Raw genomic sequence first — 55774 nt, forward strand, 5'->3', positions numbered from 1 at the left:
ACCCCCCCCCCGCCACCTCCGCGGGTGCCCCCCACCCGCCCCGCTCCTCCCCGCGCCCCCCCCGCGCATCCCCCCGCGGCGGGGTGGGGCGGTGGGATGGGGCGGGACCCGCCAGGGGCTAGTAGCCGACGGTGAAGCGCTCGCGGGAGTGCTTCGGGGACTCGATCTCGTCGAGAACGGCGACGGCCAGGTCAGCACCGGAGATGAACGACTCCCCGTTGTCGTCGACGACGAGCACATCGCCGCCGTCGCGGTAGGAGCCGGTGCGCTCCCCCGGTGCCCACGCGCCGAAGCCGCCCGCGGGGTGCACGTAGAACCAGTCGCGACCGGCCGCATCCGCGCGCAGATCGTCGAGGATGCCGATGGCCTCGAGGGCCTCGGGCTTGAACTCGTCGGTGAAGCCGTCGGTGTCGACCAGTCGCGGGCCGTCGGGCGAGACGAGCGAACCGCCCGCGCCGCCGATGACGCCGAGACGCACGTCCTCCGGCAGCACCGAGAGCAGCTGTGCGATCGCGGGACGCAGGTTGCCGAGCATGTCGCCGCGGGCGGCGACCGCCGAGACGACGACGTCGACACCCACGAGCTCGGCCGCGAGCGTCGGCACGTCGAGCAGCGTGCCCTCGAGATAGGTCGCGCCCGTCACGCGCTCGGCGGCGACCGTGCGCGCGATCGACAGCACGGTGTGACCGCGCTTGGCGGCCTCGGTGACGATGTGGCTGCCGGCGTAGCCGGTGCCGCCGATGACGGCGATGCGGGTCATGATGCTCTCCTTCGGATCGTGCGGTCGGATCGTGCGATGGGTCGTGCGGAGGGGGTCAGGCGGTCGGGTTCTGGCGGATCGTCGCCACCTGGTAGAGCGCCACGGATGCGGCGATGCCGGCGTTGAGCGACTCGGTCGCCGATGAGATCGGGATCGAGACGATCTGGTCGCAGGTCTCGGTCACGAGGCGCGAGAGACCCTTGCCCTCGGACCCGACGACGATCACGACGGGACGGTCCGCGAGCTCGAGCGCGGGCAGCGACACGTCGCCGCCGCCGTCGAGGCCGAGCACGAAGACGCCCTGCTTCTTGAAGTCCTTCAGCGTCGAGGTGAGGTTGGCGGCGACCGCCACCGGCACGCGCGCCGCGGCGCCCGCACTGGTCTTCCACGCCGCCGAGTTGACGCCGGCGCTGCGACGCTGCGGGACGATGATCGCCTGACCGCCGAACGCCGCCGTGGAGCGGATGATGGCGCCGAGGTTGCGCGGGTCGGTGACGCCGTCGAGCGCGACGAAGAGCGGCACCTGACCGCGGTGGATGACCTTCTCGAGCAGATCCTGCGGGTGGGCGTACTCGTACGGCGGAACCTTGAGCGCGACGCCCTGGTGGACGCCGTCGAATCCGGCCATCCGGTCGAGCTCGGGGCGCGTGACCTCGAGCACGGGGATGCCGCGCTGCGTCGCGGTCGACAGCATCTCCTTGACGCGGTCGTCCATCTCGACGCGCTGCGCGATGTAGAAGGCCGTGGCGGGGATCTTGGCGCGGAGCGCCTCGAGCACCGAGTTGCGGCCCGTGACCGTCTCGGTGTCGTCGATCTGCTTCGCCCGTCCGGTGCGGTTCGGGTTGCCCCCGCCCTGCGGCCGGCCGCCGGGCTTGCCGGTGCCGCCCGCGGCGGCGAAGCGCTCGGCCGCGGCCTTGCGCTTGCCCGCGGGGTGCCAGGCGCGATCCTCGGCCTTGGGGGTCGGTCCGCGTCCTTCGAGCGACCGCTTGTTCTTGCCGCCGGTGCCCTTGGTGGGGCCCTTCTTTCCCTTGGCCGCGCCGGGGCGACCGGGCTTGCTGCCTGCCATGTTTACTCCTTCGTTCCGGGGCGGTCCCCGGTGATGCTCCAATGGGTGCCGCCCGCCGAGTCTTCGAGGGCGATCCCCGCGGCCGCGACGGCGTCGCGGATGCGATCTGCCGTGGCCCAGTCTTTGATCTCGCGCGCGTCGGCGCGCTGGGTGATGAGGCTCTGCACCAGGGCGTCGAGCGCCGACGCGGTCGCACCGGTGTCGTCGCCGCTGCCGGCCAGCTCATCGAATCCGAGGATGCGGATGATGGCATCCACCTCGGTGAAGGCGCGCCAGGCCGCATCCGTGTCGCTCGCATCGAGCGCGACGTTGCCGCGGCGCACGGTCTCGTGCAGCACGGCGAGCGCCTGCGGCACGCCCAGGTCGTCGTCCATCGCTGCGGCGAACGCCTCGGGCAGGACCCCGATCGCGGTCTCGTCCGGCGCACCGGGGAGGGTGCGGCGGACCCGGGCGATGAACGTGGCGATGCGCTCGAGAGCGGCCTCCGCCTCGTCGAACGTCTTCTCCGAGATGTCGAGGCTCGAGCGGTAGTGCGCGGCGGCGAGCGCGTAGCGCACGACCAGCGGCTCGCGCAGCGCCAGCGCATCGGCGGCGAGCACGAAGTTGCCCAGCGACTTCGACATCTTCTGCCCGTCGACGGTCACGAGTCCGTTGTGCACCCAGTACTGGGCGAACGCGTCGCCCGCCGCGGTGGACTGGGCGAGCTCGTTCTCGTGGTGCGGGAAGCGGAGGTCGAGTCCGCCGCCGTGGATGTCGAACGACGGCCCCAGGTACCGGCGCGACATCGCCGAGCACTCGATGTGCCACCCGGGCCGGCCTGTGCCCCACGGGGACTCCCACGACGCGTCCGCCGGCTCACCGGCCTTGGCGCCCTTCCACAGCGCGAAGTCGTGGGCGTCGCGCTTGCCGCGCGGGTCGGCATCCGTCGCCGCCTCCATCGCGTCGATCGACTGGTGCGTGAGCGACCCGTAGGCCGACCACGAGCGGACGTCGAAGTACACGTCGCCCGAGCCGTCCGGCGCCGGGTAGGCATGCCCGCGCTCGACGAGCTCCTCGATGAGGGCGATCATCTGCGGGATGGATGCGGTGGCGCGCGGCTCGTAGGTCGGCGCCTCGATGCCGATCGCACCGTAGGCCTCAGTGAACTCGCGCTCCATGCGGTAGGCGAGCGCCCACCAGGGCTCCGTCGGCGTGGCGTTGTCGAGGACCTTGTCATCGATGTCGGTGACGTTGCGGACGAACGTGACGCGACCGTAGCGGTGCGCGAGCCACCGGCGCAGCAGATCGAAGCTGAGGGCGGCACGCAGGTGCCCGATGTGCGGCCCGGACTGCACGGTGGGACCGCAGACGTACATGGTGACGTTCTCGGAATCGAGCGGCACGAAGTCGCGCAGGAGCTGCGCCTGGGTGTCGTAGAGCCGGATCGTCACCCGACCAGCCTACCGGCGGGGCCCGTTACCAGCCCGTCATACGCACGCGGTACAAAGGACGGATGCTCCCCGTGCTCGCCGTGCTCGCCGCGGCGGTGCTGTTCGGAACGACCGGCACCTCGCAGGCACTCGGACCCGAGGGCACGACGCCGTGGGCGGTGGGCGCCGTCCGTCTGGCGGTCGGCGGCACGGCCCTGGCCGCTCTGGGCTTCGCGCTCGCCCGCCGTCATCGCACGCGGACCGCCGCGCGGACTCCCCCGCTCACGCGACGCGCGTTCGCCCTCATGGCGCTCACCGGCATCTGCCTCGCCGCCTACCAGCCCCTCTTCTTCCTCGGCACCACCCGCAGCGGCGTCGCCGTGGGAACCGTGGTGGCGCTCGGCGCCGCCCCGGTCCTGGCCGGCCTCATCGAGTGGGCGCTGACCCGGCGCCTGCCGCGACGCACCTGGATGATCGCCACCGCCCTGGCGACCCTCGGGGTGGTGCTCCTCGCCTTCGGCGGCGGCGCGGACGGCGGCGTCGACCCGGTGGGGGTCCTCGGATCGCTGGGGGCGGGCGCCGCGTTCGCCGTGTTCGCGAACGCGCAGCGCCGGCTCATGGACGGCGGATGGGACCCCTTCACGGTGGCGGGCGCCATGGGACTCGGATCGGCGATCTGCGCCGTGGCCATGCTGCCGTTCGCCGACCTCACGTGGCTCACCGAGCCGTCGGGCATCGCGCTCGCGCTCTGGCTGGGGCTGGCGACGATCGCGATCGCCTACACGCTGTTCACCTGGGGCCTCCAGCGCCTGACCGCCGCGACCGCCGCCACGCTCACCCTGGCCGAACCGGTGACGGCCGCGCTTCTGGGCGTGCTCGTGCTGGGCGAGGTCATCCCCGGCGCGGGTCTGGCCGGCGTCGCCGCTCTCGCGGCGGGTCTCGTCCTTCTCGCATGGGGCTCGCGCGGCCCCAAGGATCCGCGCCCGTTCGCCGTGGAGGCCTGACGTGATCGACTACCGCCCGGATGATCTGACGACTCCCGCGGTCCGCGCCCTGGTCGCGTCGCACCTGGCCGGGATGCACGACACCTCGCCGCCGGAGAGCGTGCACGCGCTCGACGCGACCGCCCTCACCGACCCGTCGATCCGGTTCTGGACCGCCTGGGACGGCGCCGAGCTCGCGGGGATGGGAGCCCTCGCCCTCCGCGGCGCGACCCGTGGCGAGATCAAGTCGATGCGGGTGTCCCCGTCGCATCTCGGGCGCGGCATCGGTCGGGGGATGCTGCGCCACATCGTGGCGGAGTCGCGCACGCTGGGGCTCGCCAGCCTGTGGCTGGAGACCGGGAGCACCGCGGAGTTCGTACCCGCGGTGCGGCTCTACGAGAGCGAGGGGTTCGTCGTCTGCGGCCCCTTCGACGACTACGTCGAGGACCCGTTCTCGATCTTCATGACGCGCACCCTCTGAGCGCCGCGGTCTCGCAGCAGGATCGTCTTCGCCGTCACGCGGGAACGAGCAGCGCGACCGCCACCGCGAACACGCCTTCGCCGCGCCCCGGGAACCCGAGGCCGTCGGTCGTGGTCGCGGCCACCGAGACCGGCGCTCCGAGCGCGGCCGTCAGCACCGCCTCGGACTCGGCACGGCGATGCGCGAACCGCGGGCGCGTGGCCTGCACCTGCACCGACACGTTGCCGATCGCCCATCCCGCCTCGCCGACGAGGGCGCGCGTGCGCGCGAGGAAGGCCTCGGCGTGCGCACCGGAGTACTCGGGGCGGTCGACCCCGAAGTGCGTTCCGATGTCTCCGAGACCCGCCGCCGACAGCAGAGCGTCGACGATGGCGTGGGCGACCGCGTCGCCGTCGGAGTGGCCGGACAGCGCCCGCTCCCCCGGCCATTCGAGGCCCGCGAGCCACAGCACGCCCTCGCCGCCGAAGGCGTGCACGTCGGTGCCGACCCCGACACGCGGCGCGAGTCCGGTGCGGTCGAGGCGTGCCGGATGGGCGGGACTCGCGGTCACGAGCGAGCGAGCGCGAGCGAGGTCGGCGGGCAGCGTGATCTTGAAGCCCAGCGGATCGCCCTCGACCACGGCGACGCGATGCCCGGCCGCGGCCACGAGGGCCGCGTCGTCGGTGTACTCCTCGGTCGCACTCGCGTAGGCGGACTCGAGCACATCGCGCCGGAAGCCCTGCGGCGTCTGCGCTGCGCCGAGTTCGGCGCGATCGAGAGCCGCGACGACCTGCCCGTCGGCCACCCGCTTGATGGTGTCGACGACGGACGCGACCGGAATCGCTCCCCAGCCCGTCTCGTCGATCGCAGCGACCACGCGCGCGAAGACGGCGGGAGGCGTGAGCGCCCGCGCCGCATCGTGGATGAGGACGATCTCGACGTCGCCCCAGAGCGCCTTCAGCCCGGCGGCGACGGACTGCTGCCGTGTCGCGCCGCCCGTGACCACGCTCACCTGATCGCGGCGCGGTCCGGCCGCGGCGATCGCGTCGGTCGACGCCTGTCCTTCACGGCCGCGGGGCGCGACGACGACCACCTGCGCGTCGACGCCGGCGAAGACGCCGTCGAGGGCGTGACGCAGCATCGTGTGCTCATCGAGCCCCACGAACGCCTTGGGCGCGTCCTCCCCCAGACGGGTTCCGGATCCGCCCGCGACGACGATGACCGCGATGCGCGGCACCGGCGCGACCATGTGCGCGCCGTCCGTCAGCTGGCGAGGACCTCGTCGAGGAGCAGGCTGGCCTTCTCCTCGTCGGTCTTCTCTGCCAGAGCGAGCTCGGACACGAGAATCTGCTTCGCCTTGGCGAGCATGCGCTTCTCTCCGGCCGACAGGCCGCGGTCCTGATCGCGGCGCCAGAGGTCGCGCACGACCTCGCTGACCTTGATCACGTCACCCGACGCCAGCTTCTCGAGGTTCGCCTTGTAGCGGCGCGACCAGTTGGTCGGCTCCTCGGTGAACGGCGCACGCAGCACCTCGAAGACCCGCTCGAGACCGTCCTTGCCGATCACGTCGCGCACGCCGACCAGGTCGACATTCTCGGCCGGGACCTCGATGACCAGATCACCCTGAGTGACGTTGAGCTTCAAGTATTTTTTGGTCTCGCCCTTGATGACGCGTTCCTTGACCTCGATGATCGTCGCCGCCCCGTGGTGCGGGTATACGACCGTTTCGCCAACCTCAAAAAGCATGGAGTTATGTCCTTTCGGCAACGACCAGGATACCACAGGGGTGCATGCGCTAAGGTTCGCGCCTTCGCCGCTCCCCCACTCCCGCGCGCGAGCGTCCGCAGGCCGTCGTCATTCGGGGACGCGGGCGCGGACCCCGTAGACTGAGGGCGAAGCCGTCTGCCACCAGGAGGAACCGTGAAAACGCGCCTGATCGCGTCCGTCATCGTGGGCGCTGCTGTCGTCCTGGGAACCAGCGGTTGCGCCATGCTCGCGCCCCAGGGCACCACGATCCAGTACGCCCCGTCGGACGGCATGAACGTGCCCGACAGCAGCGGACCGCTGCAGCTGCGCAACGTCCTCATCGTCGCGAACGACGAGGGCACCGAGGGCAACCTCGTCGCCGCCATCGTGAACACGACCGACGACCCCACCTCGCTGAACATCCAGGTGGGCGAGGGCTCGGACGCCGTCTCGCTGACCCTGCGCGTCCGCGGCGGCGAGACCCTGAGCCTCGGCACCGACGAGACCGAGCCCCTGCTCATCGAAGACCTGAACACGCAGCCCGGCGCGACCGTGCCCGTCTTCTTCCAGTCCGGCGACGGCGAAGGCGCCCGCACCGACATCCCCGTCCTCAACGGCGACCTCGAGTACCTGGCTCCCCTGGTCCCGTAGTCACGCATACGACGAAAGAGGAGGGCACCCCGCGCGGGGTGCCCTCCTCTTTTTCGTCGGTCAGGACTCGAAGCGGTAACCGAGTCCGCGGACCGTCACGAGCATCACCGGATCGCTGGGGTTCTCTTCGATGCGCGACCGGATGCGCTTGATGTGGACGTCGAGCGTCTTGGTGTCGCCGAAGTAGTCCGTGCCCCACACCCGGTCGATCAGCTGTCCGCGGGTGAGCACGCGACCGGCGTTGCGCATGAGCACCTCGAGGAGCTCGAACTCCTTGAGCGGCATGTTGATCTCGCCACCGCCCACCGACACCGTGTGCCGGTCGATGTCGAGCGTCACACGACCGCCCTGCAGCACGCGCTCGTCGAGGTCGGCCTCGACCTGCGCGAAGCGGCGCAGCACCGCCCGCATCCGCGCCAACAGCTCGCGTGCCGAGTAGGGCTTGGTGACGTAGTCGTCGGCGCCGAGCTCGAGCCCCACGACGATGTCGACCTCGCTGTCCTTGGCCGTCAGCATGATGATCGGCACCGCCGACGACGTGCGGATCTGCCGGCACACCTCGGTGCCCGGCATGCCGGGCAGCATCAGGTCGAGCAGCACGATGTCGGCGCCCCGCTCGCGGTAGGCGCTGAGGGCCGTCGGCCCGTCTTCGGCGATCTCGACCTCGAACCCCTCGCGGCGCAGCAGGTACGCCAGCGGGTCGGCGAGGTCGGGCTCGTCCTCGACGATGAGCACTCGTGTCATTCCAGGTTTCCGTTCGTCGTGTCGGGCGACGCCGCGACCGCGGCGGGGGTCTTCTTGGGGCGCTTGGGCCGACGCCGCGGACGAGGCGCCGCATCCAGGTCGTCCGGGGGCGCGGCCAGGGGCAGCTGGATGGTGAACGTCGACCCGCGGCCCACGCGCGACCAGATGCGCACCTCGCCGCCGTGCCGCTGCACGGCGTGCTTGACGATCGACAGCCCGAGGCCGGTGCCGCCGGTGCGCCGCGAACGCGCCTGATCGGAGCGGAAGAAGCGTTCGAACACGCGCTGCTGATCTTCCTCCGAGATGCCGATGCCGCGGTCGGTGACCGCGATCTCGACGGCATTGTGCACCTGCTTGACGCCGATGCCCACGCTGGAGCCCGACGGCGAGTACGCGATGGCGTTGGCGACGAGGTTCCCGAGCGCCTCGGTCAGGATCTGGGCGTCGCCGCGCACGTACAGGCCGCGCGCGCCGCCGCGCACCAGCGTGACGCCGGCCGAGCCGGCCGGCAGCATGTGCGCCTCGACGGCCGAGGTGACGACAGAGTCGACCGAGACGTCGCGCACCTCGGCGAGCTCGTCGGCGGACTGCAGCCGCGACAGGTTCATGACACGCGAGGTCAGCGACGCGAGGCGTGCAGCCTCGGCACTCAGCCGCGCGGTGAAGATGCGCACCTGCGCGGGGTCGTCGGCGGCCGACTCGATCGCCTCGGCGAGCAGGCTGACCGCGCCGACCGGCGTCTTCAGCTCGTGCGAGGTGTTGGCGACGAAGTCACGACGCATCTGCTCGACGCGCTCGCGCTCGGTGATGTCGCGGATGACGATCAGCACGAGGCGCGGCGAGATGACCGTCGCGCGGGCCGAGACCAGACGCGCCTCCGCGGGCGAGGCGGCACGGCGCAGCGTCATGCTCGCGGTCGTCGCCGCCCGTCCTGCGCGGGCGTTCCGCGCGAGCTCGCGCAGGGCGTCCTCGGGCAGGACGGCCTCGACGTGCATGCCGAACGCCTCGGCGCTGGTGGATGCGGCGCGCACCGTGCCCGACGCATCGACGACGACGGCACTGTCATCCATCGCGGCGAGGACCGCCGGAACACCCTCGGGAACCGCCGCCGAATTGCGGGCCTCGACCCGCGCCCTGGCCCGCATGGCACCGAAGATCAGCAGCGTGATCGCCGCCCCGATCACGACCCCGACCAGCAGGGCGAGCAGCGCCAGCTGCGACGAGTTCATGGCTCCAGCGTAAATGGATGCTGAACCCGGACCCCACCCGCGGCCCTCTGCAGGCGGGTCACCTCGGTACAATTCACTCCCGCGGCACCGTTCGTTAACCTTCGACGACGAGAATCGCCCAGGTTGCGGCCGGGCCGCCCCCACGACCCCAGGAAGGTGCCTGTTTTCATGCGCGAGGTTTTCCAGCAGTCCCTCGACGACGTCCGCCTGCGGCTCGTCGAGATCGCCGAGCTCGTCACCGAAGCGATCGAGAAGGCGACGACGGCGTTCGGAACCAGCGACGTCGCCCTCGCCGAAGAGGTCATCGACAACGATCCGGTGATCGACGACAAGGCCATCGCCCTCGACGAGCTCGCGATCGACATCCTCGCCCGGCAGCAGCCGGTCGCGAGCGATCTGCGCACCGTCGTCTCGGCGCTGCGCATCAGCGCGTCGCTCGAGCGCATGGGCGACATCGCCGAGCACATCGCGCAGCTCACCCGCATGCGCTTCCCCGACCGCGCCATCCCGCGCGGCCTCAAGAGCACGTTCACCCGCATGGGTGCGATCGACGTCGAGTTGGCCCGCAAGCTCACCGAGCTGCTGCGCACGCGCGATCTCGACCTCGCCGAGGAGATCCGCAACGCGGACGACAAGCTCGACGATCTGCACGTCAGCGTCTTCGAGAAGGTGCTCAGCGACACCTGGCAGGGCGAGGCCGCCGCGACGGTCGACGCCACGCTCGCCAGCCGCTACCACGAGCGCTTCGGCGACCACGCGGTGTCGGTCGCGAAGAAGATCGTCTACCTGGCGACCGGCGACTGGTCGCCCGTGCCCGCCGAGGACACCACCCCGGCCTGACACCGGGTACGAGGAAGGGCCGGATGCGATTCGCATCCGGCCCTTCCTCGTACGTGGCTTACTTGCCCTGGTTCGCGACCGCGGCGGCGCCCGCCGCGGCAGCCTCGGGGTCGAGGTACTCGCCCGGGCCGAGGGGCTTCAGGTTCTCGTCGAGCCGGTAGACCAGCGGGATGCCCGTGGGGATGTTCAGCTCGGCGATGTCGTCGTCGCTGATGCCCTCGAGCTGCTTGACGAGGCCGCGCAGCGAGTTGCCGTGGGCCGCGACCAGCACCGTCTTGCCGGCGGTGAGGTCGGGGACGATGGCCTCGTCCCAGTACGGCAGCAGGCGGTCGATGACGAGCTTCAGCGACTCGGTGCGGGGAACCTCGCCGTCGATGCCGGCGTAGCGCGGGTCGTCGACCTGGCTGAACTCGGAGTCGTCGGCGAGGGGCGGCGGCGGCACGTCGAACGAACGGCGCCAGAGCATGAACTGCTCCTGGCCGAACTCGGCGAGCGTCTCGGCCTTGTCCTTGCCCTGCAGCGCGCCGTAGTGACGCTCGTTGAGGCGCCACGTGCGCTTGACCGGGATCCAGAGCCGGTCGGCGGCGTCGAGGGCCAGGTTCGCGGTCTGGATGGCGCGGCTCAGCAGCGACGTGTGCACGACGTCGGGCAGCAGCCCGGCCTCGGCCAGCAGTTCGCCGCCGCGGGCGGCCTCGGCCTTGCCCTGCTCGGTCAGGCGCACATCGACCCAGCCGGTGAACAGGTTCAGCTCGTTCCACTGGCTCTGGCCATGGCGAAGCAGAATCAGGGTGTGTGGGGAAGTCATGAGCCCATGATATCCAGCCCGGCGCTGGCATCATGGGGCCATGAGCGCTTCACCCGTCGGCCGCATCACCCGCGGCACCACGGGGACGAATCGCCTGCGCCGCGTCGACCGGTGGATCGCCCGGCATCCCGTGCTGCGACGCGCGGATCCGCATCCGCTGGTGGTCGATCTGGGCTACGGGGCGAGCGGCGTGACGGCCTTCGAACTCGAGGCCAGAGTGCATCGGGTGCGACCGGACGCGGCCGTGCAGGGACTCGAGATCGACCCCGCGCGCGTCGCGTCCGCCCGCGCGCAGCTGGCCGCGGTGCGCGCCGGCGAGACCCCCTTCCGCCCCGATGCCCGGGTCGCGTTCGACCGCGGCGGCTTCGAGGTGCCCGCCCCGCGCCCGCCGATCGTCATCCGCGCCTTCAACGTGCTGCGCCAGTACGACGAGCACGAGGTCGCCGACGCCTGGTCGCGGATGACGCGCCGCCTCGCCCCCGACGGCATCCTCGTGGAGGGCACGTGCAGCGAGGTGGGGCGGGTGGCCACGTGGATCGAGGTGGGCGCGGATGCCGCCCCGCGCACCCTGACGATCGCGCTGCGCCTCGCCGACCTCGAGATGCCCTCGATCGCGGCGGAGCGCCTGCCCAAGGCCCTCATCCACCGCAACGTCCCCGGGGAGCGCGTGCACGCGTTCCTGGAAGGACTCGACCGCGAGTGGGAGCGCGCGGCGGCACTCTCGGCCTTCGGGCCGGTGCAACGCTGGCGGGCGGCGATGCAGGCCCTCACGGCAGAGGGGTGGCCGCTGCGGGAGCGTGCCCGGTGGCGGCTGGGCGAGGTCACCGTGCCGTGGCAGAGCGTGGCGCCCGGCGACTGAGTCAGAGCCGGGGCACGGATCGTCGCGCGTCGGCGCCCGAGAGCCCGGCCGCGGTCAGCAGGTCGACCGCGAGCGGACGCATCGCCGCGACGAGGTCCTGCTCCCCCGCGCCGGCCCCTGGCAGGACGTCGGCGGGGTTCAGGTGCGCGGCGATGGCCAGCACGCTCTCGCGCGCCACCGGCTCCTGCTCGATGTCTCCGAGCGACTCTCCGACGAGCGCCAGGCCCCGGCCGAGACCGGCGAGGACGTCCGCGGGCACGGGCCGTGCGATGCCGTCGTCGAGGAGGTAGGCCGCGCGGCGTCCGATGACGCGGAGGTTGCGCACCGCGAGGTCGGTGGCCGCCAGCACCCGACGATGACGATCGAGTTCGGTGCGTCGTCGGCGCAGGAACGGCGAGATGCGGGCGACGGCGGCCGCCGAGTCGAGCGACTCGTGCCAGGCGCGCACGAGCGGGTCGAGGGCCCGCGCCTTCTCGAGACCGCGCTCGGCGCGCAGTCGATCCCCGCGGTGCAGGCCCTGCACGATCGCGGCGATCGCGGCGTCGGCCTCGCGGAACAGCTCCCGCGCCTCGCGCAGCAGCTCGGCGCGGGGGTTGCGCGGGATGAGCGCGGTCACGAGGAGCGCGGCGACGCTGCCCACCGCGCCGTCGATCAGGCGGGCCCACGCCGCATCCGTGCTCGAGAGCGGGAAGAGCAGGACGATGAGGCCCTGGATGGCGGCCGCCAGCGCGAAACCGGCCTGGGGCGAGAAGAGGCGGGCCAGCAGCAGGACGGCACCGAGCGTCACCGCGAGCTGCCACCAGCCCGGACCGATCCCCCAGAGCAGCAGCTCCGCCACGACGATGCCGAGGAGCATCCCTGCCACCGTCTCGGCGACCCGGCGCGGGCGCGCGTCGCGCACGAGGCCGAGGCTGGAGAGCGCGACCGTTCCGGCCAGCACGGGCGCCGCGTGGCCGAGCACCAGGTGCGCGAAGGCGTACGCCCCGGTGGCGGCCACCACGAGCTGGGCGACCGCGGGGAGCGAGGTGCGCACGCGCGCCAGGCGCGGGCGCAGGTCGAGCCGGTCGCGCAGCCGCACGGGCACAGCGCGCGTGGTGGCGCTGGCGTCGTCCACCGGGTCGTCAGCGCCGACGGGACAGGCGCGGGAGGCGCGGAACGCCCGCCGTCGCACCCGCATCCTTCGGCACCACGGTCGTGGCGGATGCGGCGACGTCGCCGTCCTCGGTCTGCACCACGAGGTCGACGTCGGTGTCGGCGGTGCGCTTGACGACGGCGAGCGCGATGGGCCCGTCCTCGTAGTGCCGGGCGGCCGAGGTGATGCGTCCGATCTCGGCGCCGCCGGAGAGGACCACGTCGCCCCGGCGCGGCAGCGACTCGGCGCTGCCGTCGAGGTGCAGGGCGATCACCCGCCGCGGCGGGTGGCCGAGGTTGTGCACCTTCGCGACCGTCTCCTGCCCGCGGTAGCAGCCCTTGTCGAGGTGCACCGCGGTGCGCAGCCAGTCGAGCTCGTGCGGGATGGTGCGCTCGTCGACCTCGTCGCGCCAGCGCGGTCGCCACGCGGCGACGCGCAGGGCGTCGACGGCCAGCGCACCCGCCACCGTCAGCTCGCCCGCGGCGGCGAGGGATGCGAGACGGTCCTGCTCGGCGGCGTCGACGAGCGCGTCGTTCCAGCGCCAGTCGTCGCCCGGGTGATCGTCCGGGTGCGCGTAGGCCGCGCCGCCCTCGGTCACATCGGGCCACGGGTCGCGCCACACCACGGCGGGGCCGGAGGGCGCCGCGGGACGCAGCAGCCCCATCCCGTCGTCCGTGACGCTCACGATCGCGTACTCGTCGGAGGCGTCCCGCGGGGCCACGCGCAGCCGGAACCGCATACGCGTGAGGAAGGTCAGCAGCCCCGCCGCGTCGTCGGCGTCGACGAAGAGCCAGGTCGTCTCGCCGTCATCCACGACGCCGGCGACGTGCTCGACGCGCCCCTGCGGATCGAGCACGAGGAGTTCCGTGGAGCGACCGGTCGGCAACTGCGCGAGGGCCTGCGAGGTGATCGAGTCGAGCCAGGTGAGCCGGTCCTCGCCGGTCACGGCCAGCACGCGACGATCGCCGCGCGGGGCGATGGCGGTGCCGCGCACCAGCGCGCGCTGCTCGCGCATCGGGTCCCCGGCGTGCCGGAGCACCCCGTCGTCGACCACGGCGCCCGGGACGCCGGAGAACGCGCCGGGCATCAGTCGACCTTCGCGAGACGCGCCGAGGCGTGGGAGCCGAGCTCGGACCCGAGCGCCGCCACATCCCAGGCCCACAGCAGGTGTCCGTCGACCAGCCCGTAGAGGCGGGTCGCGGCGGTGTACGGCTTAGCGCTGGCCGAGCGCACCACCGCATCGGTCGCGATGTCGATGCGCGGGCCCTGGATCTGTCCGAGGTACAGCTCGCTGACGCCGTCGGAGTGCACGAGGTCGACCTCGATCTCGAACCCGCCCTCGGGCGTGCGGAGCGCCTCGACGTCGTCGACGGTGCGCAGCGGCGCCTCGCCGATGCCGGGCAGGAGGCCGGGACCGGGCTCCGCGGCGTCGACCGGGCGGACGAGCCGCCAGAAGCCGACCTCGGCCACGAGCGGTGTGCGCTGCTCGCCGTCGATGATCCATGCCGAGGCCGAGTAGTTCAGCGCCGGCCCGCCGTCGTGGCTGAAGCTGACGCGGTGCGTGAACTCACCCGTGAAGTGGTGGCCGTCCGCCTCGTAGTCGATGACGCCGGTGCCTTCCCACACGCCCAGCAGCCACGACAGCGGCGCGAGGTCGGCGGGCAGATCGGTGGGGAGTTCGATCACTGCCCGCTCCGTCAGCGCTGGCCGCGGTACAGGTTCTTGAGCACGACCGCCGAGACGAAGGCGATCGCGAGGGAGGCCAGCCCGAGCAGGCCCACGAAGAAGAGTTCCAGGGCGACGAGGTCCATGGTCCCTACTCTAGCCCCTCGTCCGCGCCCCGGGTCAGGCGATCAGGGCGGTGACCGACGCGAGAGCGAGGCCCGCACTGATCACCCCGAGCACGAGCAGCGCGCCGAGGGTGCTCAGTGCGACGCGCTGGATGAAGCGCTGCGGGCGTCCGTAGGCGAGCTGGATGGAGAACGCCAGGATGAGGCACCCGCCCAGGGCGATCGTCATCCACGTCGCGCGCCACTCCTCGGGCACGACGAACGCGACGACCAGGCCGGCGACGGCGGCGACGATCCACACCGCGACGATGCCGCCGAAGGGACGACGAGGCACGAGCTCGGGTGCGGTCATACGCTCATTGTCACCCAACGAGGGCCCGGACGCACGCCGCGGCGGTGCCCGCGATCGAGCGTGTGCACGACAGCGCATAGGATGAGGCCGATGAGCCGACGCTCCGGAAGGTGACCCTTGGCACAGCTTCTCGTTCTGAGTTCCGCCGGTAGCGCGCCCGCGCTCCCGGCGCTCGAGCTGTTGAGCCACCGCGTCCGACAGATCCCGGCCGAGGCGGCGCAGCTCGTCAACGCCCCGCAGGCCGACGTCGTCTTCGTCGACGCCCGCCTCGACCTCGTCGGCGCGAAGTCGCTGTGCAAGATCATGACGACCACCGGCCTCGACACGCCCCTCGTGCTGATCGTCACCGAGGGCGGGCTGACCGCCGTGTCGACGGACTGGGGCGTCGACGACGTCATCCTCGTGACGGCCGGCCCTGCCGAGGTGGATGCCCGCATCCGCCTGGCCGTGGGCCGGGTGTCGAAGGAGCAGGTGTCGACCCGCATCCAGACCTCGGGGATCACGATCGACGAGTCCTCGTACTCCGCGAAGGTGCACGGCAAGCCGCTGGATCTCACGTACAAGGAATTCCAGCTGCTGCACTTCTTCGCGACGCATCCGTCACGGGTCTTCACCCGCGAGCAGCTGCTGAGCGAGGTGTGGGGCTACGACTACTTCGGCGGCACCCGCACCGTCGATGTGCATGTGCGACGCCTGCGCGCCAAGCTCGGCGACCTCGAGCAGCTCATCGGCACCGTGCGCAACGTCGGCTACCGCTTCAACGTCTACGAAGACGACGAAGCCCCCGCACCGCGCGCCCGTTCCTGACGTCGCGGATCGGCCCGCGGCCATGTTCACGCGGGCGTCACCTCCGGCTGCAATGATGTGGGAATGATCTCCGACGAGATGCTCGATGCAGGCCTGGGCGACGCAGACGACGACGACTTCGATGTGGCGGTCGACACGGGTGACGCCGAGCTGCCGGACAACCGCTACCTCGACCGCGAGCTCAGCTGGCTCGCGTTCAACCAGCGCGTGCTCGAGCTCGCGGAGGACCCCACCGTCCCCGCTCTCGAACGGGCCAACTTCCTCGCGATCTTCGGCAGCAACCTCGACGAGTTCTTCATGGTGCGCGTCGCCGGACTGAAGCGTCGCATCAAGACGGGCCTCGCCGTTCCCACCAACGTGGGGCGCGCGGCGCAGGACGTGCTGGCCGACATCTCGCGCGAGGCACACGCGCTCCAGCTGCGCCACGCCGAGGCCTGGGAGCAGCTCGTGCGCCCCTCGCTCGCGAAGGCCGGCATCGAGGTCGTGCGGTGGGACGGACTCGACGAGGACGACCACGCGCGTCTGTACGACTACTTCCAGTCGCAGGTGTTCCCGGTGCTCATGCCGCTCGCGGTCGACCCGGCGCACCCGTTCCCGTACATCTCCGGGCTCTCGCTGAACCTGGCGATCCGCATCCGCAACGCCAAGACCGGCCGGCAGGAGTTCGCGCGCCTCAAGGTGCCGCCCATGCTCCCCCGCTTCGTCGAGGTCGCACGCGACGGCGAGCGCGTGCGCTACATCACGCTCGAAGACCTCATCGCGAACCACCTCTCGGACCTGTTCCCGGGGATGGAGATCCTCGACCACCACGCCTTCCGCCTCACCCGCAACGAGGACATGGTGATCGAGGAGGACGAGACCGAGAACCTGATCCAGGCGCTCGAGGCCGAGCTGATGCGGCGCCGGTTCGGCCCGCCCATCCGGCTCGAGATCACCGACGACATGGACGACCTGACGCTCGACCTGCTCGTGCGCGAGCTCGACATCACCGAGCAGGAGGTCTACCGGCTGCCCGGCGCCCTGGATCTGCGGGGCCTGTTCGACCTGTCGCGCATCGACCGCCCCGACCTGCACTACCCGCCGCACGTGCCGACCACGGCGGTCGCGTTCCAGCCGGGCGACAACAACGAGCGCCCCGATTTCTTCACCGCCATCCGCAAGGGCGACGTGCTCGTGCACCACCCGTACGAGTCGTTCGCGACCAGCGTGCAGGCGTTCCTGGAGCAGGCAGCGCGCGACCCCCACGTGCTCGCCATCAAGCAGACGCTGTACCGCACCTCGGGCGACAGCCCCATCGTGCAGGCGCTCATCGACGCGGCCGAGGCGGGTAAGCAGGTCCTGGCCCTGGTCGAGGTCAAGGCGCGCTTCGACGAGGCCAACAACATCGTCTGGGCACGCAAGCTCGAGAAGGCGGGCGTGCACGTCGTGTACGGCCTCGTGGGCCTGAAGACCCACTGCAAGCTGGCGCTGGTCATCCGCGAGGAGGCGGGCGTGCTGCGCAGCTACTCGCACGTCGGAACCGGCAACTACAACCCGAAGACCAGCCGCATCTACGAGGACTTCGGCCTCTTCACCGTCGACGGCCAGGTGGGCCGCGACCTCACGCGTCTGTTCAACGAGCTCAGCGGCTACGCCATCGAGAAGAAGTTCAAGCGCCTGCTCGTGGCCCCCCTCCACCTGCGCAAGGGCCTCCTGCGTCTGATCGACCGGGAACGCCGGCACGCACTGGAGGGGAAGCCCTCCGGCATCCGCATCAAGGTCAACTCGATGGTCGACGAGCAGATCATCGACGCGCTGTACCAGGCCAGCCGCGCCGGCGTGCCGGTGCAGGTCTGGGTGCGCGGCATCTGCAGCATCCGGCCGGGCGTCGAGGGGCTCAGCGAGAACATCACGGTGCGCTCCATCCTGGGGCGCTACCTCGAGCACTCCCGTATCTTCGCGTTCCAGAACGACGGCGAGCAGGAGACCTACATCGGCAGCGCCGACATGATGCACCGCAACCTCGACCGCCGCGTCGAGGCGCTCGTGCGGATCGTCGCCCCGGCGCAGCTGAAGGAGCTCGACGACCTGTTCGACCTGGCCATGAGCGAGGGCACGAGCGCGTGGCGTCTGGGCGGGGACGGCGTATGGACCCGTCACTCGACCGACGCCGAGGGCAAGCCCCTCGTCGACATGCAGGACAAGACCATGTCGATCGTGCAGCGCCGGCGTCGTTCGCGGGCGGTCCGATGACGGATACCGCCGTCTACGCGGCCGGCGGTGTCGTCTGGCGCCAGGTCGAGGGAAAGCTCCTCGTCCTGGTCATCCACCGCACCCGCTACCGCGACGTCACGCTGCCCAAGGGCAAGGTCGATCCGGGCGAGGCGCTGGTCGAGACCGCGGTGCGCGAGATCTTCGAGGAGACCGGCATCCGCGTGGCTCTGGGCCTGCCGGTGGGCGTCTCCCGGTACCGCATGCCCAGCAGACGGCAGAAGATCGTGCACTACTGGTCGGCCGAGGCCACGGATGCGGCGATCCGCGCATCGGCCTTCGTGCCGAACAAGGAGATCGCGGCGATCGAATGGGTCACGCCCAAGCGGGCCCTCGGCTACCTGAGCTACCCGGTCGACGTCGAGATCCTCGAGAACTTCCTGCGCTTCGTCGACGACGGCGTGCTCGAGACGTTCCCGATCATCGCCCTGCGCCACGCGAAGGCGGTCTCGCGAGACGACTGGGACGACGCGGACGCCGCGCGCCCGCTCTCGGGACGCGGTCACCGGCAGGCGGACGCCATCGTAGGGACCCTCCGCGCGTTCGGCGTGCGCCGCATCGTCTCGTCGGACGCCACGCGCTGCCTGCAGACGGTCGCCCCGCTCGCCACGGCGCTCGACCGCCGGGTGCGCTCCACCGAGCTGATCAGCCAGGATGCGTGGGAGTCGGGCACCTCGGACGTGCGCACCGTCATCGGCAAGCGCGTGCGCTCGCGCAAGCCCGCCGTGGTCTGCAGCCACGGCCCGGTGCTGCCCGACATCCTGCACGAGCTGGCACTCGCGACCGGCACCCTGCGCGGCTCGTACCTGGGCAGCGCCTCGGCGTTGGATGTGGGCGGGTTCTCGGTCGTGCACCTGTCGCGCACGAACCCCGGCTCGGGCATCGCGGCGATCGAGACCCACCTGCCGAAGATCTGACCCGATGCACGGCGTGCGCGTACGGTGGGCGCCGCTCGGGCGAGGCGACCGGCGTCGCGCGGCGAACGCCCTCGTGCGCGACATGACCGGCGCAGCCCTCCGTCACGGGCCGTGCGTACACTGCGGGGGCGCGCACGGCGTCCCCCGCCTCGACGGCGGCGTGGATGCGGTGTCGCTCGCCTACACCGCATCCCACGTGTTCGCGGCGGTCGGCGCGGGTGTCCACGCCCTCGGGATCGACGCGGAGTGCGGGGACCCCGCCGACGCGGCGGGAGTCGAACGGCTGCGGGCGGGCGCGACCCTGCGCGACTGGACGCGGCTCGAGGCCGTCGCGAAGGCGGACGGTCGCGGGCTCGCCCTGGACGTCGCGACCGTTCGGATCGAGAGCGACGCCGGCGCGCGGTGGACGGCGCGGGTGCCCGGCGCGCCGCATCCCTTCTCGGGAGCGGATCTCATCGGCCCGGCCGGGGTCGTTCTCAGCGTCGCGCGCGCGGCAGCGCCGGCAGGGCAGGCCGATCCAGCCACGCGGTGAGCAGCGCCGCGTGCTCGCCTCCCACGGCGATGCGGAAGCCGGCCGTCGACACGAGCGAGTGCTGGTTCTGCTCCGCCCACGACCGCAGCAGCGCGAAGAAGTCGGCATCGCCGAGCGTGAGCCGCAGGGCGTGCAGGGTGAGCGCGCCGCGCTTGTAGACCCGGTCGTCGAACATCAGATCCGGGCCCGGGTCGGCGATCACGAGGTCCTGCGGCTCGGCGGCGAGCGCGCGGTGGTGCGCCCGCGCGCACGCATCCGCGCTCTCGCCGCCCGAGGCCTCGGACCACAGCCATTCCGCGTAGCAGGCGAATCCCTCGTTGAGCCAGATGTCCTGCCAGCGCGCGATGCCGACGCTGTTGCCGAACCACTGGTGGGCCAGCTCGTGGGCCACGAGGCGCTCGCTGTCGGCGTCGAGGTGGTTCGCACCGAACACGGCCATCCCCTGCGATTCGAGCGGGATCTCGAGGTCGTCGGCCGTGACGACGAGCCGGTAGTGCGGCTGCGGGTACGGGCCGAAGGCCTCCTCGAACGCCCGCACCATGGCCGGCACGTCGGCGAACGCGGCGAGCGCGGCCGTCCGCAGCGCCGTCGGCGCCCAGAGCTCGATCGCCAGCCCCTCGGGCTCCCCCAGATCGTTCGGCGCATAACGGCCGATCTGCACGGCGGCGAGGTAGGTGGCGGTCGGCACGTCCGAGACGTACTCGGCCGTCCGGCGCCGTCCGCGCACCTCGTCGCTGACGCGGGTGCCGACCGCGACGGCCGCGTACTCGCGGTCGGTCGAGATCCGCAGCCGCACCGGGGCGCGGTTGTCGGGTCGGTCGTTGCACGGGAACCAGGTGGGGGCGCCCGTCGGCTGGTTGGCCACGAGTGCGCCGTCGTCGAGCTCCTCCCAGCCGATCGTGCCCCAGCGCGAGCGGCGCGGGCCCGGAGCTCCCTCGTACCGGATCTCGAGCACGAACGTCTCGCCCGCATCGAGAGGACGCGGCAGGGTGACGTGCAGACGATGGGGTCCCTGCCGGAACGCGGCACTCACGCCATCCACGCGCACCTTGGCGGCGCGGAGGCCGACGAGATCGACGTCGATCGCCCGCGTCGGCGCGGTGAGGGCCGCGGTGAGCCGGGCGACGCCGTCCAACCGGTTGGTGCGCACGCGGTAGTCGAGTTCGAGGTCGTAGGCGTGCACCTCGTACGACAGGTCGCCGCTGCGCGGGGCGTAGGGATCGACTGCCGTCACGATGTCGACTGGTAGGCGCGGACCTTCACCGCGCGCCACGGGCCGATCGGGTTGCCGCTCCACCGGGTGCCGACGGGCACGGACTCGCCGCGCATCACGAGCGAGGCGGGCCCCACCGTCGCGTCGGCGCCGATGACGGCCGCGGGGAGGATCACGCTGTGGGGGCCGAGGGTCGCCCCGGGCTCCAACTCGACGGTGTCCATGCTCATGATTCGATCATGGAACAGGTGCGTCTGCACGACGCACCCGCGGTTGACGGTGGATCCGTCGCCCAGTGTCACCAGATCGGGCTCGGGCAGCCAGTACGAATCGCACCACACGCCGGCGCCGATGCGGGCGCCGAGGGCGCGGAGCCAGACCGCGAGGGCGGGCGTGCCGACCGCGCCGCGCGCGAACCAGGGCGCCGCGACCATCTCGGTGAACGTGTCGACGACCTCGGTGCGCCAGACGAAGCTCGACCAGAGCGGCTGCTCCCCCGCACGGATGGGGCCGACCACCGCCCACTTGGCGACGACCGTGATGCCGGCGGCGACCGCCCCGGCGCCGAGCACCACGAGCCCGGAGAGCAGCAGCGCCCACACGACCCCCAGCCACGCGGTGAGGGCGGCGAGCGCGAACAGCACGCCGATGCCGATGGCGCAGGTCACCACGACCGGCACGAACCGCAGCAGCTCCCAGAGCGTGCGGGCGGCGCGCAGCCGCGCGGTGGGCCGGTAGGTGCGGCTCTCGTCGCCGCCCGCGACGGCGCGGCGCAGCCGGACCGCGGGCGAGCCCAGCCAGGACGACCCCGCCTTGGCCTTGCGGGGAGCGGCCGAGAGCACGGCGACCAGGCCGTCGCGCGGCACCCGGTGCCCGCCGGCGGCCATGCCCGAGTTGCCGAGGAAGGCGCGCTTGCCGATCCGCACGCTGCCGAGCCGCAGCCAGCCGGCGTGCAGCTCGTAGGACGCGACCATGGTGTCGTCGGCGAGGAACGCCCCGTCCTCGATGCGAGTGAGCGAGGGCAGCAGCAGCACGGTCGAGGCCTCGACGTCGCGCCCGACGCGGGCCCCCAGCATCCGCAGCCACACCGGTGTGAAGAGGCTCGAGTACAGCGGGAAGAGGATCGTGCGGGCCGAGTCGAGCAGCCGCTCGATCGTCCACGCCTGCCACGCCACGCGGCTGCGCACCGGGACGATGCCCTCGGCGAGGCCGATCGAGAGCAGGCGCACGCTCACCACGACGGCACCCGCGAACACGAGACCGGTCAGCAGCACGCCCGGCACGAGCCAGGCCAGCGACAGCAGGAAAGCCTCGGTCAGCGTCGCCGAGCCCCGGATGCCGAGGGCGATGACCACGGCGCCGGCGAGGAACGCGACGAAGGGCAGCAGGGCCAGCCCCAGCGCGGACGCCGCGTACGCCCAGGTCCATCCGTGCGGCGTCGGCGGGCGGTGGTCGGGCCAGTCGCCCGCCGTGCCGCCCACCCGGACGGCCGGCGAACCCGCCCAGGTCTGATCGGCGCGGACGCGGCCGAAGACGGCGGAACCGGGGGCGATCTCGGCGCGCTGACCGATGCGGGTGCCCGGCGCGAGGGTGCTGCGCGCTCCGACCGTCGCGCGCGCGCCGATGCGGATGGCGCCCAGGCGCAGGACGTCGCCGTCGATCCAGTACCCGCGAAGATCCACCTCGGGCTCGATGGATGCGCCGTCGCCGACCTCGAGCATCCCGGTCACGGGCGGAAGGGTGTGGAGGTCGACGTCGCGGCCGATCTTCGCGCCGAGCGCACGGGCGTAGTAGGTGACCCAAGGCGCTCCGGCCATGCCCACCGCATCCACCTGGTCGGCGATCTGCTCGGCGAGCCAGAGCCGCAGGTGCACAGACCCGCCGCGCGGGTGGTCGCCGGCGCGGACGCCGCGCAGCAGCAGCCGGGATGCGGCGGCGGAGATCGCCATGCGGCCGAACGGCGTGACGAACACGATCCAGCCGACGATCAGCATCCAGATCGGGGCCGACGGCAGCGCCTCGTAGCCGGGGATCCAGCCGAGCACCGTTCCGGCCGTCAGCACATAGAGCAGCCAGCGCACGCCCGACAGGATGAACAGGGGCGCGCCGACGAGCGTCTGCAGCCACTGCGCCGCTCGGGGCGTGGGGCGCGCGACGTGGTAGTCGGAGGGTTCCTCGGGACCGAGGAACGGCCCGAGGGCCTTGGCCATCGCGCCCAGCCGGGGCACGTCGTAGATGTCGGCGACGGCGAACTCGGGGACCCGGGCGCGGATGCGGGAGACGAGCTGCGCCGCGGCGAGCGATCCGCCACCGAGGTCGAAGAAGTCCGCCTTGGCGCCCGGCACCGGGATGCCGAGGACGGCCTGCCACTGCTCAGCCAGCCAGGTCTCGGACGCGCTGAGACCCGTCGGCGCGCTCTCGAGGCCGGGCAGCGGCCATGGCAGCGCGGCGCGGTCGACCTTGCCCGACGTGCGGACGGGGAGCTCGTCGACGACCGCGAGCAGCGGCACGATGGCCGCCGGCAGGCTACCGGCGAGGAGCTCGCGCGACGCCGCACGGTCGAGTTCGACACCCGGCTCCATCACCAGGTACCCGACGAGCACCGAGACCCCGGCATCGGTCCGGCGCACGGCGGCCGTCGCCGCGCTCACCCCGGGCAGATCCTGCAGCGCGGACTCGACCTCGCCGAGTTCGATGCGGCGCCCGCCGACCTTGACCTGGTCGTCGGCGCGTCCCTGGAAGACGAGACCCGCGGGCTCGTAGCGCACGAGGTCGCCGGACCGGTACGCCCGCTCCCAGCCGAGGCTCGGCATCGGGGCGTACTTCTCGGCATCCTTGGCCGGATCGAGGTACCGGGCCAGTCCCACGCCGCCGATGATGAGCTCGCCCACCTCGCCCTCGGCGACGCGCTGCCCCTCGGCATCGACGACCGCCAGCTGCCAGCCGTCCAGCGGCAGCCCGATGCGCACCGGCAGCGAGCCGTCGAGGATCGCACCGCACGCGACGACGGTGGCCTCGGTGGGACCGTAGGTGTTCCACACCTCCCGGCCCTCGGACTGCAGTCGCGCCGCGAGCTCGGGCGGGCAGGCCTCGCCGCCGAAGATCAGCAGGCGCACGTTCTCGATCGACTCGACCGGCCACATCGCCGCGAGCGTGGGGACGGTGGAGACGACCGTGATGCCCTGCCGGATGAGCCACGGCGCCAGGTCCTCGCCCGAACGCACGAGCGAGCGCGGCGCGGGCACGAGGCAGCCGCCGTGCCGCCACGCCAGCCACATCTCCTCGCACGACGCGTCGAACGCGACGGACAGCCCCGCGAGCACGCGGTCGCCGGGGCCGAGCGGAGCCCCCTGCAGGAACAGGCGCGCTTCGGCGTCGACGAAGGCGGCCGCCGACCGGTGCGAGACCGCCACTCCCTTCGGCACCCCCGTCGAGCCCGAGGTGAAGATGATCCACGCGTCGTCGTCCAGACGCGGCGCCGGCACGGCCTGCACCGCCTGCGTCGTCGGATGCGGCCCGTCCGTCAGCGACACGACGCCACCGGTCGGCGCATCCGCATCCGGCTCGGTCTCGTCGACGCGCGCGACGAAGACGCCACCGGCGCCGATCACCCCGGCGACCCGCGCCTCGCCGAAGACCAGCCGCGCCCGCTCGTCCGGGTCGTCGGCATCCACCGGCACGTAGGCCGCGCCCGCCGCCAGCACACCGAGGATCGAGATGTAGAGCTCCTTCGACCCCGAGGGCATGCGCACGCCCACGCGATCGCCGCGCACGACGCCCGCCTCGATCAGGCGCGCGGCCGTGCGCGAGACCTCCCGCATTAGCTCGCGGTAGCTGAGCGCACCCGAACCGTCGTCGAGCGCGGACGCCTCTGGATGGCGGGCCGCCGTGTCGTGCAGAATGTCGACGAGCGTGCGCGCCGCAGGGGTCTGGGCGCCTCGATCGAGCGGTGTCTGCGGGTCGTGGTGCATGTTCCCGACGGTAGGCAGCGCAGGTGAACAGCCGGTGTCGGCTCGCCCATTTCCGCGCGGATCCGCCTCGGGTCGTTCACCTGCCGTTCACCCGTATTGGGGACGCTGGTAAACGGCCGTGTCTAGCTTCGTCAGGAGCCCTGCACCGGGCCCGTATCCCTGACACGTGAAGGAATTCGCAACGTGAAGATCAACCGCATCGCCCAGGTGGGCGCCCTCGCCGCTGTCGCGGCCCTCGCCCTCGCCGGCTGCGCCGCGAACGAGGCCGGCTCCGGCTCGACCTCCGCCCCCGAAGGCGGACTGAGCGGCAACCTCGTCGGTGGCGGCGCCTCGTCGCAGGAGCTCGCCGTTCAGGCATGGGCTGCCGGTCTGCAGGCCGACAACGCCGAGCTGACGGTCGACTACGACCCCTCCGGCTCCGGCACGGGCCGCGAGTCCTTCCAGGCCGGAGCCGTCGGCTTCGCCGGATCCGACCGCGCGTTCAAGGTCGACGAGATCGAAGCCGGCCCGTTCGACGCCTGCGTCGACGGATCCGACCTGGTCGAGATCCCCACCTACATCTCCCCCATCGCCGTCGTCTTCAACCTCGAGGGCGTCGACTCGCTCAACCTCGACCCGGCGACGCTGGCGGGCATCTTCGCCGGCACGATCAGCACCTGGAACGACCCGGCCATCGCCGCGCTGAACGAGGGCGTCGAGCTCCCGTCCACGGCGATCACCCCCGTGCACCGTTCCGACAAGTCGGGCACCACCGGCAACTTCACCGACTACCTGGGCGCGACCGCCGAGTCGGTCTGGTCGTTCGGCTCGGTCGAGGAGTGGCCGGCCGAGGTCTCCGGTGGCGAGGCCGCGCAGGGCACCTCGGGCGTCATCTCGGCCGTCGAGGGCGGCCAGGGCACCATCGGCTACGCCGACGCCTCGCGTGCCGGCAACCTGGGCACCGTCGCCATCCAGGTCGGCGACGAGTTCGTCTCCTACTCCCCCGAGGCTGCGGCGGCCATCGTCGACGCGTCGCCGGAGGAAGAGGGCCGCGCCGCGACCGACATCGCGATCGCGCTCGACCGCACCTCGACCGAGGCCGGCGTGTACCCGATCGTCCTCGTGAGCTACCTCATCGGTTGCGCCGAGTACACCGACTCGGCCACCGCCGAGCTCGTCAAGGGCTTCTTCACCTACGCCGCCAGCGCCGAGGGCCAGACGGCCGCGGCCGACGCGTCGGGCAGCGCCCCGATCTCGGACGCCCTGCGCGAGCAGATCACGACCGCGATCGACGCGATCAAGTAATCCCACGAACGCCCGGTCCCGGCTCTGTGCCGGGACCGGGCTTCGGTGTGATCCCCGCCGTCTCATTGAGAGAATCGAGCCATGACCACCACACCCGAGGTCACGACGACCCCGACCATGAAGGGCAAGCAGCGGCCCGGTGACCGCTGGTTCTCGGGAACCGCCCTCGCGGCGGGCTCGATGATCCTGGTCACCCTTGCGGCTGTAGCGATCTTCCTGGTCGTCCAGTCGATCCCGGCGTTCTCCGCCACCTCCGAGGATGCCTCCATCCTCGGATCCAACTTCTGGGACTACGTCTGGCCGCTCGTCTTCGGCACGGTCTGGGCCGCCGCTCTCGCCCTGCTCATGGCGGTTCCGCTGTCGCTGGGCGTCGCGCTGTTCATCTCGCACTACGCGCCGCGCCGACTGGCTCAGGCGCTGGGCTACGTCGTCGACCTGCTGGCGGCCGTGCCGTCGGTCGTCTTCGGCCTCTGGGGCATCGGCGTGCTCGCGCCGGCCGCGCAGCCGATCTACACCTGGTTCGTCGACAACGCCGGCTGGTTCCCGCTCTTCAACGGCCCGGTCTCGTCGACCGGCCGCACGATCTTCACCGCCTCGCTGGTGCTCGCGGTCATGGTGACCCCGATCATCACGGCGATCTGCCGTGAGATCTTCCTGCAGACTCCCGTGCTGCACGAAGAGGCCGCTCTCGCCCTCGGCGCCACGCGCTGGGAGATGATCCGCATGGCGGTGCTGCCGTTCGGCCGCAGCGGCATCGTCTCGGCCGCCATGCTGGGCCTCGGCCGCGCGCTCGGAGAGACGATGGCCGTCGCCATGGTGCTCTCGGTCTCCGGCGGGATCTCGTTCAAGCTCTTCACCTCGGACAACCCGAACACCATCGCGGCGAACATCGCACTGAGCTTCCCCGAGGCGTACGGGACGAACATCAACGTCCTCATCGCCACCGGCCTCATCCTGTTCGTCGTGACCTTCGCCGTCAACGCCGTCGCCCGCTACATCGTGAGCCGGCGCAAGGAATTCTCGGGGGCCAACTGACATGACCACCACGACTGTTCCGCCGCGCGAGAGCGTCACCACCACGGCGCGTCTGACCACCGGGCACCTGCCCAAGTGGACGCCCTGGGTGCTGCTGGGCGCCTCGCTGCTCGCGATGCTCGCGGTCTTCGGGATCATGGCCGTCGCCGGCGGCGAGCCGCTCAACTACGCCGGCTGGCTGATCACGTCGGCCCTGCTCTACTTGGCGCTGATCTTCGCGCTGTCGACCATCATCGAGGGCCGCCGGAAGGCCGTCGACCGGCTTGTCACCGGCGTCGTCACCGTCGCGTTCCTCATCGCGATGGTGCCGCTGATCTCGGTCGCCATCACCGTCATCACCCTGGGTGCCCCCAACTGGAGCGGCGAGTTCTTCAGCTCGTCGATGCGCAACGTCGTCGGCGAGGGCGGCGGGGCCCTGCACGCCATCATGGGCACGCTGCTGATCACGCTCGCCGCCGCCGTCATCTCCATCCCGATCGGCCTCTTCACCGCCGTCTACCTGATCGAGTACGGCAAGGGCAACCGCCTCGCCCGCGGCATCACCTTCCTCGTCGACGTCATGACCGGCATCCCCTCGATCGTCGCGGGTCTGTTCGCGTACGCACTGTTCGCCCTGTTCCTCGGACCGGGTGTGCGCATGGGCATCATCGGCTCGATCGCTCTGGCCGTGCTCATGATCCCGGTCGTCGTGCGCTCCACCGAGGAGATGCTGCGCCTGGTGCCCAACGAGCTGCGCGAGGCCTCGTACGCGCTCGGCGTGCCCAAGTGGCTGACGATCCTCAAGGTCGTGCTGCCCACATCCATCGCCGGCATCACGACCGGCATCATGCTGTCGATCTCGCGCGTCATCGGCGAGACCGCGCCGCTGCTAATCACCGCGGGCTTCACCGCATCCATGAACTACGACCTGTTCAACGGACGCATGCAGACCCTGCCGGTGTTCACCTACACGCAGTACATGAACCAGGGCATCCCCGCCGAGGCGTACGTCGGCCGTGCCTGGGCCGCCGCGCTCACCCTGATCGTCATCGTCATGCTGCTCAACCTCGTCGCCCGCCTCGTCGCGAAGATCTTCGCGCCGAAGTCCGGTCGCTGATCTCCCGAGAGAAAGAACCTCCGTGTCCAAGAGCATCGAAGTCAACGACCTCAACGTGTACTACAGCGACTTCCTCGCCGTCGAAGGCGTGTCGCTTCAGATCCAGCCCCGCAGCGTGACCGCGTTCATCGGACCATCCGGATGCGGCAAGTCCACGTTCCTGCGCACGCTCAACCGCATGCACGAAGTCATCCCCGGCGCCCGCGTCGAGGGCGAGGTGCTGCTCGATGGCGACAACCTGTACGCACAGGGCGTCGACCCCGTGCTCGTGCGCCGCCAGGTGGGCATGGTCTTCCAGCGCCCCAACCCGTTCCCGACGATGTCGATCCGCGAGAACGTGCTGGCCGGCGTCAAGCTCAACAACAAGCGCATCTCGAAGTCGGATGCCGACGCCCTGGTCGAGAAGTCGCTCGCCGGCGCGAACCTCTGGAACGAGGTCAAGGACCGCCTCGACAAGCCGGGCTCGGGTCTCTCGGGCGGCCAGCAGCAGCGTCTGTGCATCGCCCGCGCGATCGCCGTCTCGCCCGACGTGCTGCTGATGGACGAGCCCTGCTCGGCCCTCGACCCGATCTCGACCTACGCGATCGAGGAGCTCATCGACGAACTGAAGAGCGAGTACACGATCGTGATCGTGACGCACAACATGCAGCAGGCATCGCGCGTCTCCGACCGCACCGCCTTCTTCAACATCGCCGGCACCGGCAAGCCCGGCAAGCTCATCGAGTACGACGACACGTCGACCATCTTCACCACGCCGTCCGTGCAGGCCACCGAGGACTACGTCTCCGGCCGCTTCGGATAAGCCCCGTCCGCCTCGGCGGTGCGGCAGGGCGGGTGTGCTTCGGCGCACCCGCCCTCTGTTGTTGTGGGTGCTGCGCTCTGGGGGCCTCTCGGGCACAACTGTGGTGTGTCGTCGAGCCTCGCGGGCACAACGGCGGATCTGGTGCCCGACACCCCGGGCGACCGCCTCCGGAGCTCGGGGTGTCGCCCGCCAGGTCCGCCGTTGTGCAGGGATGAGGCCGCTTCAGCCGGGGCTGAGGCCGGGCCCGGGACGGGCTCGGGCTCGGGCTCGGGGCGGGCTCGGGGCTCGGGCTCGGGCTCGGGCTCGGGCCTCGGGCCTCGGGGCTAGGGCCCGAGCACGGCCATCGGCACAACGGCGGATCTGGTGCCCGACACCCCGGGCGACCGCATCCAGAGCTCGGGGTGTCGCCCGCCAGGTCCGCCGTTGTGCGGGCGGATGCCGGGGGCTCCGGATCTCCGCATCGCACGAACACCCCTCCCCCGGCAGCACTTCTCGGCGTGTTCTCCCGAGCAGCGGGTGCCGCCGAGCCGGCCAGTCGGGCGAACGCCCACGCTGAAACCATGTGCAGCGCAACGCACCCGGATGTGCGGACGTATCGAGAGCTCCGCGGCGAGGGGTGGAGTCGCGGAGATGTCGAGCGGGCGCAGGAGAGCGGGCTGTGGCTGCGGCTCAGACGGGGCGTGTACGCGGCCGCATCCGCCTGCGACCCGGCGCGCACGGCTGCCGAGCACGGCGGCCCGCTCGCGTGCGTGAGCGCCGCGCGGCACCTCGGGATGTGGGTGATGGACGACGACGCGACGCACGTCTGGATGCGCGCCGGCGGTCATCGACGCCACGATGAGGCGGGATGCGGGTGCGTCGAGCATTGGGACGGCGCCGACCTCTGGCCGAGCTTCGCGATCCCCTCCGTCGCGCGATTACTTCGTCAGATCCTGGCGTGCCAGGGCGACGAGGGGTTCTTCGTCGCGCTCGAGTCGGCGCTGCGGCTCGAGCTCCTGAGCCCCGCGGCGCTCGCCTGGCTGCGGGCCACGGTCGGAACCGCGGGTAGCGAGGCGCTCGACCTCGCCCGCACCGACGCCGACAGCGGACTCGAGTCGCTCCTGCGCTGGCGTCTGCGAGCGCTGGGGCTGCGCATCCGCACGCAGCAACGCCTGACGGCGGTCGGTGTCGTCGACATCCTCATCGGCGACCGCCTCGTCATCGAGGCCGACGGGCGGGCCAACCACGACGCCCCGTCGCTTCGCCACAAGGATCTCGTCCGCGACGCCAACGCCGCCGCTTGGGGCTACGTCACCCTGCGGTTCGACTACGCGCTCATCGTGCACGACTGGGATCTCGTCGAGCGGGCGATCCTCGGCCAGCTGGATGCCGCGACCCGGCGCTGAACCGTCGCGATCGGCTCGAGGCTTCGTGCTCTGAACCGCCGGCACTGGCTTCCCGGCCCGCACAACAGCGGACGACCGCGCCAACATGCCGGGGCTTCCAACCCCACGGCTGCACAACGGCGGACGACAGGTCCGACATGCCGGAGGCTTCCCCGATCCGCACGGCGTTTCGCACCCCGGATCCGCCGTTGTGCGGATGGGAGGGCGATGACCGGACGGCCGAGGCAGCAGAGGTAGCGCCCGCACGGCACCGCAGGGCACGGCACGGCACGGCACGGCACGGAACGGAAACAGCACGGACCTGTCCGCACCGTCCGGACCCCACGGCTGCACAACGGCGGACGACGGGTCCGACATGCCGGGGCCCAACCCCATCCCTACGGCGTTTCGCGCCTCCGATCCGCCGTTGTGCGGATGGAGCCTCCCCGCGCCGGGCGGCACCCACGCCGGGCCGCACCCACGCCGGGCGGCACCCCCACCGCCCCCACCCCCACCGCCCCGGCCGGGGTCAGTCGCGCGGCGAGAGGAGGTAGGCGTTGAGCTCGCGGGTGAAGGCGGCGTCGTACGGGAGAGGTGCACCATCGACCGACACGATGCCGGTGGCGAGGCGCACGCTCGAGACGAGCCAGGCCGCATCCGCCTGCAGCAGAGCGTCGGAAGGCAGGGTCTCGTACCCGGTGTCGAAACCACGGTCGGCGAGGTGCGCGAAGAGACTGAGCTGCGTCGTGCCATGCAGGATCCCGGCGCCCGGGGCCGGGGTGACGAAGCGGTCTCCGCGGCGCAGCACGAGAGAGGAGGTCGGGCCTTCGAGCAGCACGCCGTCGCTCGTGGTGAAGACGGCGTCATCCGCCCCGCGCCGCTTCGCCTCGCGAAGGGCCGCCATGTTGGGCGCGTACGACAGCGTCTTCGCCCCCAGCAGCAGCCACGGGGCGCGGGCGGGAGCGGCGCTGTCGTAGCCGCGGTCGAGCGTGACGACGCGCACGCCGTTCTCGCGCACCGCGGTGTTGTCGGCGGCGACCGCGACGGTGACCCAGGCGGTCGGCGCCGGGCCGTGCTCGACGCCGCGGCTGAGGATCAGCTTGATGACGCACTCCCCCGGCGGGCATTGCGCGGCGGCCGCGATCACGGCCTGCTGCCACTGGGCCAGGTTCGGTGCGGGAAGGTCACAGATCTCGGCCGAGTGCGCGAGGCGCTCGAGATGCGCGCCGACCTCCTGCGGGTGCCCGTCGACGACGCCGATGGACTCGAAGATCCCGTCTCCGCGCTGGGTGCTCAGCTCACCGATGCTGAGCGCCGGCGCGGCCGGGTCGATCGAGGTGAACGTCGCCGAATAGTCGGTGCGGTCGTCGGTGGATGCCGCGGGTTCCAGCAGCAGCGCATATCGCCAGGCCATGGTGCGAGCCTACGCGGACGGAATAGTCCGGCGGTGACCTCCGTTACAATGGTCAAGCCGGGCCGCAGTAACCCCGGGCTCCAAATTCTGCCGCTCCGAGCGGCCTTGCGCCGAGAGGCGTTTCTGCGGCCCGGCACTTTCATGCCCGGATGCGGTGCGCACCGCCCCATCCCGAGGCAGAGCGCGAGCGCGCCGCGCGACAGCCCTCAGGTCAACGCGTCGCGGCGCCAGAGCGAAGCGCTGGCCATCAGGTCATCGGCGTAGGTCGCGAGCCGCAGAGCGCGCGTAGTGAAGGTCGACGCCCGCTGCGGTTCCGAGATCTCGTAGTCGTCGGCCAGGTGCGTGGCACCTGTCGCGGTGATGCGGCAGAACGCGGCGGCCCGCTCGAGCGCGATCGCGAAGTCACCCTCGAAGAGACCGCGCATGATCATGTCGATGAGCGCCACCAGCTCTTCGGGCCCGGCGGGAGCGGGCGCTCCCGCAACGACCTCGTCAATGGAGGACAGCGACGTGCGCCCCCGGTCGTAGAGCAGCGCGGCCGTCTGCGCGTCGTCGTGGATCATGGCCTGCAACAGGTACAGACGCCACAGCGCTCCGGGGAGCGACCGCGCGGGGGCGCGCGACCACAGTTCGGCGAGGTCGTCGATGCCGTGCGCGGCCTGGAACGTCACGAGACGGTCGACGACCTCCGCATCCGGATTCTGGCGGACACGGGCGAGAAGAGCCGACGCCGTCGAATGGGCGACGCGCGACACCTCGGCCGGATCGTCGCCCGAGAAGAGCCGATCGAACAGCTCGGCGGGACGTCGGATCGGCTTGTGGAAGTGCCTCGAGTCGTCTTTCACTTGCTAAAGGGTACCGGGGCTCTGGGACGCCCGGGCCGTGACGGATCACCCCTTGCGAGGCCAGTAGGCTGGACGTGCAGGGCCTCTAGCTCAGTCGGTAGAGCATCGGACTTTTAATCCGCGGGTCGTGGGTTCGAGCCCCACGGGGCCCACCACATTCACCGCACTCAAACCGGTGACCAGAAGATAATGATTATTGGGGTGAGCGTCCCCTCCCGGAAGATTCTCGAAAGCGTCAGCCATGCGGCTGACGCTTTCTTGCTTCGAGACTCGATGCTCGCCGCTAGCTGACTGAATGAGTGACACCACATCATGAGATTCGCTACGGACCACTACTCGCTGGCCGTCATCTTCGATCCACAGTTGTGTGAACAGCGCCTCGAGCACTCGGCGCTTCAAGCCTGCGTCTGCGGACACGCAGAAGTCATACGGGTGGCGAAGTAGCTGAAGGTAGTGAGCACGTGCTCGGCCCGCTCTCTGACTTCGACATCCGTGCGCGTCAGCTTCTCGGTGAGGGTCCGTCGCTCAACGGCAATGTCTCTCAGCCGACCTTGGGCGGCCTTGCTGGCAATATCTTCGTCGGTCACGAGATCCAGCAGATTGTCTTCGCGAGTTTCCAAGCGCGTCAGTTGCTTCACGAGGCGAGCGCGGAGAGCACGCTGAGCCGACTACTGCGAGTCGACTTCGCGCAGAACGTGCTCCCTGCATCACATCAGCGAAATCATCCGGGATGGCCTGCCGCTTCACTTCAAGCGCGACGGCGTGCCCGACCTCCCGCTCTGGGAGATGGCGAAGATCACAAGCCTTCTCCTGGCGTCCGCGACAGAAGTAGTAGCCGAAGTGGTCGCCGCCCCGCCCCCCTTGCCTCCATGAACAGCACACGGAAGCCTCGCGGGAGGCCTCGATCCAGTGAACTCATTCCAACGTCGACGCAACGTCAAGTCACCAGATCAAGAGTCGGCATCAGCTGCGTCATCGACGACCCAGACCTCATACCTTCCGTCGTCTGATATGCCTAGCTTGGCGGGGTGAAACTCGAGAGCGTAACGCTCTGCTTCACCCGGCAGCCGGGTACGGTCGATCAACTGGCCCTCATTGACGTTCGACGAGTAGACCAGCCATACGAGATCCGGGTCTGTGCGCATGTAAGTCACCGTAGCCGAGCGTGCGGGGACATCACTCGCGCCACACGCGCACCGCGGTCTGGCGTCGATAGGCTCGCGAGTATGACAGAAGATGTGCTCGCGGAGTTCGAACCGCCGGACGACCCATCGCTTGATGAAGTCGCTGCTGCGCTCATCGCCCTCGACCCTACAGGTGCAAGGTGGGCAGCTGTTGTGCGGCACACCTACGACATGCTCTACAACGGCGCCGAGACCGGCCGCTACCTCTGGAAGGATCTCGCGAAGACCGAGAAGACGCACTTCGGAACGCTCTTCGAGATCAACGCCCAGCGCGAGTTCGAGTTCGCTGACGGCTCCGGTGACCCTGACGATCCACTGCACAAGGGACTCGACTACTCCATCGCTGGACACGATGTCGACGCGAAGTGGAGCCAGGACGACGGTAGGTGGATGCTGCCACCTGAAGTGTTCGGCAAGCTGGCACTGGTCGCGACAGGTAGCGACCCCAAGTCTGAGTTTTCCGTCGGACTCATTCGCGTACGGCCGGAGTATCTCACGACCGGCAGCGAAGGCAACCGCGACAAGAAGAGCTGGTTGAGCCCTTTCGGGCGACAGCAAGTCCGATGGCTGTGGCGCCACGCGCCGATGCCCGTCAACGTCCTCCTCCAACTGCCATCGGCCACGATCGAGAACATCGTCGACAGCAAGTCCGGCTCTGTGCGTGTTGCGCGGCTGTTCCGCGCGACGGAGGGTCGACTCGTGCACCGGTCCGCGGTAGCCACGGTCGCACGGCAGCTCGACCACCAGAAGCGTGCTCGCGGCAACGGTGGCGCACGGGACATCCTCCGCCCTGATGGCTACCTGATCATGAGTGGCGTCTACCACGCGCCCGTCGCGGCGGCATTGGGAATACCGGTCCCGAGCCGCGCGGAATACATCGCGGCGCGCGTCGTGCCTAGCCTCCACCAGGAAGGTGCATTGCTAGAGGGTCGATGGTGGCGGCTTGCTCACGACGGCGACACGGTTACCGACCTGGCGCCGCTTCTGCCTGATGAGAAAAAGCGCCAGAAGCGCCGGTCAGAAGCCAAAGAAAAAAGCTAGTCAAGCGACCACTGCAAGCGGCCGCCGCTTGGTTGCCTCGGCGCCGATCGCCCGCTTAATTGCGCGACCAACACCCTCCGCGACAGGCGGCGGGAACGCGTTGCCGATCTGACGGTAGACCGCCGTCTTGCGTCCGGAGAACTTCCAGGACTCGTCGAAGCCTTGGACACGCGCGACCATTTCGTTGGTCAACCGCGGAATGTGACGGATCGGGTGCTCCGCAGACGGCGCCGCGTCGGCAACTCCCTTACCGTCGACACCGAGCGCGAACCACGCGGCCTTCGCTCGAGTGGGCCCGAGATCGGCGCCACCGTGCTTCTTCGAACCTCCGACGATCGTCGGAGCGATCGAGTTCGCGCGCTTGGCCCACGCGGTCGCTCCCGCCCAACCGTTGGCACTCATGAGTGGCAGCAGAGTCTCGCCGACCATTCGCGGCGTGCCGACGGCTCCGGGCCACTCGAACTTCTTGAATTTCGCGCCCTTGACAGCCACGAGGATGAATCGAGGGCGCAGCTGGGGTACGCCAAACTCAGAACTAAGGAGCAGCTGCCAGTCTGTCTGGTACCCGAGCTTTTCCAGCTCTCCACGGATCGAATCACGGTAAGTCTGGAAACGAGCGGACGCCAGACCCTTCACGTTCTCCAGCATGACGGCGGCGGGCTTCGCCTCGCGGACGAGTCTGATCGCCTCGGGAAACAGATCACGTTCGTCCTCGGCGCCGAGCTGCTTACCCGCCACGCTGAACGGCGGGCACGGCACGCCTCCCGCAAGCAAGTCCACACCGCGGTAGTCGCGGCCATTGATCTCGCGCACATCACCCTCATGAACGTGCCACTCAGGCCGGTTCAGCCGCAACGTTGCTGCAGCGTCGCGGTCGATCTCCACCGCGAGCTCGTGTCCGAACCCTGCCCGCTCCAGCCCGTACGACTGGCCGCCCGCCCCGGCGCAGATTTCGAGGACACTAAGGTCAGAGGAGGCCATATCGAGGTCCTTTCGGTTGCCGTACCGCCACCACACTGCCAGGGGCGTCTGACACTGTACCTTCCGCGTTACACGACCTGGACAAGGCGGCTCGGCGAGCCCTCCCGAGGCCGTTCCTTGGTTACCGACACGACAGCGTCGGCGGCCGACCCTAGCGGCACGTGTTCCCAGATCCGCACGACTGTCCATCCGGCGGCAAGCAGTGCCGCGCTGGCCGCTACGTCCCGCTCTACCGTGCGCGCAAGCTTGGGCAGCCAGTAGTCGACGTTTTTCGTCGGCCGCGAACCGTGTTCAGGACAGGAATGCCAGAAACACCCATCGACGAAGACTGCTACCTGTTTGGCCGTGAAGACAATGTCAGGTCGAACCCGCGCGCTCTCGAAATCAAGCCGGAGGTCTTTCCGGAACCGTAGCCCACGGGCGTGGAGGGCAGAACGTAACGCAACCTCCGGTTTGGTGACGGCTCTCTTGATGGCGCGCATGTTGCGCCTCCTGCCCTCGCTCGGCGGCAGCACAATCATCGCTTTAGCGCGTCGCGAATGGCACCGGCCAGCCGCTCAGCCACTGGCGGGGGTGTGGCGCTCGCAATGAGCCGAAATTGCGCTCCCTTCGGACCGCAAAACACCCAATCGCCCATTCCCTGCATTCGAGCGACCATAGATAGCGTCAGCCGAGGATAGAGCGCAACTGGATCATCCGGTGCGGGTGCTAAGTCAGCAATCGAGGTCGGATCTACCCCTACCCGCCACCACGCCTGCTTCGTCCCAGTCGGGCCAAGGTCGGCTCCACCATGCCGCCGTGATCCGCCAACAATGGTCGGTGCGGTGGAGTTCGCGCGCTCCGCCCAAGACTCGGCACCGCGCCAGCCGCGCGAAGCCATGTCATCATGCAGGAGAGCACCAAGAGTCTGTTGAACCTTGATGGGATATGGCCATTCAAACTGCGCGAACTCGTCTGATTTCAAAGCAACGATGTAAGCGCGTGGCCGATGCTGGACGACGCCGAAGCTCGAAGCCCTCAGCATCCTTACATCCAGCTGATAACCCGCGGCCTCGAGTATGCGCAAGATCGGAAGCAGCAATTTCTTGTGACGCTCGTGAAGCAGCGACGACGTTCCCTCGAGCAGGGCTGCTCGAGGCTGACTTTCAGCGATCAGGCGGATGCAAGAAAGCATCGCGTCGTTAGCACCCGAGTCGAAGCCCCCTGCCTGTGGGCTCGGCAGTCCCGCGACAATCAAGTCGCTACGCATTACCTCTTCAGCGGAAACCGAAGCAACGTCCCGATTCAGCAGGTGCCAGTCAGGACGATTGAGCTTAACTGTCTCGACGGCAAGTGGGTCAGAATCTATTCCGAGCGAAATCGCGAAGCCAGCTCTGGACACTCCAAGCGCTAGACCACCGCCGCCAATAAGCAAGTCAACAGCGTGCAACGCTGTCATCTTCTAAATAAGAAGATCGGTTGCGGCATCTTGCGACAGCATCAGCAGAGGAGGTTCCATTTCCGCGGAGCTGACATGTCGCAGCTCGACCTTGCGGCCGCGGCTTTCCTCGCTAACCTTCACCTGCTTGAGCGCACGTCGAATGAGCTCCACATAACGCTCGTTATCTGCCGAGCTCATGGAACCGCGCGGACGCGTATCCTCCCACGGCGCCTTGTTTGGCCGGGGTTCCGATTCTGGGTATCGAGGAATCAAGTGAGCGTGTACGTGACCCTCTTGGTTTCCAAGAATGGCCACGTTTATCCGCGGCGATCCGGTTGCGATGCGCAACGCCATAGATGCAACTCGCACGTTCAACATGAACGAAGAAACCGTGTCCGGGGGGAGCTCGTCGAGATGTTCGGCATGTTGGTTCAATGTCACGATGCATCGCCCGGGGAAGCGGGCGTCGCTATACAACCCCATGTAAGAGGAGCTCAGTTCGTCGACTGGGATCCACAGACCGAACCCGCACTGGAGGCAGGTTGTGTCCTGCTTACTTAGTGACATGTCGTCCCCATTCGTACATATATTCTAGAACACGAGCAAGCTGCGCGTCAACGGCAGCAAGGGCTCAGCGAAGAACATTTCCTCGAGGCTACCTTGAAGATCCCGTCCAAGACGATGGGCTGCAGCGAACTCATCTTGCTCCTTGGCATCGTCATGACGGCTCGCCTCGTCGATCTTGTCCCGCCAGGACTGGTCGCCCAGCAAGCCGTTGAACTGGTCGGCGATCATGAGTACCTGCTTCGCTGAAGTCATCAGCTCTGGATGGTCAGCTCCAAGCGATGCTGCCGCAGAGACAAATCGCACGAGGGCTGGTCTTGAGTACGTCTCGTACAGCAGGTCGGCAAACTCGTCGACGGAGAGCTGCTTGCCCTCCTCGGCGAGGGCCAGCAGCGGCAGAACCGACGCAGCAAACGTCAGCTTCCGCGAGACGATCAGCTTGAGGTAGCGAAGCGAGTACATCGACCGCGCAGGGCTCTTCGCCTGGTAGTCGACCGTGACTGTCCGCCAGTAGCGGAGCAGGTCGTTCAACAAGAAGCGGGGCACCCCTGTCCGAGCTGACGGGTGCGCGTCGAGATAACGACGAAATGTGGTAGTCAGAAGCTGACGATGCACTGCCTCATCCCTGAGCGAGACGGACTCCTCGATCAGCAAAATGCGCCGCGTGTGCGAGTGATTGGTGTCTGCCTGGAGACCGATCACCTCAACAAGCTCAACGGCGGAGACCATCTGCCCGAACACTCCGCTCGACCCAGGTGCACGAACGTCGCCGACCTCGCTCAGCACTGCACGAAGACCATCTGCGGCTGAAAGTGCAGCTTGCACTGCGCTGCGCTCTTCGGGCAACGCGTGCACCACTACCAGCCAGTCCAGATCTGACGCGGTTGTCATCTCGCGACGAGCAAGCGAACCGAACGCTACGACATCGAGTCGATCGTCAAGCCCGTCGAGCTCAGTGGCCAGGTGCTTGCGAGCGCGTTGGATGCAGTCCTCGCTGAGTTCAAACGCCGCCTCCAGGTTCGGAAGTCTTACGTCATCCCAGCCAGCCTCACCCAGAGCTCGCGTCAGTTCCGTCGTCATTGATACCCCCGGCCCAGAGCATAGAGCACGAGTGGCAGGTCCAGACCCACCAAGAGCCAGGCTGGCATCTCCTCGACTCCGCGGAGTCCGATGATCACGTGGTGTGCGGCCACTTCCCCGAGCTTTCTACCCTGCGAGTGCCGGCGCACGGCGCTACGGTAATCACGCCACGGCAACTGCTCTCGACGTTGCCTAAGTGACAACACCGTGGACGGACACCGTGGCGTAGTATAGTACATATGTACTAATGGGGTGAACTGGGGGAACAATGCCGTCTATCGAAGAAGAAATCGCAAGCTGGCTCAACCAGCGACCCGACTGGATCCGGGTTCTCGCGGCGGAGATACTGCGATCCGGCGAAGTTGACGACGTATTCGCCCGGGCGCTCGCGACCGATCTCATCAGCCAGAAGCCGATCAGCGCTCCGGAGAAGCTGACGGCCACTGATCTTCCGACATCGACAAGCACAGGCGCCCGAGTAGAACTGACTGCCATCGGCGGCTTGCACAACGTCAACGCGCTCGCCGATGGAGGATTCCTGACCTTCGGCGACGCGGGGCTCACCGTGGTCTATGGAGATAACGGGAGTGGAAAATCAGGATTCGCGCGGCTCGTGAAAGACGTGGTCGGCGCACGGCATCATCAAGAAATACTTCCCAACGCCTTCAACCCGGCCGCGCCGAAGGAGCAGAGCGCCACCATCACATATCGCGTGAACGGCGAAGAACGCACACTCAACTGGCCGGCAGCGGCGGACGCCGAGCTGACACAAATTCACTTCTACGACGAGGCGTGTGGCGACCACTACCTCCTCACAGACACAGAGTTGAGTTACCGCCCGTCAGCGCTCAATCTGCTCGACCAGCTCGTCCACGCGGTCGACCGACTGCGGTCTGCGATGGATGCCGAGCTCGCGACCGTAGACGGCGCGGGATACGAGGTGCCAGGTCTTCTCCCCTCGACAGCGGCCGGACTCTTCGCCGCGTCGCTCGGCCCCGATACCACAGACGACCTGATTGATGCCGCGGTGGACGTTCCCTTGGACCCCGAGGCGCTCCTCGCCCAGCGCGTCCAAGAAGAAGGTCGACTCCAGTCAACAAACCCCACGAACGAGAAAGCTCGCCTGCTCAAGGTCGCCGACGCTCTGGTCGCGGTCGCTGACCATCTAGATGCACTCGGCGCTGCCGTGGACCCCGACGCTTCGGACAGGCTCGAGAAACAGCTACAAGAAGCTAGAGATCTACGCGCCGCTGCCGACCTCGCCTCGAGGTCGAACTTCACCGATGAACCCCTGAGTGGAGTGGGCTCGGAGACATGGCGAGCACTTTGGTCTGCCGCCGAAGCTTACTCACAGCAAGAGGCATACCCCGGGCACACCTTTCCCCACACTGGCGAAGACGCACGCTGCCCGCTCTGTCAACAAGAACTCAACGCTGACGCGCCCACTCGCCTGCAGCGTTTTCACGCGTTCGTACACGACGAGACAGCGAAGAAGGCAGCAACGGCGGAGGCATCGACTCGCGCCGCGCTGACGAGACTGAGCGGGCTGGAAGTCGCGACCGTGGTAACCACCAACGCACTCGCAGCGATTGAAACGGAAGATCCGGATCTCGCCGAACATCTGCGGATGGCAATCGACACAGCGGGCGCTGCCAAAACGCGCATAGGTGAGCGGTTGCGCGCGGAGACGACCGAACTCCCTCTCCCCCTGCATCCGACTGACACCGATGAACTGAGAACTCGATCCAGCGCCATACGAGACAGCGCCGAGAAGATCGACTCCGCCGCTTTCGCGTCGCAGCTCAAGGCCGCAACCGCTGCGAAGAACGAGCTGAAGGACACCATTGAGCTCGCTAAGCACGTTGACCGCCTGAAGAAGGATGCCGCCCGCCAGCGTGCTGTCCGACACATCACTGCAATCCGGGCGAGTATCACGACCCAACCGATCACCAAGCAGGCGATCGCCCTCACGCGAACGTACGTTAACGAACAGGTCAACGATCGGTTCTCACGTGAGTCCGATCGGCTCGGCCTCGAACACGTCAAGCTCGACGACAAGGGCGGCGGTAAAGCCCGTCTACGACACAAGCCGGCGCTGCTTGGTGCAACCCTGGCGACCAAGAGCGTACGCGACGTGCTGAGTGAGGGAGAGCAGACAGCACTCGGACTGGCGGGGCTGCTCACCGAGATCAACTTCGACGACTCGCAATCTGCGCTTGTCCTTGACGACCCGATCACCTCCCTCGACCACGGGCGTCGCGAGAAAGTCGCGCGACGGATCGCTGCGCTCGCCGGCAACCGCCAAGTAGTTGTCTTCACCCACGACCTCACCTTTCTCGGCGATCTGATTCGAGCTGCCGAAGAGGAAGGCGTGCCGCTGCAAGAACACTCCATCGTGAAGGACAGCAAAGGTATCCCGGGCACGGTCCTCGACACGCACCCGTGGAAGGCAAAGGACGCGAAGAAGCGCATCCACGAGCTCGGGGAAGAACTCGCCCGGATCAAGCGGGATAAGGCGACACTGACGCCGGATGACTACGACAATCGAGTTCAACTTTGGGCGGGGAAGCTATCGGAGACTTGGGAACGCATCGTGCGCAACGACATCATCGGCAAGGTCGTAGACCGCGGCACTACTGAGGTGCGTCCGAAGATGGTAAAGCTTCTCGCTCAGATCACGCCGGAAGACAACGTGGACTTTCAGAGCGGCTACAGCCAAGTCTCCAAGTGGGCTCCTCGCCATGACAAGAGTGAGGAGGTCAATATTGTCGCGCCCACAGTCGAGGAGATGAAAGTAGAGCTCGACCGCATAGATGCTTGGCACAAGCGCATCAACGGATACAGCTAGAACTAGACGACAGTGCTTCAGCGACCAGGACGCGGACGCAGCTTGATCTCCTCCGCCTTCAGAACGCGGTGGACGGCCCCAAAGCTGGAGCCGAGCTCGTTAGCGATCGGCTTGATAGCCATACCTTCTTCGTACAGCCGCACCGCTTCTGCACGCTGCGTCTTCGTCAGTGGCTGACGACGCATCTGCACACCACGTTCATGAAGGAGCTCGAGCATGCTTGGTTTCGAGATGCCGTACTCGTCACAGAGCTTCGGTGTTCCAGCGCCCGACTGATACTTGGTCACGATTTCCTCGATCTGCGCGTCGGTGAGCCGACGCCTTACCGCCCATGGCCGAGGCTCGACATCGACAGCCACCGGAGCGGCAGTCTGGCTCAGCGCCGCAAGCTTCTGTAGCTCTGCCAGAGCGGCAGACACAACCATCACCAGCCACGTGGCAAGCGCGATGACTCCCATCGCGATACCGATGGACCGTTCGCCGTGATCCGAGTCGGAGTATTCGATGATTGTGAGTCCAGGGCCGGCCAAGCTGAGCCCGGATAGGCCGAGACTCAGAGCACCCAACAGGCCGACGACGGTTCCTGCGATAGTGAGCGACACACTGACGGCAATGCGCACAGTCCCATTCTGGCCTGCTCCATCCGCCAGGCGTCATCTCTCAAGGCGCGGAACCACGATTGCCGCGACTCCGAGACCTATTCCGATGACGAGGAACGTAGCGCCAGTGAGTATCGTTACGCGGCGGGCCGCCTCACCCGCGCCATCCCTCAAATAATCCGTCCCGCCGGATCTCGTCAATCGGCCCTCGACGAATACGTGAACTTTCCGTCGAAAGATGATCAACGCGAGACCCGCAAGAAGGGCGATCACGGATGCACCAGAAGCGAGAATCCAGAACACGCTCATCCTCCCGAATGTTGGCTGAGACCAACCACCCCGTAGAAGAGCATCAGCGCACCGATCACCACAGTTCCGAACCCGGCTAAACCCACCCAGTACGGCTTCTGCAGTCGAAGAAGACGCTCCGCTGCCCGTCGTCCGAAGATCGCGTGCTCAAACGCCGCCGTCGTCGCATGGAGACGGCGCCGGAACACCATGGCGAGAATGCCTAATACGACGGTAAAGGAGCCCACAACAAGGTTGGGAATGATCGTGCTCGCGTCCACATGATTCATCCCGACCGTCACCCCATCCCGCGTCAGTATCGCAACCAGCCCCGCGCGCCGCACGAGAGTCCGCTTCCCCCGCGTCACGACGGTCCATTCTCTCGTGGCCCAGCTTCTCCGTGGGCACCGATCGGGCCAATGGCGCCCTTCGCACCACGCAACGCCCGATACTCGCAGGCCTGATGGCCGCCCCACCCCGTCAGTCGGGCGCGCAGCATCGAAGGCGACGAGCGCACGTCGGCGCGACCGGACGACCATCCGTCGACGAAGGCCTCAGCGCGCGCTGCGCCGGAATAGCGCGACGGCGATCGCCGCGGCGACGACGAGGATGCCGCTGCACCACGCCAGCGCGATCCAGATCTGCCCGCCGACCGGCTGCTGCGCGAGGAGCGCTCGGATGGTGTCGACGATCGAGGTCACGGGCTGGTTCTCGGCGAACCACCGCACGGGGCCGGGCATCGTGTCCGTCGGCACGAACGCGGAACTCACGAACGGCAGGAAGATCAACGGGTAGCTGAAGGCGCTCGCCCCGTCGATCGTCTTGGCTGAGAGCCCCGCGATCACGGCGATCCAGGTGAGGGCGAGCGTGAAGAGCATCAGGATGCCGACCACCCCCAGCCACGCGGCCACCGACGCCCCCGACCGGAAACCCAGCAGCAGCGCCACGCCCACCACGAGCGCGAGCGAGACCGCGTTGGCCAGCAGCGAGGTGAGCACGTGCCCCCACAGCACGCTGGTCGAGGCGATCGGCATCGACCGGAAGCGATCCACGATGCCGCCCTTCATATCGAGGAACAGGCGGTAGGCGGTGTAGGCGATGCCGGACGCCACAGTGACCAGCAGGATGCCCGGCAGCAGATAGTCGACGTAGGCCGCGCCGCCGGTGTCGATGGCCCCGCCGAAGACGAAGACGAACAGCAGCATCATCGCGATGGGCATGATGGCCGTGGTCACGATCGTGTCGGGGCTGCGCAGGATGTGGCGCAGCGACCGGCCCGTGAGCACGGCGGTGTCGCTGATGGCGTGGGCGGTCATGATGCATCCGTTCCGGTCGGGCCGGCAGCGCCGACGATGGCGAGGAAGATCTCCTCGAGGCTGGGTTGCTTCTCCACGTACTCGCGTGTGGCCGGGGGAAACAGGGAGCGGAGGTCGGCGAGGGTGCCCTCGGCGATGATGCGGCCCTCGTGGAGGATGGCGATGCGATCGGCGAGCTGCTCGGCCTCTTCGAGATACTGCGTGGTCAGCAGCACGGTCGTTCCCGCCGCGGCGAGCGTGCGCACGACGTCCCACACCTCGTTCCGCCCCTGCGGGTCGAGCCCGGTCGTCGGCTCGTCGAGGAAGACCACCGCCGGCTCCCCCACGAGGCTCATCGCGATGTCGAGCCGCCGTCTCATACCGCCTGAGTAGGTGGATGCGGCCCGCCCGCCGGATTCGCTGAGCGCAAACCGGGCGAGGAGCGCATCGGCGACCCGCCGCGGCTCGGGCACATGGCGCAGCCGCGCGATGAGCATGAGGTTCTCACGACCGGTGAGCACCTCATCGACGGCGGCGAACTGCCCGGTGAGGCTGATCGACGAGCGCACCCGGGCGCCCTCGGTCGCCACGTCGGCGCCATCGATCTCGGCGCTCCCGCCGTCGGCGGCGAGCAGGGTCGAGAGGATGCGGACCGTGGTGGTCTTTCCGGCGCCGTTGGAGCCGAGCAGAGCGAGGATCGTGCCGCGGGCGACGTCGAGATCGACACCGTTCAGCACGTGCACCTCTCCGTACGATTTCATGAGGCCCCGCACGCGGATCGCGGGCGCGGTGTCGATGGGAGACATGGCGTTCCTTTCGTTGCGAACCGGTCGGAGAGCGCACGAGACCATCGCCTCCGGCCGACCGGGCGCCGGAGGACGTGCGGGAGGGGCGGATCAGCCCTGGGAGCGCGCCGCCTCGTCGATGGTGCGCGTCAGACGCGCGCGTTCCCGGCCGATCCAGCTGCCGTCGCCGTAGTTGGCCATGAACTCCTCGGCGAAGGCCACGGGGTCCTCCCCGACGAGCTCACGCAACGGTGTCTCGGCCGCAGCGCCCTGCTCGAGCAGGTCGGCGAGGTCGCCGACCATACGCATGAGGCTGTCGCTGTCACTCGTGGGGCCGAGGTTCAGCAGGTAGCGTTCGAGGGCAGCGGCGGTCTGCCGATAGGGAGCGGGGAGCGCCTCGACGCGACGGCGGTACTCGTGCCAACGCTTCTTGGCGCTCAGGTCGCCGATGATCTTCTCGTACCAGGCCATGTCACTCTCCTCCTTCGCGGAGCGATTCCAGCCGATCGGCCAGAAGGGTCCATGTCGTCCAGAACTCGGCGAGCTGCGCTCGTCCGTCGTCGTTCAGCGTGAAGACCTTGCGGGGCGGCCCCTTCTCGGACGCCACCTTCTCGACATCCACGAGACCGCGCTGCTCGATGCGCACGAGGATCGCGTAGATCGTCCCCTCGGCGAGGTCCGAGAACCCGCGCTCCCGCAGGTCGGCCGTGATCTCGTACCCGTATGCGGGCCGCGCCGACAGCACGGCGAGCACGACGCCCTCCAGGACGCCCTTGAGCATCTCGGTGTCCTGTTTGCCCATGCCCTCTACTCCCTCACACTGACTACCGCTACAAAGTAACACTGAGTACCGCTACTCGTCAACACTAAGTACTGCCCCCCGAGAAGCTGCCGAGGCGCCTCGCGCCCCGTTCTCGACACAACCATGAGAGAGATCTCACGCCGCGGTGATCGAGCGCCCGGATCCGCGCGACGACGGGCCTGCCCCGCGCCCACAGCGCGCGCACGGTGCGCGTCACGCGGCCGATGAGCCTGGTGGCCCCTTCAGACGTGTGGAACACTCGCCGGCGAGGACGAGACATACGGAACGGAGAGCACATATGCGAATCACAAAGAAGATGGGCGCGATCGCAGCGGCCGCTTTCGCGTTGACCCTGATCGCCCCGACGGCGGCTCAGGCGCAGTCCGCGGAACCGCTGCCCGCGCCGGCTCCCGCGGCCGAGAGCGCCGAACTCTCGAGCCGGATCGCGAGCGACCCGAGCATGAGATATGTCTCGGTTGCCGAAGCAGAAGCGCAATTCGGCTTCGACTCCGCCGCCGAGATCCCCGCCGCCGAGGCTCCTCGAGCCGACGAATCCGAGGCGCCTGTCATGACGCCCCTGAACGACTGGTGGGGATGTGGGTGGGACGGCGTGGCGGACTGGCCGCATGTGACCAACGGTGAGGCCTCCGTGCACGGCTATTGGGTCTACAACAGTGGCGACTGCCCGGCGACAGCCGATGTGACGGTGAACCTCCAGGCGCTCGGATGCAGCAATGTGGGCTGCACGTGGATCACCCAGGCCAGCGACACCGCCGCGGGCGTGGCTTCCGGATCAGGAACAGGCCGCTGGGCCACCCCGCACAAGGGTTGCGCGAGTTCGAGTCCCGTCGCCTGGCGAGGCGAAGTCTTCGTCGGCCTGTCGGAGTTCTGGCATCCCTACGGTGCGAGCTACGGGACGGCAAAAGACCTCAACTGCGCACCCGCATGACGGATGACGCGACCGACGTCCGGTTCGTCCCGCTGGATCACGCAGCGGCACGAACCGAGTCCCCTGCCCGGCTGCCGCTGGACCTGTCCACGCTCTCGGTGACCGCCCTCGTGATCATCTGCGAACTCGCCCAGCCACCCGCGGGGAACTCGCGACCGGTGATGTCCGTGAAGATCACCCAGTATCTCCGGCTGTCCGACGAGTCGTTGATCCGGCTCGATATGGATCGCGGAATGGATACGTTCAGGTTCGGCCACAAGGAGCCGCTCTCGTGGAAGCGAGCCGCGGCCGAGGTCAGATCGGACGTGCTGGCGTTGGTGCGAGGCGATGAGCCGAACCCGGGAGAGTTCCCGTGGCACGAGTACGCGCAGGCAGCGCGGCTCCGGGGAATCGTGATCGAGTCCGACGCGCTGAGCGAGGTCCCGCACACCGTGCTGTTCTCCGACGAGATCGCAGCAAGGTTCGAGTTCTGAGACGCCACGAGTCTCATGCCTCGCCGTGCGCTCGCGAATGCCTCATGACCATGACGATGAGCGGACTCGAGAGGAGAAGCGCCACCGCCAGAGCACCGAGAGCCCACGGCAGCCCGTGGGCTCCGCTCCACGGTGCGAGCGCATCGAGCGAGAAGGCGCCGGGACCGGTGACCCCGAGCACGAACGCCATGAGCGCGTAGCAGAAGGGCACCTCGTATCCACCGAGGTGGCCCCACAGGCCTTTGCTCCACAGCGTGGAGATCGCCACGGCCATCGCGCCGAGCACCATGGAGACGGCCAGGGGGGTCGCGAGCCCCAGAACGAGCAGTCCTGCACCGCCGAGCTCGGTGAGGCCGGCAGCGATCACGAGCGGGACGCCGGGGCGCAGCCCTGACGCCTCGAAGAGACCCGCCGTGCCCGCGATGCCCTTACCCCGGAAGAGTCCGAGCAGTTTCTGCGATGCGTGTCCGACGAGCAGCAGACCGAGCACGACTCTGAGGATGAGAAGACCGACGTCGAGAGGGGCCATCCGCCGCCTGCCTTCGTTGTGCCCGGTGCCGCTTCGGACACCATCATCCGAACCGACAGCCGTCCGGCAGTCGGACGGCTGTCCGAAGATAGGCCGGACGGTGGCACTCCGTCAAGACCCGGCGCTCGAGCGCTCGCCCCCCGGGCGCCCGAGCGCCCGTGTACTACGGTCGGGGAAGTCGAGAATGGGAGCCGCATCGTGCGCGAGACAACGAGTCCAGAATTCATCGAGGCCATCGCGCGAGGTTTCGACGTCATCAAGAGCTTCTCGGACGCAAGGCCGCTCCTGTCGCTGAGCGAGGTCGCCTCGGAAGCAGGGCTCGCACGACCGACGGCGCGCCGCATCCTGATCACGCTGGTCGAGCTCGGTTACGTCCGCTCACTCGAGAGCAAGTTCATGCTGACCCCCCGCGTGCTCGAGTTGGGCCTCAGCTACTTCGCCGGGCAACCGTTCTGGCAGACCTGCATGCCACGGCTCGAAGATCTCGTCGCCTCCACGCACGAATCGTCCTCGCTCGCGCAACTGGACGGATCGGATGTCGTCTACGTGGCGCGCGCCGCGGTACCGAAACTCGTTGCCCTATCGGTCACGATCGGGACGCGCTTCCCCGCTGCGGCGACATCGCTCGGCAAGGTACTCCTGGCTGCACTGTCGGACGCCGAGCTCGATGCGGTACTCGACACCCCCTCACGCGCCGGGGTGACGGCGAGCGTGCACCTGTCGCGCCCCGAACTCGATGTCGCCCTCGCGGAAGTGCGCGCGCGCGGATGGGCTCTCGCGGACCAGGAGCTGGCACCGGCCATCCGATCGATCGCCGTGCCGATCCGGCTTCCCGGCGGGGAGGTCTTCGCTGCTCTCAACGTGAACGCGCACGCCGCGGAGACCTCGATCGAGCAGTTGGTGGGCGTGTTCCTCCCCCAGTTGCTGGAGACCGCCGCCTGCCTCGAGAGCGACCTCGCGAATCTGCGCGCATTCCCGACGAGCGACGTCGACGCGGGACGATGACCGACGCGCGGCGCGGCCTCATCCACGCTTCGCCCCGCTCTTGACTTCACCGGCGCAAGAACTCTAGGTTCAGACTGTCCGCTAGGCGGATGAGTGTCCGATTCTGGAGGAACAATGACGAGTTCCGAGCGCAACGTCCCTACCGGTCCCCTCGCGGGCCTGTTGGTCGCCGATTTCTCCCGCGTGCTCGCGGGCCCGTTCTCGACTCAGATCCTCGGCGATCTGGGCGCCGACGTGATCAAGGTCGAGGCGCCCGCGGGCGATGAGACTCGCGGGTGGCGCCCGCCCGAACGGGATGGGGTCTCGACCTACTACCTCGGAATCAATCGCAACAAGCGCGACATCGTTCTCGACTTCCGCGACCCCGACGACCGCGCACTCGCGCAGGAGCTCGCGGCGCGCGCCGACATCGTGATCGAGAACTTCAAGCCGGGAGGCCTGGCGAAGTACGGGCTCGACTACGACTCTGTCGCCGCGACGAATCCCGCCGTCGTCTACGCCTCCATCAGCGGATTCGGGAGTCGCGAGGGAGCGGCACTTCCCGGATACGACCTGATCGTGCAGGCGATGTCCGGCCTCATGAGCCTCACGGGTGACCCCGACGGGCAGCCGTACCGCAGCGGAGTCTCGGTGTTCGACATCATGACGGGCATGCAGGCGACGATCGGCCTTCTCGCGGCGTTGCGCCATCGCGACCTCACCGGCGACGGCCAGCACATCGAGGTCAACCTGCTCTCCACAGCGATCTCAGCCATGGCCAACCACTCGTCGACGGTCGTCGCGGGCGGCGAGGTGCCCTATCGGATGGGCAATGCGCACGCGAGTCTCTTCCCGTACGAGCCGCTGCCAGCGAGCGACGGAGATCTCATCGTGGTCGCGGCCAACGACGCGCAGTTCGCGAAGCTCGCGACCGCGATCGGCCTCCCCGACCTGCCGACGGATGACCGCTTCGACTCGTCGTACAAGCGCAACGTCAACCGCGGCGAGTTGCGCCCCCTTCTCGTCGAGGCGCTCGCCGCACGGACGAAGGATGAGTGGTTCGACGTGCTCACCGCGGCGGGGATCGCCTGCGGTCCGATCAACACCCTCGACGACGGCATCGCACTGGCGGAGCGCCTCGGTCTCGAGCCCGTGATCACGGTCGGCCACGGGAGGCGGGAGGTTCCGATGATCCGCAACGCCATCAGCTTCTCTCTCACGCCGCCGAGCTACGACGCCCCTCCGCCGCTACTCAACGAGCATGACGAGGAAATCAGGTCGTGGCTCCTGCGGCCGCGCCCGCAGCTCTCGGCACCGGCTTCACATACCCAGGGAGAATCCTGATGAGCGACCGCCATTACCCCACCGCGATCGGCACCTCGGACGCCACCAGCATCTCGTTGCTGGGGCATGACCTCGCCAGTGAGGTCCTCGGCAAAGTCAGCTTCGGAGAGCTCGCCTACTGGTTGGCGACCCAGCGACGCCCGTCGCCGGGACAGCTGCGCATGTTCGAGGCGGTGCTCGTCTCACTCGCCGACCACGGCTTCACGCCGACGGCCATCGCCGCGCGGATGACCTACTACAGCGCTCCCGATTCCTTGCAGGGTGCGATCGCGGCGGGTCTGCTGGGGGGAGGGTCGCGGTTCCTGGGCGTCACGGAGGACACCGGGGTGTTCCTTCACGGAATCGTCACCGCGCAGGAAGATACGAGCGCCTTCACCGAGTCCGACTGGGACGATCTCGCTCGCACCGTCGTCCACAGCGCCAAGGCGGAAGGGCGCAAGCTCCCCGGCCTCGGCCACCCCGTGCACAAGCACGCCGACCCACGCATCCCTGCGCTGCTCGAGATCGCCCGCGAAACCGAGACGTACGGACCTCACCTGGCACTGTTCGAAGCCATCGGCCGGGTTCACCCCGACATCCTCGGCCGAACCCTGCCGCTCAACGGCGCGGGGATGGGGGGTGCGGCCCTCGCCGACGCCGGCCTGCCCGTGGATCTGCTGCGCGGCTTCGCGTTGCTCGCCCGAACGGCCGGGCTCGTGGGCCACCTCGCCGAAGAGCGGGTTCGGCCCGTCGCGCCCGCCATCTACGCAGAAGTCGACCGCAACGCCGTCTACACCGAACCCGTCCTCGATTAGTCAGAGCCCTCAGAAACTCGAAGGAGAGAACATGGCACACCTGAGCGCCGTGCTCGCCACGACCCACCACCCGTTCTTCTACAAGGCGACCGAGCTGACCCCGATCGAGCAGCAGTCTCCGACGGACATCGAGTGGAAGCGCAAGGTTCTCGCGTACCGCGAGACACTCACCGCGGCGAATCCGGACATCCTCGTCATGGTCGGCTCCGATCACTTCCACCAGTTCTTCCACGACAACTACCCGACGTTCCTCATCGGCAAGCAGCCACGCTACGACGCCACCTTCTACAACGAGGTACGCGAATTCTCCATGCCCACCTATGAGCTGGAGGGGCACGAGGAGCTCTCCGGATTCATGCTCCAGGGACTTCTCGACCGCGGCTTCGACTTCTCCGTCTCGAACGAGCTGAAGATCGACCACTCGATCATCTGCCCCATCATCACGACGCGCCCCGACGCCGATCTCCCCGTCGTGCCGATCTACACGAACATCTTCGCGCCGCCGTTGCCGAGCGCGAGACGCTTCTACGATCTCGGACGAGCAATCCGCGACATCATCGAGGAGTTCCCGACAGACAAGAAGATCGCGGCGATCGGCTCGGGCCACCTCTCGCTGGAACTCGGCGGACCGCGGATGTTCGGAGACCACGGCCCCGATCCCGAGTGGGACCGCAAGGCCATCGACTGGCTGGCGACGGGCGACGTCGAGGCGATCCTCGAGGACGTCACGTTCGAGTCCATGTCGAAGGCGGGCAACGCGACCGCAGGGTTCCTCGACCTCGTCCTGATGCTCGGGATCGCCGGCCCGATCGACGCCTCTTACGTCGACGAGCTCGACCTGTTCCACACCCGCGAGATGTACATGACCTGGTACCCGGAGGGCGATCCGCGATGAGCAAGTACTACGTCAACAAGTTCCTGTTCCAGGTCGACCGCGACCCGGAACTGCTCGCGGCGTACGCCAGCGACCCCGACGCGCTGATCGAGCGGTGGGAGCAGGAGTACGGCCAGTGGCTGGGCGCCGGACATCGCGTCGAGAAGACGAGCTGGCTCGCCTTCACCGACCAGGAACGCAGAGCACTGCGAGATCACGACTACGTCGCGCTGTTCGAGATGGGCGCCCATTTCTTCCTCGTCCTGACGATCTACATCGCCATCTACGACGAGGAGTACGCCACCCGGATCGGTCCGCTCGCGTTCCAGCGCGAGTATGCCGCGAAGCTCAGCGGCTGGCTGGGCAAGGAGTACCCCTCCGTGCAGGTCTGACCCGAAAACGCCGTATCTCACCCTCCCCGACGCCACATTCTTCGTTCCACACTCACTGGAGAGCAGGACACTATGACCACTTCCCCCGCCCCGCAAGAGGGGCAGCCGATCCTCTTCACCGGCGGCATCGTCGTCACCCTCGACGATGCCCACACCGTGCTGCGGGATGCTGACGTCCTCGTCATCGACGGCAAGATCGCCGCCGTGGGACACGCGATCGAGGCGCCCGAGAATGCCTTCGTCATCGATGCGTCAGGCGGCATCGTGATGCCCGGGATGATCGACACGCACCGGCACATGTGGCAGACGGCGATGCGCGCGTACGGAGCCGACTGGACCCTGTCGCAGTACTTCGTCTGGTACTACCTGCAGCACGGCGCGAAGTTCCGACCGCAGGACATCTGGGCCGGCAACACGCTGAGCGCGCTCGACGCCATCGAATCCGGAATCACGACCACCGTCGACTGGTCGCACGGGCTTCAGTCCGTCGAACACGGCGAAGCCGCACACGACGCGCTGGTCACGTCGCCCGGGCGTTACGTGCTCGGCTTCGGAAACATCTTCGCTGGCCCCTGGGAGTGGGCGGCGGACCCCGCTTACAAGCGCCTGGTGTCGGCCGCGCGCGATGACAGCCGACTGTTCGGCACCCAGCTCGCCTTCGACGTCACGGGCGACCCCGCCTTCCCCGAGCGCACGGCATTCGAGGTCGCGCGCGAGCTCGGCATCCCCGTCACGACGCACGCCGGGGTGTGGGGCGCCACCAACGACGACGGCATCAAGCTCATGTACGACAACGGATTCATGGACGAGAAGACCGTCTACGTGCACGCCGCGACGCTCGAGAACGACTCCTACCAACGCATCGCCGCCACGGGAGGCTCGGTCTCGCTCTCCACCGAGAGCGAGCAGAGCGCCGGTCAGGGATATCCGCCCTCGCACGCGCTGCGCGAGCACGGCATCCCGGTGTCGCTCTCCGTCGATACGAGCGTGTGGTTCAGCTCAGACCTCTTCACGGCGATGCGGACCACACTCGGAGCAGACCGGTCGTGGGAGCACACGAAGGCGCACGAGACCGGAGCGACGATCACTCACTCGCACCTGCGAGCCGAGCACGTGCTGGACTGGGCGACACGAGGCGGCGCGAAGGCGCTGGGGCGCGATGACGTCGTCGGCAGCGTCGAGGTGGGCAAGCTCGCGGACCTCGTGCTGGTCAAGAACGACGCGTCGCCCGCGATGTTCCCCATCCTGAATGCCTACGGGCATCTCGCCATGCAGACCACGCGCGGCGATGTGCACACGGTGCTCGTGGGTGGCGAGGTGAAGAAGTTCGAAGGGCAGCTCGTCGGCGTCGACCTCGCCCGCGCCCGGGCGGCGATCGACGACACCGTCGATCATCTGCAGGAAACCATGGGAGTGGACGTCTGGGCAGGCGAGATGAATCCCGAGATCCCCGCCACGAAGGTGCTCGACAACCCTTACATGTACACCGAGTACCGCAGCGCGACCACGCACGACGCGTTCGAGACCGAGGCTCCGGCCAGCATCCGCGAGTAGCCGCACAGCACGGAGCCGACACCGGAGCGGGGCGCCGCTCAGAAGTCCCGCATCTCGCCGTCCTCGGGCACCCACAGTCGCGCGTCGATCCGCGCATCCGCCGCCGCGCGGCGCACGTCGTCTCGCGACACCACGCAATGGTTGAGCGCCTCCATGTGCACGGCGACGATGCGGGCGTCGGGCGCCAGACGCGCGACGTCGACCACGTCGTGGGCTCCCATGATGATCGGTCCCGAATCGGGCAGCCGCGCCTCACCGGTGTTCAGGACGATCACGTCGGGCACGTGCGCGGCGATGGCCGACCGCACGTCGTCGCCGAGCACGGTGTCACCGGCGAGGTAGACGGCGGGGCCCGTCGCGCCCCGCACGACGACGCCCATGACCGTGCCGATCTTCGGATACCGCGCCACGAACTCCGACGACCCGTGCTGCCCACCGGTGCGATGGAAGCGCACTCCCCCGACCTCGAGCGCATCCGTGAGCACCCGGACGTCGGTGAATCCGCTCTCGGCGAGCGCTCCGGCATCCGCGTCGTCCTGCACCAGGATGGGCATGTCGCGGGGCAGGAGCGCGGCGGCCGCCGCATCCCAGTGATCGGTGTGCGTGTGCGTCACGACGACGACATTGGGGTGGAGCAGATCGCTCAACGGCACGACGAGGTCGACCAGGGGGTTCCGCGACACGTCGCCCGTCTCGCTGCGAAACGGCGGCTGCGAGCCCCGCGCCCCGAGCATGGGGTCGATGAGCACCTGCATGCCGTCGACCTCGAGCAGCATCGTCGCATTGCGCACATGCGTGATCTTCATCGGGGTCTCTCTCACATCGAAGTAGCGAAGCGGGTTCAGGATCGCACGAGGCGCGCGATCGCGTCGCTGGCCTCTTTGAGCTTCTCCTCCGCTTCGGCTCCGCCCGACCGCGCCGCGTCGAGCACGCAGTGCTTGAGGTGGTCGTCGAGAAGCCCCACGGCCACGGCCTGCAGCGCGCTCGTCAACGCGCTGATCTGCGTGAGGATGTCGATGCAGTACTTCTCGTCGTCGACCATCTTCGAGATGCCGCGGGCCTGCCCCTCGATCCGCTTGAGGCGATTGAGGTACTTCTCTTTGTCGGTGATGTAGCCGTGAGCGGCGTGGTGGTCGTGCGCAGTGTCGTTCATGTGTCCTTCGTTCCCCGAGGGGCGGATGTCGTCAGGTGGGATCGGTCGCCGCTCTGGAAGCGCCGCAGCCGCAGGCTGTTACCGACCACGAACACGCTCGATGCTGCCATAGCGGCGCCGGCGAGCATGGGACTCAGCAGCCCCAGCGCGGCGATCGGAATGGCGGCGACGTTGTACGCGAACGCCCAGAACAGGTTCGTCTTGATGGTGCCCAGGGTGCGGCGCGAGAGTCTGATGGCGTCGACGGCGCCCCGCAGGTCGCCCCCGACGAGCGTGATGTCGGCGGCCTCGATCGCGGCGTCCGTCCCGGTGCCCATGGCGAGCCCCAGATCGGCCTGCGCGAGCGCGGGTGCGTCGTTGACCCCGTCGCCGACCATCGCCACGACGCGTCCCTCGCGCTGCAGACGCGCGACCGCGTCGACCTTGCCCTGCGGGAGCACCTCGGCGATGACCTCGTCGATCCCCACCTCGTCGGCGACGCGTCGCGCCACGGCGGCGTTGTCGCCGGTGAGAAGCACCGGCGTGAGTCCGAGGCGGCGCATCTCGGCGACGGCCCCGGCGCTCGTGCTCTTCACCGTGTCGGAGACGACGAGCACCCCGCGCGCAGAGCCGTCCCAGCCGACGGCGACGACGGTGCGCCCCTCGGCTTCGGCGCGCACCCGCGCAGCCTCGGTCTCGACGCCCAGATGCTGCGACCACTCCGCCAGCAGCGCGGGGCGGCCCACGACGACGGCGTGGTCGTCGACCATGCCCTGCACGCCCCGACCGGCGACATTCACGAAGTCGGTGGGAGCAGGCAACGTGGCACCCCCCTCAGCCGCGGCGGCGACCACCGCGCGCGCGATCGGATGCTCGGATCCGGCCTCCAGCGCCGCCGCGAGGCGCAGCAACTGCGCCGGGTCGGTGCCGGGCTCGGCGACGACCTCGACGAGCGTCATCCGCCCGGACGTGACGGTGCCGGTCTTGTCGAGCACGATGGTGTCGACTCTCCGGGTGGATTCGAGCACCTCAGGACCCTTGATGAGCACACCCAGCTGTGCGCCCCGGCCGGTGCCGACCAGCAGGGCCATGGGCGTGGCGAGACCGAGCGCGCACGGGCAGGCGATGACGAGCACCGCGACGGCCGCGGTGAAGGCGGTCGCCACCGGGGCACCGATGAGCAGCCAGGTGACGAGCGTGGCGACGGCCACCACGATGACGATCGGCACGAAGACGCCCGAGATGCGATCGGCGAGACGCTGCACCTCGGCCTTGCCGCTCTGCGCCTCTTCGACGAGGCGCGCCATCTGCGCCAGCTGCGTGTCGGCGCCCACCCGCGACGCCCGCACGACGAGCCGGCCTCCCACATCCACCGTGCCGCCGGCGACCGCGTCGCCGGGACGCACCTCGACCGGCAGCGACTCCCCCGTGAGCATCGCGGTGTCGAGCGCGGAGCTGCCGTCGACGACGACTCCGTCCGTCGCGATCTTCTCGCCGGGACGAACG

General features: G+C 69.0%; 56 protein-coding genes and 1 tRNA gene (1 of these 57 cut by a window edge). 25 read left to right on the forward strand and 32 right to left on the reverse strand.

The features are described from left to right. Positions 1-118: 118 nt before the first annotated feature. From AB0N73_RS07865 to cysS, 3 genes are read right to left on the reverse strand one after another with little or no spacing between them, the layout of a single operon-like run. A complete protein-coding gene (locus AB0N73_RS07865) occupies positions 119-760 on the reverse strand; it encodes an NAD(P)H-binding protein (RefSeq protein ID WP_363562121.1) in 642 nt (213 codons plus the stop codon). A gap of 55 nt (positions 761-815) precedes the next feature. Next, positions 816-1826 (reverse strand): 23S rRNA (guanosine(2251)-2'-O)-methyltransferase RlmB, encoded by a 1011-nt coding sequence (gene rlmB, locus AB0N73_RS07870; RefSeq protein ID WP_363562123.1) that lies wholly within the window; start codon positions 1824-1826, stop codon positions 816-818. A gap of 2 nt (positions 1827-1828) precedes the next feature. After that, positions 1829-3256, reverse strand: coding sequence for a cysteine--tRNA ligase (gene cysS / locus AB0N73_RS07875; RefSeq protein ID WP_363562125.1), 1428 nt, complete (start codon positions 3254-3256; stop codon positions 1829-1831). Between the two features lie 62 nt (positions 3257-3318). Here cysS and AB0N73_RS07880 point away from each other — a divergent pair, with 62 nt between their 5' ends. Both AB0N73_RS07880 and AB0N73_RS07885 read left to right on the forward strand, forming a co-directional pair. Next, entirely contained in the window at positions 3319-4239 is a 921-nt protein-coding gene (locus AB0N73_RS07880; RefSeq protein WP_363562127.1) for an EamA family transporter, read from the forward strand. A gap of 1 nt (position 4240) precedes the next feature. After that, a complete protein-coding gene (locus AB0N73_RS07885) occupies positions 4241-4699 on the forward strand; it encodes a GNAT family N-acetyltransferase (protein WP_363562129.1) in 459 nt (152 codons plus the stop codon). 34 nt (positions 4700-4733) lie between these two features. Here AB0N73_RS07885 and ispD read toward each other — a convergent pair whose 3' ends face one another. Further along, complete coding sequence (gene ispD / locus AB0N73_RS07890; RefSeq protein WP_363562131.1) at positions 4734-5927, reverse strand: 2-C-methyl-D-erythritol 4-phosphate cytidylyltransferase; 1194 nt, start codon at positions 5925-5927, stop codon at positions 4734-4736. Positions 5928-5941: 14 nt separating this feature from the next. Then, positions 5942-6424 carry a CarD family transcriptional regulator gene (locus tag AB0N73_RS07895; RefSeq protein WP_363562133.1) on the reverse strand — a complete coding sequence of 161 codons (483 nt, stop codon included), beginning with the start codon at positions 6422-6424 and terminating at the stop codon, positions 5942-5944. Between the two features lie 174 nt (positions 6425-6598). On the opposite strand from AB0N73_RS07895, the gene AB0N73_RS07900 reads away from it, so the two are divergent. Beyond that, on the forward strand, positions 6599-7075 hold the full coding sequence (locus AB0N73_RS07900) for a DNA modification methylase (RefSeq protein WP_363562135.1): 477 nt from the start codon (positions 6599-6601) through the stop codon (positions 7073-7075). A gap of 60 nt (positions 7076-7135) precedes the next feature. On the opposite strand, the gene AB0N73_RS07905 is transcribed toward AB0N73_RS07900, so the two are convergent. Both AB0N73_RS07905 and AB0N73_RS07910 read right to left on the reverse strand, forming a co-directional pair. After that, positions 7136-7819 carry a response regulator transcription factor gene (locus AB0N73_RS07905; RefSeq protein ID WP_363562137.1) on the reverse strand — a complete coding sequence of 228 codons (684 nt, stop codon included), beginning with the start codon at positions 7817-7819 and terminating at the stop codon, positions 7136-7138. Continuing rightward, a complete protein-coding gene (locus tag AB0N73_RS07910; protein ID WP_363562139.1) occupies positions 7816-9048 on the reverse strand; it encodes an ATP-binding protein in 1233 nt (410 codons plus the stop codon). Before AB0N73_RS07910 ends, AB0N73_RS07905 begins: the two co-directional genes overlap by 4 nt. A 168-nt stretch (positions 9049-9216) precedes the next feature. Between AB0N73_RS07910 and phoU the strand changes: the two genes are divergently transcribed. Next, the gene (gene phoU / locus AB0N73_RS07915) at positions 9217-9888 is read left to right on the forward strand and encodes a phosphate signaling complex protein PhoU (RefSeq protein ID WP_363562141.1); all 672 of its coding nucleotides are present in this window, start codon (positions 9217-9219) and stop codon (positions 9886-9888) included. A gap of 58 nt (positions 9889-9946) precedes the next feature. Here phoU and AB0N73_RS07920 read toward each other — a convergent pair whose 3' ends face one another. After that, positions 9947-10693: a phosphoglyceromutase gene (locus tag AB0N73_RS07920; protein ID WP_363562143.1), complete on the reverse strand. Its 747-nt coding sequence runs from the start codon at positions 10691-10693 to the stop codon at positions 9947-9949. A 40-nt stretch (positions 10694-10733) separates the two neighbouring features. Here AB0N73_RS07920 and AB0N73_RS07925 point away from each other — a divergent pair, with 40 nt between their 5' ends. Continuing rightward, entirely contained in the window at positions 10734-11552 is an 819-nt protein-coding gene (locus AB0N73_RS07925) for a class I SAM-dependent methyltransferase (protein WP_363562145.1), read from the forward strand. A gap of 1 nt (position 11553) precedes the next feature. Here the strand turns inward: AB0N73_RS07925 and AB0N73_RS07930 are convergent, their stop codons facing one another. From AB0N73_RS07930 to AB0N73_RS07945, 4 genes are all read right to left on the reverse strand, one after another. Next, entirely contained in the window at positions 11554-12723 is a 1170-nt protein-coding gene (locus AB0N73_RS07930; protein WP_363562147.1) for an FUSC family protein, read from the reverse strand. After that, positions 12674-13771, reverse strand: a complete 1098-nt coding sequence (locus AB0N73_RS07935) for a glycine cleavage T C-terminal barrel domain-containing protein (protein WP_363562149.1) — start codon at positions 13769-13771, stop codon at positions 12674-12676. The genes AB0N73_RS07930 and AB0N73_RS07935 overlap by 50 nt, the downstream gene beginning before the upstream one ends. Beyond that, positions 13771-14370 carry an FABP family protein gene (locus AB0N73_RS07940; protein WP_363562151.1) on the reverse strand — a complete coding sequence of 200 codons (600 nt, stop codon included), beginning with the start codon at positions 14368-14370 and terminating at the stop codon, positions 13771-13773. The genes AB0N73_RS07935 and AB0N73_RS07940 overlap by 1 nt, the downstream gene beginning before the upstream one ends. A gap of 159 nt (positions 14371-14529) precedes the next feature. Beyond that, a complete protein-coding gene (locus AB0N73_RS07945) occupies positions 14530-14826 on the reverse strand; it encodes a hypothetical protein (protein WP_363562153.1) in 297 nt (98 codons plus the stop codon). A gap of 117 nt (positions 14827-14943) precedes the next feature. On the opposite strand from AB0N73_RS07945, the gene AB0N73_RS07950 reads away from it, so the two are divergent. From AB0N73_RS07950 to AB0N73_RS07965, 4 genes are all read left to right on the forward strand, one after another. Next, positions 14944-15633 (forward strand): response regulator transcription factor, encoded by a 690-nt coding sequence (locus tag AB0N73_RS07950; protein WP_363562155.1) that lies wholly within the window; start codon positions 14944-14946, stop codon positions 15631-15633. 63 nt (positions 15634-15696) lie between these two features. Then, a complete protein-coding gene (locus tag AB0N73_RS07955; protein ID WP_363562157.1) occupies positions 15697-17865 on the forward strand; it encodes an RNA degradosome polyphosphate kinase in 2169 nt (722 codons plus the stop codon). Then, positions 17862-18800 carry an NUDIX domain-containing protein gene (locus AB0N73_RS07960; protein ID WP_363562159.1) on the forward strand — a complete coding sequence of 313 codons (939 nt, stop codon included), beginning with the start codon at positions 17862-17864 and terminating at the stop codon, positions 18798-18800. Before AB0N73_RS07955 ends, AB0N73_RS07960 begins: the two co-directional genes overlap by 4 nt. Positions 18801-18804: 4 nt before the next feature. Further along, positions 18805-19332, forward strand: coding sequence for a chemotaxis protein CheY (locus tag AB0N73_RS07965; RefSeq protein ID WP_363562161.1), 528 nt, complete (start codon positions 18805-18807; stop codon positions 19330-19332). Here the strand turns inward: AB0N73_RS07965 and AB0N73_RS07970 are convergent. Beyond that, positions 19277-20566 (reverse strand): M1 family metallopeptidase, encoded by a 1290-nt coding sequence (locus AB0N73_RS07970; protein ID WP_363562163.1) that lies wholly within the window; start codon positions 20564-20566, stop codon positions 19277-19279. The two genes, AB0N73_RS07965 and AB0N73_RS07970, sit on opposite strands and share 56 nt — an antisense overlap. Further along, a complete protein-coding gene (locus AB0N73_RS07975; RefSeq protein WP_363562165.1) occupies positions 20563-24516 on the reverse strand; it encodes a Pls/PosA family non-ribosomal peptide synthetase in 3954 nt (1317 codons plus the stop codon). Before AB0N73_RS07975 ends, AB0N73_RS07970 begins: the two co-directional genes overlap by 4 nt. A 183-nt stretch (positions 24517-24699) precedes the next feature. Between AB0N73_RS07975 and pstS the strand changes: the two genes are divergently transcribed. From pstS to AB0N73_RS08000, 5 genes are all read left to right on the forward strand, one after another. After that, a complete protein-coding gene (gene pstS / locus AB0N73_RS07980) occupies positions 24700-25800 on the forward strand; it encodes a phosphate ABC transporter substrate-binding protein PstS (protein ID WP_363562167.1) in 1101 nt (366 codons plus the stop codon). Positions 25801-25881: 81 nt separating this feature from the next. Next, the gene (pstC, locus tag AB0N73_RS07985) at positions 25882-26835 is read left to right on the forward strand and encodes a phosphate ABC transporter permease subunit PstC (protein ID WP_363562169.1); all 954 of its coding nucleotides are present in this window, start codon (positions 25882-25884) and stop codon (positions 26833-26835) included. Position 26836: 1 nt separating this feature from the next. Further along, positions 26837-27931: a phosphate ABC transporter permease PstA gene (pstA, locus tag AB0N73_RS07990; RefSeq protein ID WP_363562171.1), complete on the forward strand. Its 1095-nt coding sequence runs from the start codon at positions 26837-26839 to the stop codon at positions 27929-27931. Positions 27932-27953: 22 nt separating this feature from the next. Then, positions 27954-28733, forward strand: coding sequence for a phosphate ABC transporter ATP-binding protein PstB (gene pstB, locus AB0N73_RS07995; protein ID WP_363562173.1), 780 nt, complete (start codon positions 27954-27956; stop codon positions 28731-28733). Between the two features lie 560 nt (positions 28734-29293). Continuing rightward, positions 29294-30118, forward strand: coding sequence for a type IV toxin-antitoxin system AbiEi family antitoxin domain-containing protein (locus AB0N73_RS08000; protein WP_363562175.1), 825 nt, complete (start codon positions 29294-29296; stop codon positions 30116-30118). Between the two features lie 508 nt (positions 30119-30626). On the opposite strand, the gene AB0N73_RS08005 is transcribed toward AB0N73_RS08000, so the two are convergent. Both AB0N73_RS08005 and AB0N73_RS08010 read right to left on the reverse strand, forming a co-directional pair. Continuing rightward, the gene (locus AB0N73_RS08005; protein ID WP_363562177.1) at positions 30627-31511 is read right to left on the reverse strand and encodes an aminodeoxychorismate lyase; all 885 of its coding nucleotides are present in this window, start codon (positions 31509-31511) and stop codon (positions 30627-30629) included. A gap of 206 nt (positions 31512-31717) precedes the next feature. Continuing rightward, positions 31718-32356: a DNA-directed RNA polymerase subunit beta gene (locus AB0N73_RS08010; RefSeq protein ID WP_363562179.1), complete on the reverse strand. Its 639-nt coding sequence runs from the start codon at positions 32354-32356 to the stop codon at positions 31718-31720. Between the two features lie 79 nt (positions 32357-32435). On the opposite strand from AB0N73_RS08010, the gene AB0N73_RS08015 reads away from it, so the two are divergent. Further along, positions 32436-32511, forward strand: a tRNA-Lys gene (locus AB0N73_RS08015). Positions 32512-32751: 240 nt separating this feature from the next. Here the strand turns inward: AB0N73_RS08015 and AB0N73_RS08020 are convergent. Continuing rightward, a complete protein-coding gene (locus AB0N73_RS08020) occupies positions 32752-32994 on the reverse strand; it encodes a hypothetical protein (RefSeq protein WP_363562181.1) in 243 nt (80 codons plus the stop codon). Between the two features lie 588 nt (positions 32995-33582). Here AB0N73_RS08020 and AB0N73_RS08025 point away from each other — a divergent pair. Then, complete coding sequence (locus AB0N73_RS08025) at positions 33583-34581, forward strand: NaeI family type II restriction endonuclease (RefSeq protein ID WP_363562183.1); 999 nt, start codon at positions 33583-33585, stop codon at positions 34579-34581. On the opposite strand, the gene AB0N73_RS08030 is transcribed toward AB0N73_RS08025, so the two are convergent. The 5 genes from AB0N73_RS08030 to AB0N73_RS08050 all read right to left on the reverse strand — a co-directional run bounded on the left by AB0N73_RS08030 (position 34582) and on the right by AB0N73_RS08050 (position 38626). Next, the gene (locus tag AB0N73_RS08030) at positions 34582-35562 is read right to left on the reverse strand and encodes a DNA cytosine methyltransferase (protein WP_363562185.1); all 981 of its coding nucleotides are present in this window, start codon (positions 35560-35562) and stop codon (positions 34582-34584) included. It abuts the gene before it with no gap. Between the two features lie 68 nt (positions 35563-35630). Continuing rightward, a complete protein-coding gene (locus AB0N73_RS08035; RefSeq protein ID WP_363562187.1) occupies positions 35631-36044 on the reverse strand; it encodes a very short patch repair endonuclease in 414 nt (137 codons plus the stop codon). Positions 36045-36079: 35 nt separating this feature from the next. Continuing rightward, positions 36080-37000 carry a DNA cytosine methyltransferase gene (locus tag AB0N73_RS08040; RefSeq protein WP_363562189.1) on the reverse strand — a complete coding sequence of 307 codons (921 nt, stop codon included), beginning with the start codon at positions 36998-37000 and terminating at the stop codon, positions 36080-36082. Between the two features lie 3 nt (positions 37001-37003). Then, positions 37004-37549, reverse strand: a complete 546-nt coding sequence (locus AB0N73_RS08045; RefSeq protein WP_363562191.1) for an HIT family protein — start codon at positions 37547-37549, stop codon at positions 37004-37006. A gap of 24 nt (positions 37550-37573) precedes the next feature. Beyond that, on the reverse strand, positions 37574-38626 hold the full coding sequence (locus tag AB0N73_RS08050) for a DUF294 nucleotidyltransferase-like domain-containing protein (protein WP_363562193.1): 1053 nt from the start codon (positions 38624-38626) through the stop codon (positions 37574-37576). A 268-nt stretch (positions 38627-38894) separates the two neighbouring features. On the opposite strand from AB0N73_RS08050, the gene AB0N73_RS08055 reads away from it, so the two are divergent. Next, positions 38895-41474: an AAA family ATPase gene (locus AB0N73_RS08055; protein WP_363562195.1), complete on the forward strand. Its 2580-nt coding sequence runs from the start codon at positions 38895-38897 to the stop codon at positions 41472-41474. 17 nt (positions 41475-41491) lie between these two features. Here the strand turns inward: AB0N73_RS08055 and AB0N73_RS08060 are convergent, their stop codons facing one another. The 6 genes from AB0N73_RS08060 to AB0N73_RS08085 form a co-directional block, all read right to left on the reverse strand. Then, a complete protein-coding gene (locus AB0N73_RS08060) occupies positions 41492-42094 on the reverse strand; it encodes a helix-turn-helix domain-containing protein (RefSeq protein WP_363562197.1) in 603 nt (200 codons plus the stop codon). Between the two features lie 284 nt (positions 42095-42378). Beyond that, entirely contained in the window at positions 42379-42642 is a 264-nt protein-coding gene (locus tag AB0N73_RS08065; RefSeq protein WP_363562199.1) for a hypothetical protein, read from the reverse strand. Between the two features lie 273 nt (positions 42643-42915). Further along, positions 42916-43677: an ABC transporter permease gene (locus AB0N73_RS08070; RefSeq protein ID WP_363562201.1), complete on the reverse strand. Its 762-nt coding sequence runs from the start codon at positions 43675-43677 to the stop codon at positions 42916-42918. Then, a complete protein-coding gene (locus AB0N73_RS08075) occupies positions 43674-44462 on the reverse strand; it encodes an ABC transporter ATP-binding protein (protein WP_363562203.1) in 789 nt (262 codons plus the stop codon). The genes AB0N73_RS08070 and AB0N73_RS08075 overlap by 4 nt, the downstream gene beginning before the upstream one ends. Positions 44463-44552: 90 nt before the next feature. Beyond that, positions 44553-44912 carry a DUF1048 domain-containing protein gene (locus tag AB0N73_RS08080; RefSeq protein WP_363562205.1) on the reverse strand — a complete coding sequence of 120 codons (360 nt, stop codon included), beginning with the start codon at positions 44910-44912 and terminating at the stop codon, positions 44553-44555. 1 nt (position 44913) lies between these two features. Beyond that, the gene (locus tag AB0N73_RS08085; protein WP_363562207.1) at positions 44914-45243 is read right to left on the reverse strand and encodes a PadR family transcriptional regulator; all 330 of its coding nucleotides are present in this window, start codon (positions 45241-45243) and stop codon (positions 44914-44916) included. A 316-nt stretch (positions 45244-45559) separates the two neighbouring features. On the opposite strand from AB0N73_RS08085, the gene AB0N73_RS08090 reads away from it, so the two are divergent. Both AB0N73_RS08090 and AB0N73_RS08095 read left to right on the forward strand, forming a co-directional pair. Then, complete coding sequence (locus AB0N73_RS08090) at positions 45560-46192, forward strand: hypothetical protein (RefSeq protein ID WP_363562209.1); 633 nt, start codon at positions 45560-45562, stop codon at positions 46190-46192. Between the two features lie 98 nt (positions 46193-46290). Next, positions 46291-46665, forward strand: coding sequence for a hypothetical protein (locus tag AB0N73_RS08095; protein ID WP_363562211.1), 375 nt, complete (start codon positions 46291-46293; stop codon positions 46663-46665). A gap of 13 nt (positions 46666-46678) precedes the next feature. Here the strand turns inward: AB0N73_RS08095 and AB0N73_RS08100 are convergent, their stop codons facing one another. Beyond that, the gene (locus tag AB0N73_RS08100; RefSeq protein WP_363562213.1) at positions 46679-47194 is read right to left on the reverse strand and encodes a DoxX family membrane protein; all 516 of its coding nucleotides are present in this window, start codon (positions 47192-47194) and stop codon (positions 46679-46681) included. A 198-nt stretch (positions 47195-47392) separates the two neighbouring features. Between AB0N73_RS08100 and AB0N73_RS08105 the strand changes: the two genes are divergently transcribed. The 6 genes from AB0N73_RS08105 to AB0N73_RS08130 all read left to right on the forward strand — a co-directional run bounded on the left by AB0N73_RS08105 (position 47393) and on the right by AB0N73_RS08130 (position 53136). Beyond that, positions 47393-48199, forward strand: coding sequence for an IclR family transcriptional regulator C-terminal domain-containing protein (locus tag AB0N73_RS08105; protein WP_363562215.1), 807 nt, complete (start codon positions 47393-47395; stop codon positions 48197-48199). A 114-nt stretch (positions 48200-48313) separates the two neighbouring features. Continuing rightward, positions 48314-49522: a CaiB/BaiF CoA-transferase family protein gene (locus AB0N73_RS08110; protein WP_363562217.1), complete on the forward strand. Its 1209-nt coding sequence runs from the start codon at positions 48314-48316 to the stop codon at positions 49520-49522. Further along, complete coding sequence (locus tag AB0N73_RS08115; protein WP_363562219.1) at positions 49522-50316, forward strand: citryl-CoA lyase; 795 nt, start codon at positions 49522-49524, stop codon at positions 50314-50316. Before AB0N73_RS08110 ends, AB0N73_RS08115 begins: the two co-directional genes overlap by 1 nt. 31 nt (positions 50317-50347) lie before the next feature. Beyond that, a complete protein-coding gene (locus AB0N73_RS08120) occupies positions 50348-51211 on the forward strand; it encodes a hypothetical protein (RefSeq protein ID WP_363562221.1) in 864 nt (287 codons plus the stop codon). Beyond that, positions 51208-51582 (forward strand): hypothetical protein, encoded by a 375-nt coding sequence (locus AB0N73_RS08125; RefSeq protein WP_363562223.1) that lies wholly within the window; start codon positions 51208-51210, stop codon positions 51580-51582. The genes AB0N73_RS08120 and AB0N73_RS08125 overlap by 4 nt, the downstream gene beginning before the upstream one ends. A 72-nt stretch (positions 51583-51654) precedes the next feature. Beyond that, entirely contained in the window at positions 51655-53136 is a 1482-nt protein-coding gene (locus AB0N73_RS08130) for an amidohydrolase family protein (RefSeq protein WP_363562225.1), read from the forward strand. Positions 53137-53174: 38 nt separating this feature from the next. On the opposite strand, the gene AB0N73_RS08135 is transcribed toward AB0N73_RS08130, so the two are convergent. The 3 genes in view from AB0N73_RS08135 to AB0N73_RS08145 are tightly spaced (at most 35 nt apart) and all read right to left on the reverse strand, a layout consistent with a single transcriptional unit that may run on beyond the window. Next, a complete protein-coding gene (locus tag AB0N73_RS08135; RefSeq protein WP_363562227.1) occupies positions 53175-53942 on the reverse strand; it encodes an MBL fold metallo-hydrolase in 768 nt (255 codons plus the stop codon). A gap of 35 nt (positions 53943-53977) precedes the next feature. Next, positions 53978-54289 carry a metal-sensitive transcriptional regulator gene (locus AB0N73_RS08140; RefSeq protein WP_363562229.1) on the reverse strand — a complete coding sequence of 104 codons (312 nt, stop codon included), beginning with the start codon at positions 54287-54289 and terminating at the stop codon, positions 53978-53980. Then, a protein-coding gene (locus tag AB0N73_RS08145) for a heavy metal translocating P-type ATPase (RefSeq protein WP_363562231.1) crosses the window boundary here: on the reverse strand, positions 54286-55774 show its 3' portion. Its footprint extends 794 nt past the window's final position; only the last 1489 of its 2283 coding nucleotides appear in the window; its start codon lies beyond the right edge, outside the window; its stop codon occupies positions 54286-54288. The genes AB0N73_RS08140 and AB0N73_RS08145 overlap by 4 nt, the downstream gene beginning before the upstream one ends.

It is taken from the genome of Microbacterium sp. NPDC089189 (assembly GCF_040685095.1).
GTDB lineage: Bacteria > Actinomycetota > Actinomycetes > Actinomycetales > Microbacteriaceae > Microbacterium.

Bases quoted from the DNA above. Each gene is read 5' to 3' on its own strand.
- AB0N73_RS07865 (WP_363562121.1), bottom strand. From the start codon at position 760: ATGACCCGCATCGCCGTCATCGGCGGCACCGGCTACGCCGGCAGCCAC.
- rlmB (WP_363562123.1), bottom strand. From the start codon at position 1,826: ATGGCAGGCAGCAAGCCCGGTCGCCCCGGCGCGGCCAAGGGAAAGAAG.
- AB0N73_RS07880 (WP_363562127.1), top strand. From the start codon at position 3,319: ATGCTCCCCGTGCTCGCCGTGCTCGCCGCGGCGGTGCTGTTCGGAACG.
- ispD (WP_363562131.1), bottom strand. From the start codon at position 5,927: ATGGTCGCGCCGGTGCCGCGCATCGCGGTCATCGTCGTCGCGGGCGGA.
- AB0N73_RS07895 (WP_363562133.1), bottom strand. From the start codon at position 6,424: ATGCTTTTTGAGGTTGGCGAAACGGTCGTATACCCGCACCACGGGGCG.
- AB0N73_RS07905 (WP_363562137.1), bottom strand. From the start codon at position 7,819: ATGACACGAGTGCTCATCGTCGAGGACGAGCCCGACCTCGCCGACCCG.
- AB0N73_RS07910 (WP_363562139.1), bottom strand. From the start codon at position 9,048: ATGAACTCGTCGCAGCTGGCGCTGCTCGCCCTGCTGGTCGGGGTCGTG.
- phoU (WP_363562141.1), top strand. From the start codon at position 9,217: ATGCGCGAGGTTTTCCAGCAGTCCCTCGACGACGTCCGCCTGCGGCTC.
- AB0N73_RS07920 (WP_363562143.1), bottom strand. From the start codon at position 10,693: ATGACTTCCCCACACACCCTGATTCTGCTTCGCCATGGCCAGAGCCAG.
- AB0N73_RS07925 (WP_363562145.1), top strand. From the start codon at position 10,734: ATGAGCGCTTCACCCGTCGGCCGCATCACCCGCGGCACCACGGGGACG.
- AB0N73_RS07935 (WP_363562149.1), bottom strand. From the start codon at position 13,771: ATGCCCGGCGCGTTCTCCGGCGTCCCGGGCGCCGTGGTCGACGACGGG.
- AB0N73_RS07945 (WP_363562153.1), bottom strand. From the start codon at position 14,826: ATGACCGCACCCGAGCTCGTGCCTCGTCGTCCCTTCGGCGGCATCGTC.
- AB0N73_RS07955 (WP_363562157.1), top strand. From the start codon at position 15,697: ATGATCTCCGACGAGATGCTCGATGCAGGCCTGGGCGACGCAGACGAC.
- AB0N73_RS07960 (WP_363562159.1), top strand. From the start codon at position 17,862: ATGACGGATACCGCCGTCTACGCGGCCGGCGGTGTCGTCTGGCGCCAG.
- AB0N73_RS07965 (WP_363562161.1), top strand. From the start codon at position 18,805: ATGCACGGCGTGCGCGTACGGTGGGCGCCGCTCGGGCGAGGCGACCGG.
- AB0N73_RS07975 (WP_363562165.1), bottom strand. From the start codon at position 24,516: ATGCACCACGACCCGCAGACACCGCTCGATCGAGGCGCCCAGACCCCT.
- pstC (WP_363562169.1), top strand. From the start codon at position 25,882: ATGACCACCACACCCGAGGTCACGACGACCCCGACCATGAAGGGCAAG.
- pstA (WP_363562171.1), top strand. From the start codon at position 26,837: ATGACCACCACGACTGTTCCGCCGCGCGAGAGCGTCACCACCACGGCG.
- AB0N73_RS08000 (WP_363562175.1), top strand. From the start codon at position 29,294: ATGTGCAGCGCAACGCACCCGGATGTGCGGACGTATCGAGAGCTCCGC.
- AB0N73_RS08005 (WP_363562177.1), bottom strand. From the start codon at position 31,511: ATGGCCTGGCGATATGCGCTGCTGCTGGAACCCGCGGCATCCACCGAC.
- AB0N73_RS08025 (WP_363562183.1), top strand. From the start codon at position 33,583: ATGACAGAAGATGTGCTCGCGGAGTTCGAACCGCCGGACGACCCATCG.
- AB0N73_RS08030 (WP_363562185.1), bottom strand. From the start codon at position 35,562: ATGGCCTCCTCTGACCTTAGTGTCCTCGAAATCTGCGCCGGGGCGGGC.
- AB0N73_RS08035 (WP_363562187.1), bottom strand. From the start codon at position 36,044: ATGCGCGCCATCAAGAGAGCCGTCACCAAACCGGAGGTTGCGTTACGT.
- AB0N73_RS08040 (WP_363562189.1), bottom strand. From the start codon at position 37,000: ATGACAGCGTTGCACGCTGTTGACTTGCTTATTGGCGGCGGTGGTCTA.
- AB0N73_RS08045 (WP_363562191.1), bottom strand. From the start codon at position 37,549: ATGTCACTAAGTAAGCAGGACACAACCTGCCTCCAGTGCGGGTTCGGT.
- AB0N73_RS08050 (WP_363562193.1), bottom strand. From the start codon at position 38,626: ATGACGACGGAACTGACGCGAGCTCTGGGTGAGGCTGGCTGGGATGAC.
- AB0N73_RS08055 (WP_363562195.1), top strand. From the start codon at position 38,895: ATGCCGTCTATCGAAGAAGAAATCGCAAGCTGGCTCAACCAGCGACCC.
- AB0N73_RS08070 (WP_363562201.1), bottom strand. From the start codon at position 43,677: ATGACCGCCCACGCCATCAGCGACACCGCCGTGCTCACGGGCCGGTCG.
- AB0N73_RS08075 (WP_363562203.1), bottom strand. From the start codon at position 44,462: ATGTCTCCCATCGACACCGCGCCCGCGATCCGCGTGCGGGGCCTCATG.
- AB0N73_RS08080 (WP_363562205.1), bottom strand. From the start codon at position 44,912: ATGGCCTGGTACGAGAAGATCATCGGCGACCTGAGCGCCAAGAAGCGT.
- AB0N73_RS08085 (WP_363562207.1), bottom strand. From the start codon at position 45,243: ATGGGCAAACAGGACACCGAGATGCTCAAGGGCGTCCTGGAGGGCGTC.
- AB0N73_RS08090 (WP_363562209.1), top strand. From the start codon at position 45,560: ATGGGCGCGATCGCAGCGGCCGCTTTCGCGTTGACCCTGATCGCCCCG.
- AB0N73_RS08100 (WP_363562213.1), bottom strand. From the start codon at position 47,194: ATGGCCCCTCTCGACGTCGGTCTTCTCATCCTCAGAGTCGTGCTCGGT.
- AB0N73_RS08110 (WP_363562217.1), top strand. From the start codon at position 48,314: ATGACGAGTTCCGAGCGCAACGTCCCTACCGGTCCCCTCGCGGGCCTG.
- AB0N73_RS08115 (WP_363562219.1), top strand. From the start codon at position 49,522: ATGAGCGACCGCCATTACCCCACCGCGATCGGCACCTCGGACGCCACC.
- AB0N73_RS08120 (WP_363562221.1), top strand. From the start codon at position 50,348: ATGGCACACCTGAGCGCCGTGCTCGCCACGACCCACCACCCGTTCTTC.
- AB0N73_RS08125 (WP_363562223.1), top strand. From the start codon at position 51,208: ATGAGCAAGTACTACGTCAACAAGTTCCTGTTCCAGGTCGACCGCGAC.
- AB0N73_RS08130 (WP_363562225.1), top strand. From the start codon at position 51,655: ATGACCACTTCCCCCGCCCCGCAAGAGGGGCAGCCGATCCTCTTCACC.
- AB0N73_RS08135 (WP_363562227.1), bottom strand. From the start codon at position 53,942: ATGAAGATCACGCATGTGCGCAATGCGACGATGCTGCTCGAGGTCGAC.
- AB0N73_RS08140 (WP_363562229.1), bottom strand. From the start codon at position 54,289: ATGAACGACACTGCGCACGACCACCACGCCGCTCACGGCTACATCACC.